Source organism: Plantactinospora sp. KLBMP9567 (assembly GCF_033446045.1).
In the GTDB taxonomy this organism is placed as follows: Bacteria; Actinomycetota; Actinomycetes; order Mycobacteriales; family Micromonosporaceae; genus Plantactinospora.
Genome location: NZ_JAWQRR010000007.1, coordinates 1 through 56,306, shown reverse-complemented (window position 1 = coordinate 56,306; position 56,306 = coordinate 1). Strand labels below are relative to the sequence as shown.

52 protein-coding genes, 1 tRNA gene and 3 pseudogenes (1 of these 56 running past the window's edge) are annotated in these 56,306 nt (G+C 72.3%); 17 read left to right on the top strand and 39 right to left on the bottom strand.

Annotation, left to right across the window (positions count from 1 at the left end; genetic code table 11):
- Together msrA and R6Y94_RS05550 are read left to right on the top strand one after the other, a co-directional pair.
- Positions 1-376: the 3' portion of a peptide-methionine (S)-S-oxide reductase MsrA gene (msrA, locus tag R6Y94_RS05555; RefSeq protein ID WP_318394676.1), read on the top strand. The gene continues 287 nt to the left of window position 1, outside the view; 376 of the gene's 663 nt are visible here — the last part of the coding sequence; its start codon lies beyond the left edge, outside the window; its stop codon occupies positions 374-376.
- A 396-nt stretch (positions 377-772) separates the two neighbouring features.
- The gene (locus tag R6Y94_RS05550; RefSeq protein WP_318394675.1) at positions 773-1,756 is read left to right on the top strand and encodes a ribonuclease Z; all 984 of its coding nucleotides are present in this window, start codon (positions 773-775) and stop codon (positions 1,754-1,756) included.
- Here R6Y94_RS05550 and R6Y94_RS05545 read toward each other — a convergent pair.
- Positions 1,716-2,045, bottom strand: coding sequence for an MmcQ/YjbR family DNA-binding protein (locus R6Y94_RS05545; protein ID WP_318394674.1), 330 nt, complete (start codon positions 2,043-2,045; stop codon positions 1,716-1,718). The genes R6Y94_RS05550 and R6Y94_RS05545 overlap by 41 nt on opposite strands.
- A gap of 26 nt (positions 2,046-2,071) precedes the next feature.
- Between R6Y94_RS05545 and R6Y94_RS05540 the strand changes: the two genes are divergently transcribed.
- Together R6Y94_RS05540 and R6Y94_RS05535 are read left to right on the top strand one after the other, a co-directional pair.
- On the top strand, positions 2,072-2,599 hold the full coding sequence (locus R6Y94_RS05540; protein ID WP_318394673.1) for a GNAT family N-acetyltransferase: 528 nt from the start codon (positions 2,072-2,074) through the stop codon (positions 2,597-2,599).
- Positions 2,600-2,686: 87 nt separating this feature from the next.
- On the top strand, positions 2,687-3,643 hold the full coding sequence (locus R6Y94_RS05535; protein WP_318394672.1) for a S1C family serine protease: 957 nt from the start codon (positions 2,687-2,689) through the stop codon (positions 3,641-3,643).
- Between the two features lie 110 nt (positions 3,644-3,753).
- On the opposite strand, the gene R6Y94_RS05530 is transcribed toward R6Y94_RS05535, so the two are convergent.
- Together R6Y94_RS05530 and R6Y94_RS05525 are read right to left on the bottom strand one after the other, a co-directional pair.
- On the bottom strand, positions 3,754-5,130 hold the full coding sequence (locus R6Y94_RS05530; RefSeq protein ID WP_318394671.1) for a cystathionine beta-synthase: 1,377 nt from the start codon (positions 5,128-5,130) through the stop codon (positions 3,754-3,756).
- Between the two features lie 242 nt (positions 5,131-5,372).
- Positions 5,373-5,732: a YkvA family protein gene (locus R6Y94_RS05525; protein WP_318394670.1), complete on the bottom strand. Its 360-nt coding sequence runs from the start codon at positions 5,730-5,732 to the stop codon at positions 5,373-5,375.
- 224 nt (positions 5,733-5,956) lie between these two features.
- Here R6Y94_RS05525 and R6Y94_RS05520 point away from each other — a divergent pair, with 224 nt between their 5' ends.
- On the top strand, positions 5,957-7,132 hold the full coding sequence (locus R6Y94_RS05520) for an SGNH/GDSL hydrolase family protein (protein WP_318394669.1): 1,176 nt from the start codon (positions 5,957-5,959) through the stop codon (positions 7,130-7,132).
- 680 nt (positions 7,133-7,812) lie between these two features.
- Positions 7,813-8,646 carry an SGNH/GDSL hydrolase family protein gene (locus R6Y94_RS05515; protein ID WP_318394668.1) on the top strand — a complete coding sequence of 278 codons (834 nt, stop codon included), beginning with the start codon at positions 7,813-7,815 and terminating at the stop codon, positions 8,644-8,646.
- A gap of 55 nt (positions 8,647-8,701) precedes the next feature.
- On the opposite strand, the gene R6Y94_RS05510 is transcribed toward R6Y94_RS05515, so the two are convergent.
- Complete coding sequence (locus R6Y94_RS05510; protein WP_318394667.1) at positions 8,702-9,373, bottom strand: NAD(P)-dependent oxidoreductase; 672 nt, start codon at positions 9,371-9,373, stop codon at positions 8,702-8,704.
- Positions 9,374-9,562: 189 nt separating this feature from the next.
- On the opposite strand from R6Y94_RS05510, the gene R6Y94_RS05505 reads away from it, so the two are divergent.
- Positions 9,563-10,285 (top strand): TetR/AcrR family transcriptional regulator, encoded by a 723-nt coding sequence (locus tag R6Y94_RS05505; protein ID WP_318394666.1) that lies wholly within the window; start codon positions 9,563-9,565, stop codon positions 10,283-10,285.
- A 9-nt stretch (positions 10,286-10,294) separates the two neighbouring features.
- A complete protein-coding gene (locus R6Y94_RS05500; protein WP_318394665.1) occupies positions 10,295-11,557 on the top strand; it encodes an acetyl-CoA C-acetyltransferase in 1,263 nt (420 codons plus the stop codon).
- 105 nt (positions 11,558-11,662) lie between these two features.
- Here the strand turns inward: R6Y94_RS05500 and R6Y94_RS05495 are convergent, their stop codons facing one another.
- From R6Y94_RS05495 to R6Y94_RS05480, 4 genes are all read right to left on the bottom strand, one after another.
- Positions 11,663-12,004: a hypothetical protein gene (locus R6Y94_RS05495; protein ID WP_318394664.1), complete on the bottom strand. Its 342-nt coding sequence runs from the start codon at positions 12,002-12,004 to the stop codon at positions 11,663-11,665.
- A 21-nt stretch (positions 12,005-12,025) separates the two neighbouring features.
- Positions 12,026-12,781, bottom strand: coding sequence for a Bax inhibitor-1/YccA family protein (locus tag R6Y94_RS05490; protein ID WP_318394663.1), 756 nt, complete (start codon positions 12,779-12,781; stop codon positions 12,026-12,028).
- A gap of 135 nt (positions 12,782-12,916) precedes the next feature.
- Positions 12,917-13,738 carry a Bax inhibitor-1/YccA family protein gene (locus tag R6Y94_RS05485; RefSeq protein ID WP_318394662.1) on the bottom strand — a complete coding sequence of 274 codons (822 nt, stop codon included), beginning with the start codon at positions 13,736-13,738 and terminating at the stop codon, positions 12,917-12,919.
- Positions 13,739-13,894: 156 nt separating this feature from the next.
- A tRNA-Leu gene (locus tag R6Y94_RS05480) sits at positions 13,895-13,975 on the bottom strand.
- Positions 13,976-14,071: 96 nt separating this feature from the next.
- On the opposite strand from R6Y94_RS05480, the gene R6Y94_RS05475 reads away from it, so the two are divergent.
- Complete coding sequence (locus R6Y94_RS05475; RefSeq protein ID WP_318394661.1) at positions 14,072-15,913, top strand: hypothetical protein; 1,842 nt, start codon at positions 14,072-14,074, stop codon at positions 15,911-15,913.
- 58 nt (positions 15,914-15,971) lie between these two features.
- Here the strand turns inward: R6Y94_RS05475 and R6Y94_RS05470 are convergent, their stop codons facing one another.
- From R6Y94_RS05470 to R6Y94_RS05420, 11 genes are all read right to left on the bottom strand, one after another.
- A complete protein-coding gene (locus R6Y94_RS05470) occupies positions 15,972-16,712 on the bottom strand; it encodes a class I SAM-dependent methyltransferase (protein ID WP_318394660.1) in 741 nt (246 codons plus the stop codon).
- A 201-nt stretch (positions 16,713-16,913) separates the two neighbouring features.
- Positions 16,914-18,284, bottom strand: a complete 1,371-nt coding sequence (locus R6Y94_RS05465) for an NAD(P)/FAD-dependent oxidoreductase (protein WP_318394659.1) — start codon at positions 18,282-18,284, stop codon at positions 16,914-16,916.
- 138 nt (positions 18,285-18,422) lie between these two features.
- A complete protein-coding gene (locus R6Y94_RS05460; RefSeq protein WP_318394658.1) occupies positions 18,423-18,971 on the bottom strand; it encodes a hypothetical protein in 549 nt (182 codons plus the stop codon).
- A 31-nt stretch (positions 18,972-19,002) separates the two neighbouring features.
- Entirely contained in the window at positions 19,003-20,400 is a 1,398-nt protein-coding gene (locus tag R6Y94_RS05455; protein WP_318394689.1) for a DUF58 domain-containing protein, read from the bottom strand.
- A gap of 59 nt (positions 20,401-20,459) precedes the next feature.
- On the bottom strand, positions 20,460-21,473 hold the full coding sequence (locus R6Y94_RS05450) for a MoxR family ATPase (protein ID WP_318394657.1): 1,014 nt from the start codon (positions 21,471-21,473) through the stop codon (positions 20,460-20,462).
- Positions 21,470-22,063 (bottom strand): hypothetical protein, encoded by a 594-nt coding sequence (locus R6Y94_RS05445; RefSeq protein WP_318394656.1) that lies wholly within the window; start codon positions 22,061-22,063, stop codon positions 21,470-21,472. Before R6Y94_RS05445 ends, R6Y94_RS05450 begins: the two co-directional genes overlap by 4 nt.
- Positions 22,060-22,863, bottom strand: coding sequence for a DUF4129 domain-containing protein (locus R6Y94_RS05440; RefSeq protein ID WP_318394655.1), 804 nt, complete (start codon positions 22,861-22,863; stop codon positions 22,060-22,062). The genes R6Y94_RS05445 and R6Y94_RS05440 overlap by 4 nt, the downstream gene beginning before the upstream one ends.
- Before the next feature lie 21 nt (positions 22,864-22,884).
- Positions 22,885-23,610, bottom strand: coding sequence for a uracil-DNA glycosylase (locus R6Y94_RS05435; protein WP_318394654.1), 726 nt, complete (start codon positions 23,608-23,610; stop codon positions 22,885-22,887).
- 49 nt (positions 23,611-23,659) lie between these two features.
- Positions 23,660-24,349, bottom strand: coding sequence for a dienelactone hydrolase family protein (locus tag R6Y94_RS05430; protein ID WP_318394653.1), 690 nt, complete (start codon positions 24,347-24,349; stop codon positions 23,660-23,662).
- A gap of 208 nt (positions 24,350-24,557) precedes the next feature.
- Positions 24,558-25,568 carry an HAAS signaling domain-containing protein gene (locus R6Y94_RS05425; protein ID WP_318394652.1) on the bottom strand — a complete coding sequence of 337 codons (1,011 nt, stop codon included), beginning with the start codon at positions 25,566-25,568 and terminating at the stop codon, positions 24,558-24,560.
- Positions 25,565-25,897, bottom strand: coding sequence for a PadR family transcriptional regulator (locus tag R6Y94_RS05420; protein ID WP_318394651.1), 333 nt, complete (start codon positions 25,895-25,897; stop codon positions 25,565-25,567). The genes R6Y94_RS05425 and R6Y94_RS05420 overlap by 4 nt, the downstream gene beginning before the upstream one ends.
- A gap of 88 nt (positions 25,898-25,985) precedes the next feature.
- Between R6Y94_RS05420 and R6Y94_RS05415 the strand changes: the two genes are divergently transcribed.
- Positions 25,986-26,417 (top strand): hypothetical protein, encoded by a 432-nt coding sequence (locus R6Y94_RS05415; RefSeq protein ID WP_318394650.1) that lies wholly within the window; start codon positions 25,986-25,988, stop codon positions 26,415-26,417.
- Positions 26,418-26,509: 92 nt separating this feature from the next.
- Here the strand turns inward: R6Y94_RS05415 and R6Y94_RS05410 are convergent, their stop codons facing one another.
- Entirely contained in the window at positions 26,510-28,042 is a 1,533-nt protein-coding gene (locus R6Y94_RS05410) for a DHA2 family efflux MFS transporter permease subunit (RefSeq protein ID WP_318394649.1), read from the bottom strand.
- Positions 28,043-28,248: 206 nt separating this feature from the next.
- Between R6Y94_RS05410 and R6Y94_RS05405 the strand changes: the two genes are divergently transcribed.
- Both R6Y94_RS05405 and R6Y94_RS05400 read left to right on the top strand, forming a co-directional pair.
- Positions 28,249-28,692 carry a MarR family transcriptional regulator gene (locus tag R6Y94_RS05405; RefSeq protein WP_318394648.1) on the top strand — a complete coding sequence of 148 codons (444 nt, stop codon included), beginning with the start codon at positions 28,249-28,251 and terminating at the stop codon, positions 28,690-28,692.
- A gap of 401 nt (positions 28,693-29,093) precedes the next feature.
- A complete protein-coding gene (locus R6Y94_RS05400; protein ID WP_318394647.1) occupies positions 29,094-30,053 on the top strand; it encodes an SDR family oxidoreductase in 960 nt (319 codons plus the stop codon).
- A 295-nt stretch (positions 30,054-30,348) separates the two neighbouring features.
- Here the strand turns inward: R6Y94_RS05400 and R6Y94_RS05395 are convergent, their stop codons facing one another.
- From R6Y94_RS05395 to eno, 5 genes are all read right to left on the bottom strand, one after another.
- Positions 30,349-31,299 (bottom strand): Ppx/GppA phosphatase family protein, encoded by a 951-nt coding sequence (locus tag R6Y94_RS05395; protein ID WP_318394688.1) that lies wholly within the window; start codon positions 31,297-31,299, stop codon positions 30,349-30,351.
- Positions 31,300-31,365: 66 nt separating this feature from the next.
- The gene (locus R6Y94_RS05390; RefSeq protein ID WP_318394646.1) at positions 31,366-31,899 is read right to left on the bottom strand and encodes an amino-acid N-acetyltransferase; all 534 of its coding nucleotides are present in this window, start codon (positions 31,897-31,899) and stop codon (positions 31,366-31,368) included.
- A complete protein-coding gene (locus R6Y94_RS05385) occupies positions 31,896-32,471 on the bottom strand; it encodes a DUF501 domain-containing protein (protein ID WP_318394687.1) in 576 nt (191 codons plus the stop codon). Before R6Y94_RS05385 ends, R6Y94_RS05390 begins: the two co-directional genes overlap by 4 nt.
- A 32-nt stretch (positions 32,472-32,503) precedes the next feature.
- Entirely contained in the window at positions 32,504-33,184 is a 681-nt protein-coding gene (locus R6Y94_RS05380; RefSeq protein ID WP_318394645.1) for a septum formation initiator family protein, read from the bottom strand.
- Positions 33,185-33,217: 33 nt separating this feature from the next.
- Positions 33,218-34,501, bottom strand: coding sequence for a phosphopyruvate hydratase (gene eno / locus R6Y94_RS05375; RefSeq protein ID WP_318394644.1), 1,284 nt, complete (start codon positions 34,499-34,501; stop codon positions 33,218-33,220).
- Between the two features lie 235 nt (positions 34,502-34,736).
- Between eno and R6Y94_RS05370 the strand changes: the two genes are divergently transcribed.
- Positions 34,737-35,453, top strand: a complete 717-nt coding sequence (locus tag R6Y94_RS05370) for a hypothetical protein (protein ID WP_318394643.1) — start codon at positions 34,737-34,739, stop codon at positions 35,451-35,453.
- A 99-nt stretch (positions 35,454-35,552) separates the two neighbouring features.
- Here the strand turns inward: R6Y94_RS05370 and R6Y94_RS05365 are convergent, their stop codons facing one another.
- Positions 35,553-36,728, bottom strand: coding sequence for a lactonase family protein (locus R6Y94_RS05365; RefSeq protein ID WP_318394642.1), 1,176 nt, complete (start codon positions 36,726-36,728; stop codon positions 35,553-35,555).
- Between the two features lie 109 nt (positions 36,729-36,837).
- Positions 36,838-38,475, bottom strand: coding sequence for a DUF885 domain-containing protein (locus tag R6Y94_RS05360; protein ID WP_318394641.1), 1,638 nt, complete (start codon positions 38,473-38,475; stop codon positions 36,838-36,840).
- Positions 38,476-38,626: 151 nt separating this feature from the next.
- On the opposite strand from R6Y94_RS05360, the gene R6Y94_RS05355 reads away from it, so the two are divergent.
- Together R6Y94_RS05355 and R6Y94_RS05350 are read left to right on the top strand one after the other, a co-directional pair.
- The gene (locus tag R6Y94_RS05355; protein WP_318394640.1) at positions 38,627-39,562 is read left to right on the top strand and encodes a DMT family transporter; all 936 of its coding nucleotides are present in this window, start codon (positions 38,627-38,629) and stop codon (positions 39,560-39,562) included.
- A 225-nt stretch (positions 39,563-39,787) separates the two neighbouring features.
- Complete coding sequence (locus tag R6Y94_RS05350; RefSeq protein WP_318394639.1) at positions 39,788-40,963, top strand: glycoside hydrolase family 3 N-terminal domain-containing protein; 1,176 nt, start codon at positions 39,788-39,790, stop codon at positions 40,961-40,963.
- A gap of 33 nt (positions 40,964-40,996) precedes the next feature.
- Here R6Y94_RS05350 and R6Y94_RS05345 read toward each other — a convergent pair whose 3' ends face one another.
- From R6Y94_RS05345 to mfd, 4 genes are all read right to left on the bottom strand, one after another.
- A complete protein-coding gene (locus R6Y94_RS05345) occupies positions 40,997-42,361 on the bottom strand; it encodes a glycoside hydrolase family 6 protein (RefSeq protein WP_318394638.1) in 1,365 nt (454 codons plus the stop codon).
- Positions 42,362-42,683: 322 nt separating this feature from the next.
- Positions 42,684-43,688 (bottom strand): nucleoside triphosphate pyrophosphohydrolase, encoded by a 1,005-nt coding sequence (locus R6Y94_RS05340; RefSeq protein ID WP_318394637.1) that lies wholly within the window; start codon positions 43,686-43,688, stop codon positions 42,684-42,686.
- A 74-nt stretch (positions 43,689-43,762) separates the two neighbouring features.
- The gene (locus R6Y94_RS05335; protein WP_318394636.1) at positions 43,763-44,482 is read right to left on the bottom strand and encodes a hypothetical protein; all 720 of its coding nucleotides are present in this window, start codon (positions 44,480-44,482) and stop codon (positions 43,763-43,765) included.
- 13 nt (positions 44,483-44,495) lie between these two features.
- Entirely contained in the window at positions 44,496-48,185 is a 3,690-nt protein-coding gene (gene mfd, locus R6Y94_RS05330) for a transcription-repair coupling factor (RefSeq protein WP_318394635.1), read from the bottom strand.
- Positions 48,186-48,446: 261 nt separating this feature from the next.
- Between mfd and R6Y94_RS05325 the strand changes: the two genes are divergently transcribed.
- Positions 48,447-49,244: a TetR/AcrR family transcriptional regulator gene (locus R6Y94_RS05325; RefSeq protein WP_318394634.1), complete on the top strand. Its 798-nt coding sequence runs from the start codon at positions 48,447-48,449 to the stop codon at positions 49,242-49,244.
- 409 nt (positions 49,245-49,653) lie between these two features.
- Here the strand turns inward: R6Y94_RS05325 and R6Y94_RS05320 are convergent, their stop codons facing one another.
- From R6Y94_RS05320 to R6Y94_RS05310, 3 genes are all read right to left on the bottom strand, one after another.
- Positions 49,654-50,709 carry an LD-carboxypeptidase gene (locus R6Y94_RS05320; RefSeq protein ID WP_318394633.1) on the bottom strand — a complete coding sequence of 352 codons (1,056 nt, stop codon included), beginning with the start codon at positions 50,707-50,709 and terminating at the stop codon, positions 49,654-49,656.
- Positions 50,710-50,949: 240 nt separating this feature from the next.
- Entirely contained in the window at positions 50,950-52,299 is a 1,350-nt protein-coding gene (locus R6Y94_RS05315) for a DUF2079 domain-containing protein (RefSeq protein WP_318394632.1), read from the bottom strand.
- Between the two features lie 261 nt (positions 52,300-52,560).
- The gene (locus R6Y94_RS05310; RefSeq protein WP_318394631.1) at positions 52,561-53,028 is read right to left on the bottom strand and encodes a plasmid mobilization protein; all 468 of its coding nucleotides are present in this window, start codon (positions 53,026-53,028) and stop codon (positions 52,561-52,563) included.
- An 89-nt stretch (positions 53,029-53,117) separates the two neighbouring features.
- Here R6Y94_RS05310 and R6Y94_RS05305 point away from each other — a divergent pair, with 89 nt between their 5' ends.
- Positions 53,118-53,375, top strand: a complete 258-nt coding sequence (locus R6Y94_RS05305) for a hypothetical protein (RefSeq protein WP_318394630.1) — start codon at positions 53,118-53,120, stop codon at positions 53,373-53,375.
- Between the two features lie 57 nt (positions 53,376-53,432).
- On the opposite strand, the pseudogene R6Y94_RS45025 reads toward R6Y94_RS05305, so the two are convergent.
- From R6Y94_RS45025 to R6Y94_RS05280, 5 genes and pseudogenes are all read right to left on the bottom strand, one after another.
- Positions 53,433-53,600 (bottom strand): annotated as a pseudogene (locus R6Y94_RS45025) (hypothetical protein); the annotation flags it as partial.
- Positions 53,601-53,899: 299 nt separating this feature from the next.
- Entirely contained in the window at positions 53,900-54,298 is a 399-nt protein-coding gene (locus R6Y94_RS05295; RefSeq protein WP_318394628.1) for a hypothetical protein, read from the bottom strand.
- A 322-nt stretch (positions 54,299-54,620) separates the two neighbouring features.
- Positions 54,621-54,935: pseudogene (locus tag R6Y94_RS45020) on the bottom strand (TniQ family protein); the annotation flags it as partial.
- Positions 54,932-56,005, bottom strand: a complete 1,074-nt coding sequence (locus R6Y94_RS05285) for an ATP-binding protein (RefSeq protein ID WP_318394626.1) — start codon at positions 56,003-56,005, stop codon at positions 54,932-54,934. The gene R6Y94_RS05285 and the pseudogene R6Y94_RS45020, both read right to left, overlap by 4 nt.
- Positions 56,002-56,306 (bottom strand): annotated as a pseudogene (locus R6Y94_RS05280) (integrase); the annotation flags it as partial. The pseudogene R6Y94_RS05280 and the gene R6Y94_RS05285, both read right to left, overlap by 4 nt.

The following is a 56,306-nucleotide window of genomic DNA, read 5'->3' as shown; positions in this document are numbered from 1 at the left end:
CGAGGTGGTCCAGGTGGTCTACGACCCCTCGAAGATCGGCTACGAGGACCTGCTCAAGGTCTTCTGGGAGAACCACGACCCGACCCAGGGGATGCGGCAGGGCAACGACGTCGGCACGCAGTACCGCTCCGCGATCTACACCACCACCGACGAGCAGGCGGCGATCGCCCAGTCCTCCCGGGACGCGTTCGCGCCGATCGTGGCGCGGGCCGGGCACGGCGAGATCACCACGGAGATCGCCAAGCTGGGGAACTACTACTACGCCGAGGACTACCACCAGCAGTACCTGGCGCCGACCAAGAACCCGAACGGCTACTGCAACCACGGGCCGAACGGGATGACCTGCCCGGTCGGCGTGGCCCGCACCGGGGCGTAGCAACCGGGCGGGGACCGGCCCGTACCGCGAGAGTGTGGCCAAAAACCGTTGCCGGGGTCGACCGGGGATGGATAGCGTGGCCGTACACGGGAAGGGAGGTGGTCCAAGCTTTGTATAGCAATGGGACTCGTGAGGTGGCTGTCCGCTAGCCGCTGTCCTTGACAGTTTCGGTGTCCGCCGCAAGCGGGCAGTTGCAAGTCGTCGAGACCGTGTGGCAGCGGTGCGGCGAATCCACGACAGCCACCCGACCCCCGGGGCGCGCCGGCCAAAGTCCAGCCGGCCTTCGCGTGACGAGTCTCACGCGGAACCCCGGGGGTCGACCATTTCTCCCGTCGACCGCCACTCGTTCCCCGTCGACCGCCGCACGCCGTCGACCGGTACCCCGGAAGGCCCGCCGTGTCCGTACGTGAGCTGGCGGTGCTGGGCACGGCCAGCCAGGTGCCGACCCGGCACCGCAACCACAACGGGTACGTGCTGCGCTGGGACCGCGAGGCGATCCTCTTCGATCCCGGCGAGGGCACCCAGCGGCAGATGATGTTCGCCGGCATCCCGGCCGGCGACCTGACCCGGATCTGCGTCACGCACTTCCACGGCGACCACTGCCTCGGCCTGCCCGGCGTGGTCCAGCGGCTCTCCCTGGACCGGGTGCCGCATCCGGTCGACGCACACTATCCGGGCGGCGACGCGCACTTCTTCGCCCGACTGCGGCACGCCAGCTCCTTCTACGAGACCGCCGAGCTGCGCGAACTGCCGGTGCTGCGGGACGGCCAGACCTTCGAGACCACCGCCGGCACGTTGCTCGCCCGCCGGCTCCGGCACCCGGTCGAGACGTACGGCTACCGGCTGGTCGAGCCGGACGAGCGCCGGATGCTGCCGGACCGGCTGGCGGCGTACGGGATCCGGGGGCCGGCGATCGGCGAGCTGATCCGGGCCGGTCACGTCCACGTGGCCGGGCGGCGGGTGACGCTCGCCGAGGTGAGCGCACCGCGTCCCGGCCAGCGGTTCGGGTTCGTGATGGACACCGGGCTCTGTGACGGGGTCTTCGAGCTGGCCGACCGGGCCGACCTGTTGGTGATCGAGTCGACGTTCCTGACCGAGGACGCGGCGCTCGCCGCCGAGGTCGGGCACCTGACCGCGGCCCAGGCCGCGCGGGTGGCGGCCGAGTCCGGGGTACGCCGGCTCGTGCTGACCCACTTCTCCCAGCGCTACGGTCCGACGTCCCGGGCCGGGGTGCCGCCGGCCGCCGAGCGCTTCGCGGCCGAGGCGCGGGAGCACTTCGACGGTGACCTGGTGGTCGCCGAGGATCTGGTCCGGGTGGCGGTGCCGCCCCGGGCGCCGGTCAGCGCGGTAGCGTCGCCGCCAGCCGCTTCGGCGCCCTGATCCGCCAGGACTCGGTGAGCAGTTCGCTCAGCTCGACCGGGTCGGCGGCGTCGAGCGTGACCACCACCATCGGATAGTTGGTGTAGTGCGCCGGCACGGTGTAGGTCTGCGGCGCCGCCGCGAGCAGCGCCTCCCGCTCGTGCGTGAAGATCGCGATCCGCTCGCCGTCCTCCAGCAGCCGGACGAAGAGCTTGCCCCGGATCTTGCAGGCCGGTGTCCCGTATGAGATGCCCTGTTCCACCTCGGGTAGCACCGACACCAGATCACACACTCTGTCCCAGGTGACCATGTCGGCCACGTTACTACGATCAACTCATGACCCTCACGTTGCGCCCGGCGGTCGCCGCCGACCTGATGGCCGTCGGAGATCTCCAGAACCGGTCGCGCGCGGTGGCCTACCGGGACATCGTCCCGGCGGACGCGCTGGCCGCCGAGACCGGCGAGATGATGGGTCGGTACTGGACGGAGCGCTGGGCCTACGAGCGGGACACCCACCTGATGACGGTGGCGGAACGGGACGGCCGGCTGGTCGGCTTCAGCTATCTCGGGCCGCACGATCCGGCCGAACCGGACTCGGCCGGCCCGGACGTCGGCGAGCTGTACGCGATCCACCTGGACCCGGCCGAGCAGGGCCGCGGGTCGGGCCGGACCCTGATGGTCGACGCACTGGCAAAGCTGCGCGCCCGGGGCTGGCGCCGGGCGGTGCTCTGGGTACTCGTCGACAACGCGCACGCCCGGGACTTCTACGCCCGGGGCGGCTGGGTGCCGGACGGCGCCGAGCGGGAGGGCGGCATCGGCCCCGTGCTGACCCCGCAGATCCGCTACGCCCGCGACCTGCCCTGAGCCGGGTCGGTCAGGCCGGCGGAGAATTTCGCTCTGGGCGCAGCGGTGCCGGGGATCGACCGGGGTCGTGCCGGCGTTGACCGGCACATGAGCACCGAAAGACTCGAACCGGAGCGCGCCGAACGGGCCGCTCTGGACGCGTACTCGCAGGTGGTGACCGGGGTGGCGGCCCGGGTGCTGCCGAGCGTGGCCGCGCTGGCCGTACGCGGGCCGCGCGGCGCGGGAGCCGGTTCGGCGGTGACCTTCACCGACGACGGGTTCCTGCTCACCAGCGCGCACGTGGTGGACGGGGCGACCGGCGGGCTGGCCACCTTCGGCGACGGCGCCGAGGCCCGGTTCGACGTGGTCGGCACCGATTCCCTCTCCGACCTGGCCCTACTCCGGGTCCGGGCCACCAGCGCGCCGCCCGCCGAACTCGGCGACGCCGACCCGCTGCGGATCGGGCAGCTCGTGGTGGCGGTCGGCAACCCGATGGGGTTGGCCGGCTCGGTCACCGCCGGGGTGGTCTCCGGGCTGGGCCGGTCGCTGCCGGCCCGGGACGGCCGGGTCGTCCGGCTGATCGAGGACGTCATCCAGACCGACGCCGCGCTCAACCCCGGCAACTCCGGTGGGGCGCTGGCCGACGCGGCCGGCCGGGTGGTCGGGATCAACACCGCCGTCGCCGGGTACGGCCTCGGCCTGGCGGTGCCGATCAACTCCACCACCCGGCAGATCATCGGCGACCTGGTGAACACCGGACGGGTCCGCCGGGCCTGGCTGGGTGTGGCCGGGGTGCCCGTACCGCTGCCGCCGCCCGTGGCCGAACGCACCGGTCAGCAGCGCGGGCTGCGGGTGGTGGAGGTGGTCCCGGAGAGCCCGGCCGGGGTCGCCGGGATCTACCTCGGTGACGTCATCATCTCGGCCGGTGGCCGGCCGGTGGCGAACGGGCAGAGCCTGCAACGGCTGATGCTCGGCCCGGCCATCGGCAGCCGGCTGCCGATGACCCTGCTGCGCCGGGGCGCCTTCGTCGACGTGATCGCAGTGCCGGCCGAGCTGACCCGGTGACGGCCGACGTGAGCACGGTGCCGGGCGACGTGAGCACCGTGACGGCCGACGTGAGCATGGTGCCGGGCGACGTGAGCACGGTGCCGGGCGACGCGCCGGCCCGGTGAGAGTCAGCGCGGAGCGGCGCCCAGGTGGGCCAGCAGGTCCTGCCGGGTGAGTACGCCCCTCGGCTTGCCGTCCACCAGCACCAGCGCGGCGTCGGACTTCTCCAGCAGCCCCACCGCCTCGCTGACCGGCTGCCCGCCGCCGATCATCGGCAGCGGCGGCCCCATGTGCCGCTCGATGGTGTCGTGCAGCTTCGCCTGGCCGGTGAAGAGCGCGTCCAGCAGGTCCCGTTCGGCGATCGAGCCGGCGACCTCGCCGGTCACCACCGGCGGCTCCGCCTTGAGCACCGGGAGCTGGGAGACCGCGTATTCCCGCATGTAGTCGACGGCGTCCCGGACCGTCTCGGTCGGGTGCACGTGCACCAGCTCCGGGATGCCGTTCGGCTTGCTGTTCAGCGCGTCGGCCACGGTCGGCTCGGTGGCGCTGGTGTCCATGAAGCCGTACCGGGCCATCCACTCGTCGTCGAAGATCTTGGACAGGTAGCCCCGGCCGCCGTCCGGCAGCAGCACCACCACCACGTCGTCCGGGCCGGCCTGCCGGGCCACCTCCAGGGCGGCGGCCACCGCCATCCCGCAGGAGCCGCCGACCAGCAGCCCCTCCTCGCGGGCGAGTCGCCGGGTCAGCTCGAAGGAGGTCTTGTCGGAGACCTTCACGATCTCGTCGCAGATGCCCCGGTCGTACGTCTCCGGCCAGAAGTCCTCGCCGACCCCCTCGACCAGGTACGGCCGGCCGGTGCCGCCGGAGTAGACCGAGCCCTCCGGGTCGGCGCCGATGATCCGTACCGCCCCGCCGGAGACCTCCTTGAGGTAGCGGCCGGTGCCGGAGACGGTGCCGCCGGTGCCGACCCCGGCCACAAAGTGCGTGATCCGGCCGCCGGTCTGCTCCCACAGCTCCGGGCCGGTGGTCTCGTAGTGCGAGCGCGGATTCGCCGGGTTGGCGTACTGGTTGGGCTTCCAGGCGCCCGGGATCTCCCGGGTCAGCCGGTCCGAGACGTTGTAGTAGGAGCGGGGGTCCTCCGGGGCTACCGCCGTCGGGCAGACCACCACCTCGGCCCCGTACGCCCGCAGCACGTTCTGCTTGTCCTCGCTGACCTTGTCAGGGCAGACGAAGACGCACTTGTAGCCCCGCATCTGGGCCACCAGGGCCAACCCGACGCCGGTGTTTCCGCTGGTCGGCTCGACGATGGTGCCGCCCGGCCCCAGCAGCCCGGCCTGCTCCGCCTCCTCGACCATCCGCAGCGCGATGCGGTCCTTGACCGAGCCGCCCGGGTTGAAGTACTCGACCTTGGCGAGCACGGTCGCCGAGATGCCGGCGGTCACCTGCCGGAGTCGGACCAGCGGGGTGTCACCGATCAGCTCGATGACGTTGTCGTAGTAGCGCACGACGTTGTGCCCTTCTCGGTGCTCGCCGGCCGGACAGCACTGGCCGGGCACAGGGTCGGTGCTGGTGGCGTGCGGTCGGGGCGAAGGATGGTGGGTTCTCCCGCCAGCGTACGTGCCGCCGGCCCGACCCGTGGCCGGGGTTCCCCGGCCCGGACCGGCGGGAGGGTCGGCGGCCCGCCGAAGCCGGTCCGGCCGGTGGCCGGGAGCGTCAGCGGGCCGACGGGCTGCGCCTCCGGGAGGGGTCAGTGCACCACCCGGCCGGGGATCACGGAGTCCCGGCGGGCCTCCCAGGCGAGGAAGCGTTCGGTCTCGGCGAGTACCGCACCGGCCAGCCAGGTCACCATGACCGCGTCGTCGGCCAGGCCGAAGATCAGCAGGGTCAGCTCGGGCAGCACGTCGACCGGGGACAGCACGTACGCGGTCGCGGCGGTCATCAGGGCGAGCCGCAGCCCGCCGTCGTACTCGCCCCGGGCGGTCGCCGCGATCATGCGGGGCAGGGCGGCGATCCGCTTGCCCAGCGAGGGCCCGCCCCGGGAGCCGGCGGTCAGTGCCCGGAACAACGCCCTGAAGGCGGCAGTTCGTCGAAGTGTCTTGGTGGCCATGTCCGCGCCCTCCTCTGGATTCATGATGCATCCGAACGCAACCGGCCGCTCGTCGAGAAATTCGGTCGGAACCGGAGAAACGCCGGAAAGTCGGCGGTGAAGCGGCGCTGGCCGGGTACCCGACCGCCACCCTCGGTGCTGGCGGGACGCTGACAGCGCGGGGTGGGCGACCGGGGTTAATCTCGAAGGTCGCGAGGGGTACGGCGTGACAGGTGGGGGGCTTGATGAGTCCGGCCGGATCGATGCGGCGACAGCGGTCGCGGCAGCGGAACCTGGCGTCGCGGTGGCAGCCGCAGCGCTCGGCGTGGCAGCACCAGGCGGCGTGGCGCGCAGAGTCGGCCCAGCGGGAGCGGTCGGCCTGGCCGGTCGCCCGGCGAGTGGCCAAGGCGACGGCCCTGGGAGTGGGGCTGACCGCGCTCACCACCGCCGCCGGTTACGGGCTGCTGCTCGGGCAGGCCCGGCAGGCCCGCCGGGTGATCCCGCTGGCCGAGGCACCGCCGCCGCGCGGCGACGGCGTCTACGGCGCCAAGTTCCCGGGCGAGCCGATCACGATGGTGATCCTGGGTGACTCGTCCGCCGCCGGTTACGGGGTGCACCGGCCCCGGGAGACGCCCGGGGCGCTGCTCGCCACCGGCACCTCCCGCCGGCTGCGCCGGCCGGTCCGGCTGTACCGGTTCGCCGTGGTCGGCTGCCTCTCGGCGGGGCTGCGTCCGCAGGTCGACGCGGCACTGGAACGCGAGCCGGACCTGGCGGTGATCCTGATCGGCGGCAACGACGTGACGAACCGTACCCCGCACGCGGTGGCGGTCCGCTACCTCGTCGAGGCGGTACGCGAGCTGCGGGCCGCCGGCGCCCAGGTGGTGGTCGGCACCTGCCCCGACCTCGGTGCGATCCAGCCGATCAAGCCGCCGCTGCGCTGGCTGGCCCGGCGGTGGAGCCGGCAACTGGCCGCCGCGCAGACCGTGGCGGTGGTCGAGGCCGGTGGGTTGACCGTCTCCCTGGGCGACCTGCTCGGTCCCCGGTTCGCCGCCGAACCCACCCGGATGTTCGCCTGGGACCACTTCCACCCGTCCGCCGAGGGGTACGCGATCGCGGCGGCCGCGCTGCTGCCGACCGTACTGGCCGCGCTCGGTGCCGGCCCCGAACGGCGCCCGTCGCTCGCTGGCGACCAGGGCGTACGGTCGCTGCCGGCGGCGGCCCACGAGGCGGCCCGGCACGCCGGTACGGAGGTCCGGGGTGTCCGGGTCGGTGGCCACGAGCACGGCCCCGGCGGGCGGTGGGCGCAGCTCCGCCGCCGTGGGACCTGGTTCGGCCACCCCCGGACGGGAGAGACTGGAGGCCCACCGGAGACACCGGCACCGCTGGACGAGGCGACGACCCCAGTAGAGGAACGGGCTTAACGCTTCCCATGGCTGGTAGCCGGGGGACTTCTGGCTCGGACCGCACGAGATTACCGTCCGGGAAGGAGGTGATCGCATGTCTCACGTCGTCGGCACCAGCACGGTCACGCTCTGCCGTGGCGCGGATCGTCCTCGCGGCGCCGCTCCGGTCCCGGCAGGCGGTGTAGCCGCAGGTGTCGCACCAGACGCGGGCGTCGCGGGTGTTCTGCCGGGCCGTGGTGTATTCCAGGCTGGGCAGGGCGTCCTTACGTCGCTTCGGCCTCGGCCGACCCCGCCCCTTCACCCTGAAGGAGTGGTGAAGGGCCAGAGCGTAGGTACGCAGCGTCTGCTGCGGGACGACCTGAGGCCCGTCCCGCAGCCACGACGAACGCGCTCGCGCCTCGGTCAACAACTTCGACAGCTTGCAAAAAAGTCGGCCCACGTCCTGTCCTGTACTGGTGGACAGCCTCGTTCCACAGCCAGCGACACCGACCCCCACTCGCCGAGCGGCGCGGCCCGCGCGGTCGCAACGGGACGCAACCGGTAGGTGTACCGCACCGTCTCACCCACACCCGCAACCATCCCAGCCGCATCCGACAGTTTCGCCGACACGGAGGAGTCGACGCCATGCCGACAACCAGCACGCCTGACCGCCCGTTCCTTCCCGTGGCCAAAGCCAGGGGTTTCTCGGGCGGCTCTTGATGACGGGACTCGACACGACGAGCGGCACGGCGACGTACGGGGTGGCGACCCGGATCGCCCGGGGGGCCGCGGTCACGCTGCTCGCCGGTACGGTCGGCGGGATCGCGCTACTGGCCGGCGAGGCGTTCGTGGCCCGCAACCGCCAGTACGCCCGCCCGGAGCTGGGCCTGGCCCTGCGCTCCACGATCGGCCGGGCCGGCGCGCCGCCGCTGCGGCTGGTCCTGCTCGGCGACTCGGCCGCGCTGGGGGTCGGGGTGGACCGGGCCGACGACACGGTCGGCGGGCAGCTCGCGCGGCTGCTCTCCGAGGGGGCCGGGCCGATCGGCGGCGGTGAGCGCCAGGTCTGGCTCTCCAGCGTCGGCGTCTCCGGTTCCCGCTCCACCGACCTGGCGACGCAGGTGGCCCGGGCACTGCTCGGCGAGCGCCCGGACGTCGCGGTGATCCTGGTCGGCGCGAACGACGTGATGGGGCTGCGCCGGCCGGGCGAGGCGGCGGCGTACCTCGGCGCTGCCGTGCGCCGGTTGCGCGGTGCCCAGGTCCGGGTGGTGGTCGGCACCTGTCCCGACCTCGGCGCGGTCCGGGCCATCGCACCGCCGTTGCGGCAGGTCGCCGGCTGGCTGGGCCGGCAGAACGCCCGGGCGCAGGCAGTCGCCGTGATCGAGGCCGGCGGCACGGTGGTGGACCTCGCCGCCGAGACCGGCGCGGTGTTCCGGGCCGACGCCGGCACGCTCTGCCACGACGGCTACCACCCGTCGGCCGACGGCTACCGGGTCTGGGCGCACGCCCTGCTCCCGGCGGTCGCCCGGGCCGCCGCCGGGACCCGGCAGAGCTAGTCCCGCCCGCCGCCGGCACCACCGCGGCGGGGGTTCCGCACGCCCCGGCCGGAGGTCAGGTGGCGACTGCGACCGCCTGCCGGATCGTCTCCGGCTGTTCGAGCGCCCGCAGCATGCAGTGCGCGACGTCGGCACGCGGCACGACCATCCCGCCCCGGACACTCCGCCCGTACGCCGTCCGGTATACACCGGTCAGCGGCTTGTCGGTCAGCCGGGGCGGCCGTACGACGGTCCAGTCCAGGTCGCTGTCCCGGAGCAGTTCCTCCATCACCGCCAGGTCGAGGTAGTGCTTCCGGAGCACGGTCTTGATGATCGGGCCCAGCAGGTATCGCAGCAGCGGCCCCTCACCCGGGTCGGGTGGCGGTTTCGGGCGGCCCGGAGCGGCGATGGTGGAGAGCGGGGCAGCGCTGACCACCACGAGCCGGGGTACGCCCCGGGCCCGCATCGCAGTGACGATCTCGCGGGTGCCCCGGGAGGCGACCCCGCTGTCGGCCATCGACCGGGGACCGAGACCGGACAGCACCCCGTCGGCCTTGTCGACGGCGTCGGCCAGCACCGCCGGATCGGGGTTGGAGAGGTCGACCGTGACCACCCGGATGCCGTCGGACTCGCCGGCCAGGCTCGCCGGGCTGCGTACCACCGCTGTCACGTCGTGGCCGGCGGCCACGGCCTGCCGGAGCAGGTGCCGGCCGATCCCGCCACTGGCCGCGAAGACTGTGAGTTTCATGTCGCTCTCAGCTCCCAAGGGGTAAGTGAGTGCTCACTTACCCTTAGAGTAGTGAGCACTCGCCAGCTGTCAAGCGAGCCGACCGACCACCGGTTCAGAGCGAGCCGACCGACCGAACTGACGAACCGACCGACCACTTGTCGAGCGAGCCGACCGACCACCTGCGACGCAGTCGACGGAACGAGGGCGATGACCACGAGAAGTCGAGGCGAGGCGACCAGGGAGCGCATCCTGGCCGCCGCCTCCACCGTGATCCGGGAACAGGGCCTGGCGCACACCACGACGAAGGAGATTGCCCGGGTCGCCGGCTGTTCCGAGGCCACCCTCTACAAGCACTTCACCGGCAAGGAGGACCTGTTCCTCGCCGTGATGCGGATCAGGCTCGCCCCGTTCATCGGGTTGATGATCCGGTTGCCGGACCAGGCGGGCAGCGGCACCGTACCGGGGCGGTTGACCGACCTCGGCCACGAGATGCTCGGGGTCTATTCCGAGTCGGGTCAGCTCGCGATGGCGCTGTTCGCCGAACCGGTGCTGCTCGACCGGCAGCGCGAACTGTTCCGCCAGACGGGCGCCGGCCCGCAGCATGCCAACGCCCAACTCGCCGAGTATCTCCGGCGGGAGCGGAAACTGGGCCGGATCGCCGCGACGGCCGACCCGGTGGCGCTGGCCAATCTCTTCCTCGGGGCCTGCTTCTACCGGGCCTTCCTGGTCGCCTTCCTCGGTCCGGCCGGGCACCAACTCCTCGACCACGATCCCGAACGGTTCGTCGGGGAACTGGTCTCCGCCATCCCGTACGGCCCCGGACCGGCCAGCGCGGACGCGAGCCCGGCACCGGCCTCCGGACCGGGCCGTGCACCGAGCGGATCGACAGCGGGCGTGCCCGCTGGTGACCACGGGGCCGAAGCGGGTTAACGTTGGTTCATGCCGACCGCGTCCCCCCGCGAAGCCGTTATCGTCGCGACCGCCCGCTCCCCGATCGGCCGGGCCCACAAGGGCTCCCTGCGCGAGCTGCGCGGGGACGACCTGGCCGCGACCATCGTGCAGGCCGCACTCGACAAGATCCCGCAGCTCGACCCGGCCCAGATCGACGACCTCTATCTCGGCTGCGGGCTGCCCGGCGGCGAGCAGGGCTTCAACATGGCCCGGGTGGTGGCCACGCTGCTCGGCCTGGACACGGTGCCCGGGGCCACCCTCACCCGGTACTGCGCCTCCTCGTTGCAGACCACCCGGATGGCGTTCCACGCGATCCGGGCCGGTGAGGGTGACGTCTTCGTCTCGGCCGGCGTGGAGTGCGTCTCCCGGTACGTCCGGGGCAACTCCGACACGCTCCCGCCGGAGGCGCAGGAACTCGTCGGCGGCGGCTGGCAGAACCCGCGGTTCGACGCGGCCCGGGCCCGCTCGGCGGCCCGCACCGAGGCCGGCGCGCCGGTCTGGACCGACCCCCGGCTCGACGGTGGGCTGCCGGACGTCTATCTGACCATGGGGCAGACCGCCGAGAACCTCGCCCAGGCGTACGACGTGACCCGGGCCGACATGGACGAGTTCGGCGTACGCAGCCAGAACCTCGCGGAAAAGGCCATCGCCGACGGCTTCTGGGCCCGGGAGATCACCCCGGTCACCCTCCCCTCCGGCGAGTGGGTGGACTCCGACGACGGGCCACGCCCGGGGGTGACCCTGGAGGGGGTGGCCGGGCTGAAGCCGGTCTTCCGCCCCGACGGCCGGATCACCGCCGGCAACTGCTGCCCGCTCAACGACGGCGCGGCGGCGGTGGTCGTGATGAGTGCGGAACGGGCCCGCGAGCTGGAGATCACTCCGCTGGCCCGGATCGTCTCCACCGGAGTGACCGCGCTCTCCCCGGAGATCATGGGACTCGGCCCGGTCGAGGCATCCCGACAGGCGTTGCGACGCGCCGGGATGACCATCGACGACGTCGACCTGGTCGAGATCAACGAGGCGTTCGCCGCCCAGGTGATCCCGTCGTACCGGCAGCTCGACATCCCGCTGGAGAAGCTCAACGTGATGGGCGGGGCGATCGCGGTCGGGCACCCGTTCGGGATGACCGGCGCCCGGATCACCGGCACCCTGCTCAACGCCCTGGACTGGCACGACCGGACCGTCGGTCTGGAGACCATGTGCGTGGGCGGTGGCCAGGGCATGGCGATGGTGCTGGAGCGGATGAGCTGAGCTGAGCCGACCGGCCGGGCCCGGTCGAGGTCGAGCGGCCCGCCGAGGCGCCTCGGCGCCGGTGGGCCACGGTCCGCACCGGCGCCGCCGCGCGGCGGCGAACGGTCAGAGCGCCTGGCGGACGGTCGCCACCTCGTCGGCCGCGCCGGCCAGCACCTGCGCCGGCGGGCCCGCGGCGACCAGGTCCGCCACCACCACCCGGAGCTGGTCGGGCAGGGCCAGGTCGTTCTCCAACCGGGGTACCGGCCGCCGTGGCTCTCCGGCCGCGTCCGCGCCCAGGTCGGCCAGGAGCTGGACGAGCCGGTGCACCAGGTCGGCCCGGGCCGGCCCGCCGGACAGGCCCGGTGCCGCCCAGCGCGGCGGGGTCCAGTGCCCCACCTGGCGGACGAGCAGGTCGAGCTGGCGGACCAGCGACTCGGCCGGGCGGGCGGGTTCGGGCGCGTTCATCGCGGCGAGTCTACGGCCGGCTCAGCGGCGTACGTAGCTGAGCAAACGGAGGATCTGCCAGTAGAGGAAGACCAGGCCGGCCAGTAGTCCGAACGCGCAGAACCAGGCGTACCGGGCCGGCAGTCCGTCCCGGACCCCCCGCTGCACCAGGTCGAAGTCGAGGATGAAGGTCAGCGCGCCAACGGTGATGCAGACCAGCGCGAAGACGTACGGCAGCCAGCCGACCTTGCTGCCGGTGCTGTAGACCACCAGGGCCTGCTGACCGGCGATCAGGTAGACGGCGAGGTTGACCAGGCTCAGCACCACCACCCCGATCAGCGCCCCGACCACCAGTCGGGTGAACCGGGGGCTGGCCCGGAGCACCCGCAGCCCGTAGAGCAGCGCCATCCCGACGAAGACCCCGAAGGTGCCGACGACGGCCTGCACCACGATCCCCGGGTAGACCGCCTCGAAGCCTCGGCTGGCGACGCCGAGCAGCACTCCCTGGAGCACCGCGTATCCGCCGATCAGGATCGGGTTGGTGAGCCGCCGGAAGGAGATCACCAGGGCCAGCACCAACCCGGCCAGCGCCGAGCCGAGCGCGGCCGGGGCGGCCCAGCCGTCGGTCACGTACGTCCAGGCGACCGCCCCGGTGGCACCGGTCAGCAGCAGCAGGCCGACGGTCCGCACCACCACGTCGTCGATCGTCATCGGCCGGGCGGCCCCGGTGCGGAGGACCTGGCGTTCCACCCGGGCGGTGTCGTCCAGCCGGGTCAGCACCGGGTTCGCGCTCCGCACGCCCGATGCTAACAAAGCAGACATTTACGCCGCCGCCAACCTGAGCTCGAAACGGCGGACGCCCGCCCCCGGAAGTCGGGGAACGGGCGCCGCGGGTGGGCCGGCGCGCGGGTCGCGCCGGTCACGGGACGAGGATCAGTCGTCGCCCTGGAAGTAACTCAACAACCGCAGGATCTCGATGTAGAGCCAGACCAGGCTGACCAGGATGCCGAAGGCGGCAGTCCAGGAGTAGCGGCGCGGCAGGCCCATCCGCACGCCCTCCTCGACCTCGTGGAAGCTGAGGATGAAGCTGAGCGAGGCGATCACGATGCAGATCAGGCTGAACCCGATGGCGACCGGGCCACCGCTGCGCAGCCCGGTGTCGACGCCGAAGAGCGCCAGCACGAAGTTGATCAGAATGACCGCGAAAATGCCGACGGTCGCCGCGATCACGCCGCGGATGAATTTCGGCGTCGCCCGGATGGCCTTGGCCTTGTAGAGCCCGGCCATCAGGAAGAAGACCCCGAAGGTGGCGATGACCGCCTGGAGGACGATGCCCTCATATCCGGCGATGACCTCGAAGAACTTGCTGACCATGCCGACGAAGACGCCTTCGACGACGGCGTAGGTGACGACCAGTGCCGGGTTGGCGATCCGCATGAACGAGATCACCAGGCCGAGCACCAGCCCGACGACGGCGGCGCCGATCCAGGCCGCGCCGACGAGCGCGTCGGGAACCAGCACCCAGGCCAGCGCGGCGGAGAGCCCGGTGATGCCGAGCAGGGTGACCGTCTTGACGACGACGTCGTCGATGGACATCGGCGTTACGGTGGGCGGCGCGGCCGGATAGCCCGCCTCCGTCGGGTACGGCTGCCCGTAGCCGGGCTGTCCGTATGCGCCGGCCGGGGCGTAACCCGCAGCCCGCTCCCGCTCGGCCGCCTGGCCGAGTCGGGCCAGCACCGGATTGGACGTCTTCACTTTGTCAAGCCTCCTGGAAAGGTCGGTGCACAGTGCCCGTGCCCTATCCAGGGTAATGCTCCCTGGCGACGTTGTGGAGATCCACGTCACTCGACCACCCGTCGAAGGGGTTCGGCCGGTCGGCAGCGGGGCTCGGCCGGTCGCCAGCACGGATCGTGCCCGGGGCGGGGGTCGAACCCGCACGCCTTGCGGCAGCCGCTTTTAAGGCGGCCGTGTCTGCCTTTCCACCACCCGGGCAGGCGCCGAACTTCATCGGTCCTGGTGCCTGCCACGGTAGCGGGTGGAGCCCCGCCGGGCGCACCCCGTTCCCGGATCGGCACTAGAGTCAGGGCCGTGACTAGCACAGCCCGTGCGGCGCAGGACGCCGACTCCGGCCGGGCCACTCCCGCGGACGGGGCCGACCGGCCGCCGGCCCGGGCCGCGCGGTTGCGGGATGCCCTCCGTCGCAGCTGCCCGGATCTGGCCGTCAGTCTGTGCTTCGTGCTCGCGGCGGGCTGGCTCAGCTACGGGCTCTGGTTGGACCCGACCACCCGAACCCTCGCGCTCAATCCCGAGGACCAGATCCTCATCGAGTGGTTCATGGCGAACGACACCCGCATCCTGCTGGGCGATTTCACCCTGGTCAGCGACCGGCTCAACGCGCCGGACGGCTTCAACATGATGGCCAACGCCACGATGATCGTGCCGGGTCTGCTGCTGATGCCGGTCACCCTGCTGTTCGGTGCGGCCACCACGTTCGCCGTACTCATCGCCGGCAACCTGGCGGCCACCTCGATCGGCTGGTACTTCCTCTACACCCGGACACTTCGGGCTCGCCGCGTCCCGGCAGTGGTCGGCGCCGCGTTCTGCGGATTCGCCCCGGGGATGGTCTCCCAGTCCAACAGTCATCCGCACATCACGGCGCAGTGGCTGGTGCCGGCACTGGTCTGGTGCGTGGTGCGAATGGCCCAACTGGCCGACCCGGCCCTGCCGGAGGGTGGGACGCGGGCCAACCGCCGGCTACTCGGCCTGGCGGTGCTGCTCGCCGCGCTGGTCTGCACCCAGGTCTTCGTCGGCGAGGAGGTGCTGTTCCTGACCGCCGGGGCACTCGCGCTGACGGCCGTCGGGTACGTCGTCGCGAGACCCCGTTACGCACTGCGGGTGCTACCCCGGTTCGGCGGGGCTCTCCTCGTCAGCGCGGTGCTGTCGATCGCCGTGCTGGCCTACCCGCTCTGGGTGCAGTTCTACGGTCCGCAGAGCGTCCCGAACGGCATCTTCAGCCCCGACTACTTCTCGGCCGACCTGGCCAGCTACCCCGCGATCTCTCCGCTCTCCCTGTTCGGCTCCTCCGACGCGACCCGGTTGAGCACCGGGGCGGCCGAGTACAACACCTTCCTCGGGCTACCCCTTCTGTTGCTCACCGTGGCGCTCGCCTGGTGGCTGCGTCGGCGTCCGCTGGTCATCCCTATGACGATCACCGGTCTGCTCTGTGCCTGGCTCTCCCTCGGCCCCCGGGTGGTGGTGAACGGCAGCCGTACGGAAACCTGGGCGCCGTACTCGCTGCTGCGGGACAAGCCGGTCATCGAGGGCGCGCTGCCGATGCGGTTCGCCCTGGTGCTGATACCGGTGATCGCCACCCTGCTGGTGCTGGCGCTGGACCGGGCCAGCACCGCCCCGCTCGGGGCAGCAACCCGGATCGCCGTACCGGCGGCGGTAGCCGCCGCACTGATCCCGATCGTGCCCGCCCCGCTGCCCACCGCCGATCGCGAGCCGGTGCCGACCTTCATCAGCGCCGGGCACTGGCGCGACTGCGTACCGGCCGACGGCGTGCTGGTGCCGGTGCCGCTGCCCACGCCGCAGGAGCCGGAGAAGATGCGCTGGGCCGCCGCCGCGAACGCGGAGTTCCGGCTGCCGGAGGGGTTCTTCATCGCGCCGTACGCGGCCGGCGGGAAGGCGTCGATGGGCACGTTCAAGCAGCCCACCTCGGCACTGCTCAGCCAGGTCGCCACATCCGGCCAGGTACCCGCGGTCACCGACGCCGAGCGCGGGCAGGCATCCAGGGATGTGGCGTTCTGGGGCGCGTCCTGCATGGTGCTGGCGCAGACAGAGCCGAACGCACCAGCGCTGCGCCAGACCTTGGAAGCGCTCTACGGCCCGGCCACCTCGGCCGTCGACGTGTGGCTCTGGCGGTTCTGACCGGGCCTGCCGGCTCGTCCGCCCGGCGGTCACCAGCCGGAGGAGCACAAGCCGGTGGTCACTCCCGCGGAGTCTCGGCGACGGCGAAGACGGACTGCCCGAAGGGCACCCGGACCCGCTCCTCCACCCGGCGTAGCACCGGCACGCACAACCGGTCGTAGATTTTCAGCGGCATGCCCTCCCGCGGCTCCCCGTCCAGCGCCTTGACCAGCAGCATCCAGCCGAGCAGCCCGATCGAGTTGACGTACTGCACCCTGACCGGCCGCAGCCCGGCCCGACGCAGCGTCGCGGTCATCGTGGGAACGCGGTACCGCCGGAAATGACCGATCCGCCGGTCGAAGTTGCTCATCGCCTGTTCGAAGGCCGGCACGATCAGGACGATGCGTCCGCCCGGCCGGACCAGCCGGGCGAAGTCACGCAGGGCCGCCACGTCGTCCTCGATGTGCTCCAGCACGTTGAGGGCGACCACGGCGGAGTGGTCTGCGCTCTCCCGGATCGGTACGGCGAGTTCCCGGACCCGCACCGTGGGATGGTTGTCGAACCGCTCCCTCAACCGCGCCAGCCGCCCCGGGTCCGCCTCGGAGGCGGTCATCTTACGGCCGTCGGCCGCCCAGATCGCGGCAGCCTCACCGAGGCCGGAACCGATCTCGAGGGGATCGTCGCCGAGCCACGGCTCCGACAGCGCGAGAAGCCACCGGTTGTGGTTGACCGCCGACCGAAGGTCTTCCAGTACCGCCGACTGCAGGACCGTCGACTCCGCCAGCGTCGCGGGTGCCCGCAGGTCGCCCCGGACACTCACCGCGCTGGACCGGCAGTCAGCCCGGTCACGACCACCGGGGCGGTTGTTCCCTCCTGGGCGCTGACGAATCGCTTGGGGGGCACTGTCGACTCCTCGTCCTCACGCATCAAGGAGGGACAGGATATCCGCGCGCCCGCGCATCCGACCACCCGAGGCGGCCGGCCGCCGGTGACCGTCCCAGCGGACGGGAAGTGCGGGCACTCAGACCCGGGGATCGACGCCGGTCAAATTCTCGTTTCTCGGCCGGGCATCCCGGGCGACCGGCGTGCTCGCCTCCACGAACTCTTCCCGGGGGTCGTGCAACTGGCCGAGCGCGACCACCTCGCGGCGGAGGACGAAGGCGAGGGTCCAGTCCACGATCACGCGTACCTTGCGGTTCAGCGACGGGATCCGGCTCATGTGGTACGTCCGGTGCATGAACCAGGCCGGCAGCCCCTTGAGCTTGATCCCGTAGACCTGGGCAACGCCCTTGTGCAGGCCGAGGCTGGCCACGCTGCCGGCGTGCTTGTGCTTGTACTCCACCGGCTGCCGCCCCCGGATCACCGCCCGGATGTTGTCCGCCATCCGGGCCGCCTGCCGCACCGCGTGCTGGGCGCTGGGCGAGCAGTACGCCCCGGGCGGGCCGGTCAGGTCCGGCACCGCCGCGCAGTCACCGGCGCTCCACGCCCCGTCGACGACCCGGTCGCCGTCGACCACCTGGAGGGTCGGCAGGCAGGTGACCCGGCCCCGCTCGTCCCGGGGCAGGTCGGTCTGGGCCAGCATCGGCGACGGCTTCACCCCGGCCGTCCAGACGATGGTGTCGGCCCGGAAGCTGTCCCCGTCGGAGAGCCGCACCAAACCGTCCACACAGGACTCCAGCCGGGTCTCCAGCCGGATGTCCATCTTCCGCTTCAGCAACTGGGCGACCGTGTACGCGCCCATGTCCCGGTCGACCTCGGGCAGCACCCGCAGGGTCGCCTCGACCAGTACCCAGCGCATGTCGTCGGGCTTCAACTCCGGGTAGTACTTCAGGGCGTCCCGGGCCATGTCCTCCATCTCGGCCAGCGCCTCGATGCCGGCGTAGCCGCCGCCGACGAAGACGAAGGTCAGCGCGCAGCGCCGGACGTCCGGGTCGGTGGTGGCGGCGGCCACGTCCAACCGGTCCAGCACGTGGTTGCGCAGGAAGATCGCCTCACCGATGGTCTTGAACCCGATGCCCTGCTCGGCCAGCCCGGGGATGGGCAGGGTACGGGAAACGGAGCCGGGCGCCACCACGATGTGGTCGTACTGGATCTCCCGGGCCGGGCCGATGATCGGCTGCACGGTCGCGGTCTTCCGGTCGTGCTCGACCCGGGTGACCGTGCCGGAGACGATGGTGCAGCGGCGCAGCTCGCGCCGGAGCGGCACCACGGAATGCCGGGGCGAGATGTTGCCGGCCGCCGCCTCGGGCAGGAAGGGTTGGTACGTCATGTGGGGCTGCGGGTCGACGACGATGACCTCGGCCTCCCACGACCGGAGCTTCTTCGACAGGCGCAGGGCCGCGTACAGACCGACATGACCGGCGCCCACCACAAGGATCCGCTGCGGATTCACGCCTCCATCTTTCCCCCACCCGGCTCCGGATGCTGGCCAGATGCCCCTTCTGTGATTGACGACGCCAAGTGAGCCCCGTTACCCCGGTTTGCGCCGATCTTGCCTGCGGGGCCGGCAGACCGCCGGAAAACCCGACCGCTACCCGCGGCGGAACAGCCAGCCGAGCAGCGCTGCGGCGCAGACGGCCAGGGCGAGCCCGCCGAGCAGCGCGGCGACGAAACTCCGATCGCCCAACTGCCCGTCCATCGCCAACAGCGGCACCGAGAGCACCGCCGAGGCGAGCCCGACCCCCAGGGCCCGGGTGACCCACCGGGCCAGCACCTCGGGGGCGACCACCGCGTCGTACGACAGCAGGGCGGCGAGCGCCGCCAGGGTGTGGGTCAGGTACAGGAAGGTGGCCAGGGCGAGCAGCCGCCACAGCTCCACCCGCTGGTCGTACCAGCCGGTCGCCACCACCCAGACGCCGGCCGCGGCCAGTAGCACCAGGGTGGGCCAGTTCCGCCGGGGCGCGACCGCGGGGGCCAGCGCCGCCACCACCAGCAGGCCGAGCAGGCGTGGGTCGGACGGCCTGGCCGGGGACGCCAGCAGCAGCGCGAGCAGCGCGCAGCCGAAGACACCGACCCGGACCAGCAGCGGCACCAGGGTGATCCGGCCGATCGCGGCGTAGAGCTGTCTGATCCGGCTCACCACGGCGGCGCTCCGTTCGGCACGACGGCGCTCACCGCAGCGCCGGCCGGGGTGCGGAGGCGAGCCGGGCGACGTCCCGGAGCACCAGGTCGAGGCTGCCGGCCCCGGCCCAGGTGACCACCGGCACACCGTGCTCGCGGAGCTGCCCGATCGTGGTGTCCCGGTCCAGCCGCCAGAGCCGGTGCGCCACCTCGGTCCACTGCCCCCGCTTCGGCGGCACCGCCGACGGTGGCAGGGTGTCCACCGCCACCACGAACCGGCCGGACCGGGCCAGCCGGGCCAGCATCGCCGCCGACCGGGCGTCCACCAGCGGGGTGAGCACCACCACCAGGGCGTTGGAGGAGAGCAGTTGCGGGCCGAAGACCTGGTCGTACGGCTCGTGCGGGGACTGTTCGACCCGGACGTCGAGCAGCCACTCCAGCAGGGTCAGGTATTGCCGGCGGCCGGTGGCCGGACGGAGCCGGCGGGCCGACGGGCCGTATTCCAGCAGCGAGACCCGGTCGCCCCGGTGCAGGTAGTGCTCGGCGATCGCGGCGGCGGCCCGGACGCAGGTGTCCAGCACCGACGCGCTGCCCCGGATCCCGCCGGAGCGGCCCGCCTCCGCCAGCACGTCGAGCAGCAGGACCACCTCGGCGTCCCGGTCGGAGAGCATCGCCGCCACGTGCAGTTGCCGGGCCCGCAGCGAGACCCGCCAGTCGATCCGGCGCAGCCGGTCACCCGGCCCGAAGATGCGTACCCCGGCCAGCTCGCCGCCCTCGCCCGGACGCCGGGACCGGTGCCCGCCGACCAGGCCGGCGGCCCTGGGCATCGCCTCGTCCGCGTCGAACGGCTCGGTGACCGGATAGACCGGTACCGGCCGGGCGTCGCTGAGCACCGTCTGGCTGGCCAGCAGTCCGTCGCAGGCGATCGCCCGCACCGCCGCCGGACCGAGCGAGTGCCGGCCCCAGCGCAGCGTCCCGCCGTGCAGCTCCAGGTCGGCGATGGTGCCGGCCGGCACGCCGAAGCCGTAGGGGCGGTCGGTGGCGTCCCGGCGGCCGGCCGGGGCCGGACCGTCGGAGCCGTCCGACCCGGCACCGCCGGGCGCGAACCGGACCTCGCCGATCCGCAGCCAGGACGAGACCACGGTACGGACCAGCACCAGGTCGTAGCCGACATCGTCGCGGTTACCGACGCTGATCCCGGCGACCAGCGCGCCCCCCTCGACCAGGTTGGTGTCGTCGGCCCCGATCCCGATCTCCGGCGGCCGCGCCGGTCGGCGGCGCAGCGCGTACGCGGTGCCGAGCGCGAACGGGGCGGCCAGCACCACCAGGTCGATCCGGCCGAGCAGCGCACCGGCCACCAGGAAGAGCCCGGTGAGCAGCACCGCCCGGCCGAGCGCCCGGGTGGAGACCCAGTCCGGCACCGAGGCGTCCCCGGACGACGCCGTCAGGGCAGGGGCGGCCGCCCGCTGCCCGGGTACGGCGGGTCGCAGGGTCGGTCCGGTGGAGCTCACGTCGCGCGCGTCCCGGCCGGCCCGGCGGCGTAGCTGGGCAGCGCACCGCTGGCCGGCGCGGGCGTGGTCTCCAGCACCTCGTTGACCACGAACGACGGGTCGACCCGGCGCAGCCACATCTCGGGCCGCAGGGTGATCCGGTGCGCCAGCACCGGCACCGCCACCGCCTTGACGTCCTCCGGGATCACGTAGTCGCGGCCGGCGAACGCGGCGATCGCCCGGGCCAGCAGCAGCAGCCCGAGCGAGCCGCGCGGCGAGGCGCCGACCAGTACCGAGGCGTGTTCCCGGGTGGCGGCGGTCAGCGCCACGATGTAGCGGCCGACCGAGTCCTCCACCACCACGTTCTCCAGGGCGGCCTGCATCGCCCGGAGCACCGCGGCGTCCACCACCGGCTTCAGCTCCGCCTCCTCCTGGCGGCGGGCCATCCGGCGGCGGAGCACGTCCCACTCCTCCTCGGCGCCCGGATAGCCGAACGAGACCCGGAGCAGGAACCGGTCGAGCTGCGCCTCCGGCAGCGGATAGGTGCCCTCGTACTCGATCGGGTTGGCGGTGGCGATCACGTGGAACGGCGGGTCCAGCCGGTAGGTGACGCCCTCGACCGAGACCTGCTTCTCCTGCATCGCCTCCAGCAGCGCCGCCTGGGTCTTCGGCGGCGTACGGTTGATCTCGTCGGCGAGCAGCAGGTTGGTGAAGACCGGTCCGGCCCGGAAGCTGAAGTCGGCGGTGCGCTGGTCGTAGAGGAACGAACCGGTGACGTCGGCGGGGAGCAGGTCGGGGGTGAACTGCAACCGCCGGAAGTCCAGCCCGAGCGCCTGGGCGAAGGAGCGGGCGGTCAGCGTCTTGCCGAGCCCCGGCAGGTCCTCCAGCAGCACATGCCCGCCGGCCAGGATGCCGGCGAGCACCAGCTCCAGGGCGTCCCGCTTGCCCACCACCACCGTGCCGACCTGGTCCAGCACGGCCTGCGCCAGCCGACCCACGTCGAAGGTGCTGACCTGGTCCGCGTCTGTCATAGCTTCTCCAATTGGGCGACGATCGCCGCGAGGTCGCGCGGCGCCGGAGTGCGCTTGGGAGGCGTGTCGAGAAAGTTCCACAGTGGTTCGCCGAGCAGCTCCCGGGCCCGCTCCGGGTCGGTGGCCCGGGTGACGCCGTGCCGCTGCCGGAGCAGCTCGTCGACGAGTTCGCACAGCACCGGCAGCACCGCCCGGGAGAACCGCTCCGGCTCCCCCTGCGACCAGGTGAGTTTGGTCTCCCAGCGGTTGACCGCGCTGCCCAGGGCGTCCCCGACGGTCCAGTTGTAGCTGCCGTCGGACTCACCGTGGCCGGCGGGGCGGCGGAGCCGGACCGGCACCGGTGGTGGCGGGGCGAGGGTCCGGGTGAGCCGGCGCAGCAGCAGCAGGGCGAGGAAGCCGGCGAAGACGGCGGCGGCGGAGACGCCGACCCCGACCATGCGCAGCCCGAGTACGACCGCCACGGTGAGCCCGGCCGCGGCCAGTACGATCCGCAGCCAGCCGCGTACGCCGCCGCGCCGGCGGGTGGCCGTCGGCTGCTGCTCCTCCTCGTCCTGGAGCAGATCGAAGATGCTGGTGCTGGACCCGCTCACCGCTGCCCGCCCCCGGCCGCCGACCGCTCGCCGTCCCCGCCCAGCCGGTCGACCCGCGAGGTGAGTTCGGTGCGCAGCCGGCGCAGCGCGGCCACGGCCTGGGCCCGCATCCGCTCGTCGACGGTGTGCGTGGCGTACCGGGCCTCCCGGTAGACGTCGGCGAACGCGGCCAGCACGTCGGCGCTGACCGGCCGGCCGGCGCCGAGCAGCCGGGTCACCAGGTCGGTCGGGGTGTCCCCGGGCCGGCGTTCGACACCGGCTGCGGCGGCGGCCTGCTCCAGGCGTACCCAGCAGGCGATCACCGCCTTGCGCGGGTCGGCGTCGGTGTCGGAGAGGTCGACCAGGCCGGCGTCGAGCGCGGCGACGACCTCCTCCGCCGTCTGCTCGGCGGAGCGGAGCTTCCGGGCACCGGGGCGGGCCAGCCCCCGGCGGCGGCGCAGCAGGTCCCGGGACAGCGCCCAGAGCAGCGCGACCAGCACCGCCACCACCACGGCGCCGCAGAGCACCGCGCCGAGGTACGGCACCCAGTGCGGGATGAAGTCGCCTGGCTGGCCCGGTGCGGCGGTGGCAGCCGACGCTCCACCGACGGGCTGGGCCTGCTGCTCGAACGTCGGCACGATGTCGGCCGGCGGCTCGACCCGGGTGAACCCGATCGACGAGTGCGCGGCGGCGAGCGCGGCCAGCGCCAGCAGCCCGGCGACCGCCGCCAGCGGCCAGAGCGTCCGGAGCAGGCCGGCGGTGAGGCTGGACCGGGGCGGGTGCGGTGCCGGGCGGGCACGGCCGGAGTGCCCGTCGGTCATCGCACCGCCTCCCTGAGCCGTCTAGCCGTCCTCGTCCAGCCCGGCCAGGTGCCGGGCCCGGGCGAACACCTCGTCCAGCATTGTCGGTGTGAGCCGCCCGGTAAAGGTGTTCTGCTGGCTGACGTGGTAACAGCCGAGCACCTGCGGGACGGCCTCGTCTCCGGACCAGTGTGCCCCATGCCCGAACCCGGGTCGCGGGGTGGGCGGTCGCACACCGTACACCTGGCGGAGCAGCGGCCACCACGCCGCCCAGGCGAACGCGCCCAGCGTGACCACGACGCGCAGGGTTGGTCTGATCAGGTCGATCTCCCGGTGCAGCCAGGGCGCGCAGGTGTCCCGCTCCGCCGGGCTGGGCTTGTTGTCCGGCGGGGCGCAGCGGACGGCGGCGGCGATCCGGGTGTGTCGCAGCGCGAGGCAGTCGTCGGCGGCGACGCTGGTCGGCTGGTTGGCCAGGCCGGCCCGGTGTAGCGCGGCGAAGAGCACGTCGCCGGAGCGGTCACCGGTGAAGATCCGCCCGGTCCGGTTGCCGCCGTGCGCGGCCGGGGCCAGCCCGAGGATGGCGATCCGGGCGTCGGGAACGCCGAAGCCGGGGACCGGGCGGCCCCAGTATTCCTGGTCGCGGAAGGCTGCCCGGCGGACGGCGGCGACCTCCTCCCGCCAGGCGACCAGCCGGGGGCAGGCGAAGCAGTCGGCGACGGCGCCGTCCAACTCGGCCAGGTCGCCCGCCCGCGTTGCGCGGGCGAGCACGTCCCCGGGGGTACGCGACCGCCGGTCGGATCCGGCGGGTCGGTGCGGTTCAGCCAAGTCGGGCCCGGAAGAGTTCCAGGGTACGGGCCCAGGCGCTGGCCGCCGCCCGCTGGTCGAAGACCTCCGGCCGGTCGTCGTTGAAGAAGGCGTGCCGGGTGCCGGGGTAGTCGTGGGTGGTGCAGTCGCCACCGGCCGCCTCGATCGCCTGCCGGGCCGCCTTGACCCCGTCGGCCGCCGAGGTGCCGTCCTCCTCCGAGCAGTGGATCACGGCGGTCTTGCCGGCGTAGTCGGACCACTCGGGACGCATCCGCTCCCAGGGCAGTACCGGATAGAAGCCCACGGTCGCGACGATCCGGTCGGAGAGGGTCGCCGACCAGAGCGCGAGGCTGCCCCCGGCGCAGAAGCCGACGCAGCCGACCTTGTCGCCGCCGACCTCGGGCCGCTCCGCGAGGTAGTCGGCGGCACCGGCGATGTCCCGGGCGGCCTGGTCCATGGCCAGGCCCATCAGCAGCTTGCCGGCCTGGTCGGGCTCGGTGGTGGAGGCACCGTGGTAGAGGTCGGGGGCGAGCGCCACGAAGCCGGCCTCGGCGAACCGGTCGGCGACCGATGTGATGTGCGGCACCAGTCCCCACCACTCCTGGATGACGATGACGGCCGGACCGGTCGCGCCGCCGGCCGGCAGCGCCAGGTAGCCCTCGCTGGTCCCCCCGTTACTCGGGTAACTCACCATCTCGCCCATCGGTGGCCCTCCTGTCGGTCAGTCATCGTTGGCTGGTCGCACAGTTCTACCCACCCAAAGTCCGGTGGTCCGGGTCTTGCGTGCCGGGTGTTCGGGTAGCCTGCCACGCCCGACGGGGGGACGGAAGCCAACAGCGACGTGGCGTACACCTCCTGTTGCACAGGTGTACGCCACGTCGTCGACCGCGCCCGGGGGAGCGGTTCGCGGTCTAGTTCGTCGGGGTAGGAGTCGGGGTCTGCGCACCGCTCGGGCTGGCGGTCGCACCCGGAGTGGCCGGCGGGGCGGTACCGCCCGGGGTGGCGGTCGGTTCGGCCGGAGCGGTCGGCTCCGGGGCCGGCGGTGACGTCGGTCCGAACCGGAACGGCGCCCCCTCCGGGCAGTACGGGTACGTCATCCGGGTCAGGTCGCCGTACTCCGGCATGGTCTGGTAACGATGCTGCGCCTCGGCGCACCACGGGTTGCCGAGCCGGATCGGCTGGCCGCTCTGGTCGAAGAGTCGTACGCCCTCCAGCAGCCGTCCCTGACTGTCGTAGACGTAGACGTCCTGCACCCCCGAGTACTGGTCGGTGTAGACCTGCTCGTACTGCAAGGTGCTGCCGCCACCGGCCCGGCTGTCGAGTTCGACGAAGCCGGCCAGGCCGAAGAGGACCAGCAGGGCCGCACCGAGGTTGAGAACCAGCCTCGGGCGCCGGCCCATCCGGTCGGTGCGCCGGCCGAGCCAGATCGACCCGGTGATGGTGACGGCGAGCAGCAGCAGCGCGGCCAGGCCGCTGCCGCCGAGCCGGGGCAGCAGCCCGAACGATGTTCCGGTCAGCAGCACGGTGATCAGCATCGCGGCGAGGTAGCCGCGCAGGATCCACCAGGCGGGGCGGAGCAGCCGGAGGAATTCGCTGAGCCGGGTGTAGCCGAGGACGGGCCCGAGCCGGTTGTCGGCGGCGCGGATCCGCTCCCGGCCCTTGCGGACCGCAGCGCCGATCCGCTGGTCGAGGTTGACGGCACCGGCCGGCGGGGTGACTCCGGCGGCGGTACGCAGTTCCATCGCGTACGCCTGCGGCGGGCCGAGCCGCTCGTAGAGCGACCCCTCCGCCTCGGCGGCCACCTCGGCCAGGTGCTCGGGCAGGTCTTCGAGCAGTTCGTCGCGGACCGGCGGCGGCAGGTCGGCCAGCGCCTCGCGGACCTGCCCGACGTACCGGGCGATCTCCTGCTCCGTCACGGTCATGCCGCCATCCCCTTGTCGTCGAGCAGCCTGTCCATGGTGGTGGCGAAGGAACGCCAGACCTTGCCGGATCGGAGGAGCTGGTCCCGCCCTGCCGGGTTGAGCGCGTAGTACTTCCGATGGGGGCCCGACTCGCTGGGCACCACGTAGGTGGTGAGCAGGCCGGCCTGGAAGAGCCGGCGCAGCGTGCCGTAGACGGAGGCGTCGCCGATCTCTTCGAGGCCGGCGGCGCGGAGCCGGCGCATGATGTCGTAGCCGTAGCCGTCCTCGTCCTTCAGCACGGCCAGGACCGCGAGATCCAGCACGCCTTTGAGCAACTGGGTCGTGTCCACGCCGGCGATACTACTATTCAATGCGTAGTACCGTCAACGCGGCAGTAGCGTTGGGCGCGGCGTGGCGCACGGGCGCTACGGTGTCGCCGTGCCCGCCGAGACCGACGTACTGCGCCGCCTCACCGCCGCCACCGGGGTGTACCGGGGCCGGGGCGACGGCCCGGAGGGCGGACCGTTCGTGGCGCGGATGGTGGTGAGCGCCGCCCTCGACGGACGTGCCGCCATTCTCGACTACGAGGCGACCACCGACAGCGACGGCCTGCGGCACGTCGAGCACAGCGTGCTGGTCCTCGGTGCCGGCGGACGACTCGAACTGCACGTCGCCAGCCTCGAACTGCCCGGCATGGTCTGCTTCACCCAGCGCTCTCCCGGGCACTTCACCGCCTACGAGGGGCCGCTGGTGGCCCGGATCGTGCTGAGCACGCCGCGCCCCGGGGCGATCAGCTACGCCTGGTGGTGGTCGCGGGACGAGCGCGAGCCGCGCGAGCAGTCCCGGGCCGACCTGTTCCGCACCGGCTGAGACGCCAACCGTCGCCGCCCTCCCGCCAAGTGACGGAAGGGCGGCGACGGACCCGGGGTCGCGCTCCGGTGCCCCGAACTGCGGGGACCGGCTCAGTGCATGGCCACCGGGACCGGCATCTCGGCCTGCTCCGGCGTGGCGGGCTCGATCCGCTTGCGCGGCAGCAGCAGCGCCGGGACGACACAGAGGACGATCAGCACCAGCGCGATGACGTAGGTCTGGCCGAAGGCGTCGGCCAACGACGCCTGCCCCTGCACGAGTACCTCCGGCGGCACCTGCTCGCGCGGCACCTGTCCCCGGGTGACCGCGCTGTACGCGGTCGCCGCCTCGCTCTTCAGCACCTGGTTGGTGAGGATCACGGACATCACGGCGGTGCCGATCGAACCGGCGGTCTGCTGGACGATGTTCATCATCGTGGAGCCCCGGGCGACCTGTTGGTGGGTGAGGCTGGCCATCGCCGCTGACATCATCGGCATCATGGTCATGCCCATCCCCATGCCCATCACGAACAGGCCCCCGAGGAGCAGCCCGTACGAGCTGTCGGCGGTGATCTGGGTGAACGGGGAGAGCCCCAGGGCGATCAGCACGATCCCGCCGAGCACCAGCTTGCCGGGGCCGATCCGGTCGGTCAGCCGGCCGGCGATCGGCATGGTGAGCATCGCGCCGATGCCCTGCGGGGCCAGCAGCAGGCCGGCGTTCAGGGTGCCCTCGCCGCGTACCTGGAGAAAGTAGCTGGGCAGCAGCAGCATCGCGCCCATGAACGCCACGGTGAACAGCGTCATCGTGACGACCGAGATGGTGAGGTTGCGGTTCAGGAACAGCTTGAGGTCGATCAGCGGGTGGGCCTTGCGCAGGGCATGGAACACGAACGCGAGGATCAGCACCAGGCCGACGATCGCCGGGAACAGCACCTTGGCCGCGGCCACGGTGCCGGCCTCCGGGATCGAGGAGACGCCGAAGAGGAAGAGCGCGAGCCCCGGCGAGAGCAGCAGCATGCCGACGAAGTCGAACGACTCGGAGGGGTGCGGCTCGTCCTTGGGCAGCACCCGCAGCGCCAGGACGAAGGCGACGATGCCGACCGGCACGTTGATCAGGAAGATCCAGTGCCAGGAGGCCGCCTCGATCAGCCAGCCGCCGAGGATCGGGCCGCCGATCGGGCCGAGCAGCATGGGTACGCCGAGCACCGCCATCACCCGGCCGACCCGGTGCGGACCGGCGGCGCGGGTCATGATCGTCATGCCGAGCGGCATCAGCATGCCGCCGCCGAGCCCCTGGAGCGCCCGGAAGAAGATCAGTGGGCCGATGTCCCAGGCCACGCTGCACAGCGCCGAACCACCGAGGAACAGCACCAGGGACAGCAGATAGAGGCGCTTGGTGCCGAACCGGTCGGCGGCCCACCCGGTGATCGGGATCACCGTGGCCAGCGCCAGGGTGTAGGCCGTCATCGTCCAGGCGACGGTGGCGTAGCTGGCGTCAAACTCGCTCTGGAAGGTCGGCAGCGCGACGCTGACGACGGTGACGTCGAGGATGGACATGATGGCGCCGAGCACCACCACACCGGCGACTCTGAGGACGCCGGGATCGAGCTTGTCGCTCTCGGCGTCAGGTTGGACGGCCACGGACATGCGGCTCGCTCCTTCTCCCCGTGGATGTAAAGTTAGGCCGACACTAACAGTTCGCTCGCAGCGAAGTATTCTGGGGATGGCGCTATCCCTGATAGCCTCCGCTGACCGCGCGGAGGCGTGGCCGCCGCGTCGCGGCCGACCGTTGCCGCCGTCCCCGTGTGCTGGAGGAACCGATGAGTGGCCGTGACGATCTCATCGCCCAAATCATGGAGACGCAACGAGAGATGCAGCACCATTTCGCCAACGACCCGGCGAATCCGCTGTTCACGCTCCACCTGACGTTGCCGCAGCTCAGAACGCTTCTGCTACTTTCCGCCCACGGCAGCACCGCCGGCCAGGAACTCAGCTCGGCGATGGGTGTGAGCCTGGCCACCATGACCGGGATGGTGGACCGGCTGGTCGCCCAGGGCCTGGTCACCCGCCGCGAGGACCCGCACGACCGCCGGGTACGCCGGATCGAGCTGAGCGAGCCCGGGCGCGACCTGGTCGACCGGTTCGCGACGGCCGGCACGGAGAAGATGCGTCGGATCCTCGACCGGCTCACCGACGACGAGTTGCGTATGGTCGCGCAGTGCAGCGCGCTACTGGTCAACGCCGTCGCCCAGGACCCCGAGCCGCCACCGGGATGTGTCGCCGGCTTCGCGGGCTGACCCCGGCCGCCCGGTGGCCTACCGTCGCTCCGGTCCCGCCAGGCGCCCGGACACAGAGCAGGGACGTGGAACCCGTGGTCGCCGACGTGACCGCGGTGGCGGCGAACCCGTGCTTCGCCAGCGTCACCGGCAGCCGCTTGACCAGCTCCGCCGCCCGGGTCGCCTCCGGCGGCTCGTAGCACGGATAGAGCCCGCCAGCCGGGCAGCGTTGATCGCCCAGTAACCGCCGCCGGAAACACTTCCTCCCCGCGAGACTATCGAGCTGCCCCGCTTGTGCACCCACAGGTCCGGCCACCCGGCGCCCCGTCTGTGCACCCAGTTCGACAGTCTGCACGGCAGAGTAGTCCCGGCTCCACGGGCGGGTCTCCCGTGGACGCCGGATCAGCCTCGATACTGATCCAATGCCGCACCGCACGCCCGACATCGACGTACCGGATCTGACCGGCAAGCTCGCGGTGGTCACCGGGGCCAACAGCGGGATCGGGTTCGGCGTCAGCCACCGGCTCGCCCGGGCCGGCGCCGAGGTGATCCTCGCGGTACGCGACGAGACCAAGGGCAACCGGGCCATCGCCGAGATCCGCGACGAGGTGCCCGGTGCGAAGCTCAGCCTCCAGCACCTGGACCTGACGTCGCTGGCCAGCGTCGCCGCGTTCGGCACGGCCCTGACCGAGCGGGGCCGGCCGGTCGACATCCTGGTCAACAACGCCGGGATCATGGCGCCGCGCCGCCGGGCGCTCACCGAGGACGGTCACGAACTCCAGTTCGCCACCAACTATCTCGGGCACTTCGCGCTGACCGGTCACCTGCTTCCGCTGCTGCGCGCCGCCGGTGCCGCCCGGGTGGTGTCGATCAGCAGCATGCTGAGCCGGGTCGGGCGGTTCGACTTCGACAACCTCCAGGGTGAACGCCACTACCAGCCGGTGCGCGCGTACGGGCTCTCCAAGCTCGCGATGCTGGCCTTTGCCCGGGAACTCCAGCGGCGCAGCACGCTCGGCGGTTGGGGGATCCGCAGCAACGCCGCCCATCCGGGCGCGACGATCACCAACCTCCAGGTGACCGGGCCGACCCATGGCGGGCGCTCGCTGCGGCTCAACCGGATCCGGAACCGGCTGCTCTACCTCGTACCGTGGGTGTGGCAGGAGATCCCGGGCGGCGCGCTGCCCGCCGTCTACGCCGCGACCAGCCCGGCGGCCGAGGAGGCCGGCTACTACGGCCCGGACGGCTTCGGCGAGCTCAACGGCGGACCGACGCCGGCCAAGATCCCCGCCCGGGCCCTGGACGAGGCGGCCGCATCCCGGCTCTGGCAGGTGTCGGAGCGGCTCAGCGGCGTGACCTACCCGGATCCCCGACCAGCCGGTTGAGTCGGACGGGAGAACCGTCGGCGGTTGAGCAGGAGAAGAGGACGGAACCATCGGTACGGTTGCGCCCCGTGCGCGAGGACGACCTCCCGAAGACGCGGCGCTGCCGGTACCGGAGTTGCTGACCGCGCGGCACCGCTGCGGTGGCCGGCAGCACCCGTCCTCCGGGGTGGACGTCTCCGCGGCGTTCGGCGGTTCAACGCCTCTGATATCCAGGTCCGGCGGAGTTGCGGATAGACATCGACATCGACGTGGACCGTGCGGCAGTGCGCTGGACGACCGACGGCACGTACGCCGTCTACGCCGGCAGCAGGCTGTAGGCGATGCCGTCGAGGATGTCCCGCTCGCTGGCGATCACCGAGCTCATCCCGGCCCGCTCCATGACGATTCTGAGCACCAGCGCACCGGCCCCGATCACGTCGGCCCGGCCGGGGTGCATCACCGGGATGGTCAGCCGCTCGGCGGACGAGCGGGCCAGCAGGTCGCTGGTCACCTTCAGCACGTCGGCGTACGGAATGCGGGCGTGGTGGATCCGGTCGGGGCGGTACTCCGGCAGGCCCAACGCGATCCCGGCGACCGTGGTCACCGAGCCGGCCAGCCCGATCAGGGTGGCCGCCTCCCGCCCCGGCACCACCGACAGCGCCCGGTCCACCACCGCCGTGATGTCGGCCTCGGCCGCCGCCAACTGTTCCGGCGTCGGCGGGTCGCCGTGCAGGTGCCGTTCGGTCATCCGGACGCAGCCGATGTCCACCGACACCGCCGCGTCCACCGCCGCCGCGCCGCCACCGGCCGGTCGGCCACCGACCACGAACTCGGTGGAGCCGCCACCGATGTCGACCACCAGGTACGGCGCCCGGACGTCGTCGCCCAGGCCGCGTACGGCACCGGTGAAGGAGAGCCGGGCCTCCTCGTCGCCGGTCACCACCTCCGGCTCGACGCCGAGCGTGTCCACCACCATGGCGCGGAACTCGCCCGCGTTGGAGGCGTCCCGGGAGGCGGAGGTGGCGCACATGCGTACCCGGGACACGCCGAGTGACTCGATCGAGGTGGCGTAGCCGACCAGTGCCTGCCGGGTCCGTTCCAGCGCCTCCGGTGCCAGCCGCCCGGTCCGGTCGAGGTCCTGACCCAGCCGGACGATCTCCATCCGCCGGACCACCTCGGCCAGTTCGGCCTCCGCCCCGGCGGACGGGTCCGGCAGGTCGGCCACGAGCAGCCGGATCGAGTTCGTGCCGCAGTCGATCGCGGCCACCCGGTTCGTCACGATCTTCACCCTACGTCGTCGGAGTAGCGGCTACACCCGTCCGAGCCGGAGTCGTCAGAGTCTGAGCAGCATCCGGACGTTGCCGAGGGTGTTCGGCTTGACCCGTTCCAGGCCGAGGAACTCGGCGACGCCCTCGTCGTACGAGCGGAGCAGTTGCTCGAAGACCGCCTGCGGCACCGGCGCCCCGTCGATCTCGACGAAACCGAAGGCGGCGAAGAACCGGGTCTCGAAGGTGAGCACGAAGACCCGGGCGACGCCCAGCTCGCGGGCGGTGGTCAGCAGCTCCGCCACGATCCGCTGGCCGATCTTGCGGCCCCGGTGCGCCGGGTGCACCGCCACCGTCCGGATCTCGGCCAGGTCCTCCCACATCACGTGCAGGGCACCGCAGCCGACCACCGTACCGTCGGCCGGGTCGACCGCGACCCAGAACTCCTGGACGTCCTCGTAGAGCGTGACCGTGGCCTTGCTGAGCAGCCGCCGTTCCGGACTGTAGGTGTCGATCAGGTCCCGGATCCCGCGTACGTCGGCGGTCCGGGCCCGCCGGATGACCAGCTCGGCCGGGACCGTCGCCGGCTCGCCGCCGGTCATCCGGTCGGCTCCGCCGACCGGGCCGAGGGCACCGGCTCGACGCACGGACCGTCGGCCCACCACTGTTCGAGCAGTTCCAGCACCTCGTCGCCGAACGGGTTGACGCCGGGGCCGGCGGCCAGCGCGTGCCCGAGATGCACGTGCAGACACTTCACCCGGCCCGGCATGCCGCCGGCCGAGATCCCGGCGATCTCCGGCACGGTGCCGATCGCCTCCCGCCGGGACAGGTAGTCCCGGTGCGCCGCCAGATAGCGCTCGGCCAGCTCCGGGTCGGTGCCCAGCCGCTCCTGCATCTCGCGCATCAGCCCGGCGGACTCCAGCCGGCTGCACCCGGCCACCGCTCGCGGGCAGGTCAGGTAGAAGAGGGTGGGGAAGGGTGTGCCGTCGGCGAGCCGGGGGGTGGTCTCCACCACGTCGGGCTGGCCGCACGGGCAGCGGTGCGCCACCGCGCGGGTGCCGCGCGGGGTCCGGCCGAGCTGGGCGGCGACCGCCGCCAGGTCCGGGTCGGTGGCCGGCTCCCGCACCGGTGCCGGCACGCCGGCCGCCGCCGGCTCCGCGCCGGGACGACCCACTCCACCGGGTACGCCGACCGGGTCGGGACGGCTCACCGGCCGGCCTGGTCCGGCTGCTCGTTGGCAGCCTGCACACTGGACCAGAGGGTGTCGTACCAGGGCTCCGGGGCCCGTTCGGCGGCCGACGGATCGACTCCGGCGTCCCGGGCGGCGCCCTTGTGGTCGGTGAGCACCACCAGCGGCACCTCGCCGGGCAGCACCATGTAGAACCGCTCCCTCGCCTGGATCTTCACGTATTCCGGGTCGTCCCAGAGCGCCGCCTCCTCGGTCAGGTCACCGATGACTTCCCGCTGCGCCTGCTGGGCCGCCTCGATCCGGGCGATGTCGGACTGCTGGTTGAGATAGACCCGCACCGGATAGGTGTAGGCCAGCGCGAGCGCCACCAGCACCCCGGCGAGTACGGTCGCCCGGCCGGTGTAGCGCCGGGGGTGCTGGGCGTACGTCCGCTTCACCGCCCGGGCGGCGACGGTCCGGCGGGCGGCCGCGGGCCGGCTGCCCGAGCGGGAGCCGTCCGCGCCCCGGCCGGTGCCGGCAGCCCGGGTCGAACCGGCGGCCCGGGTGGCTCCGGAGGAGCGGGCCTTGCCCTGTCGCGGCTCGGCCCGGGACCCGGGGTCCCGACCCGCGGCACGACCGGTCCGGGACGTCCCGGACCGGCCACCGCGATCCGGCCGTCGAGCCGGACCCTGCCCGCTCGGCGTACGGCGTTGCGTCATCGCCGTCGCACCCCTCCCCCGAAGGTTGACCCGTCAGTTCGAACGGTAACGCGGAAACGCGCTCGTGCCGGCGTACCGCGCCGCGTCGGCCAGCTCCTCCTCGATCCGCAGTAGCTGGTTGTATTTCGCCACCCGGTCGGAGCGGGCCGGCGCACCGGTCTTGATCTGGCCGCAGCCGGTGGCCACCGCCAGGTCGGCGATGGTGGTGTCCTCGGTCTCGCCGGAGCGGTGGCTCATCATGCACTTGAAGCCGGCCCGGTGCGCCATGTCGACCGCCTCGAAGGTCTCGGTCAGCGAACCGATCTGGTTCACCTTGACCAGTACGGCGTTCGCGGTCCGCTCCGCGATGCCCCGGGCGATCCGCTGCGGGTTGGTGACGAAGAGGTCGTCGCCGACGATCTGCACCCGCTCGCCGAGCGAGGCGGTCAGCCCGGCCCAGCCGGACCAGTCGTCCTCGGAGAGCGGGTCCTCGATGGAGACGATCGGGTAGTCGTCGGCCAGCTTCTGGTAGTAGGCGGTCATCTCGTCCGCCGTCTTGGTGCCGCCCTCGAAGGTGTAGACGCCGTCGGAGAAGAACTCGGTGGCGGCCACGTCGAGCGCGAAGACGATGTCGGTACCGAGCCGGTAGCCGGCCTTCTCGACCGCCTCGGCGATCAGGTCGAGCGCGGTGGAGTTGGTCGGCAGGTCGGGGGCGAAGCCGCCCTCGTCGCCGAGGCCGGTGGCCAGGCCCTTCTTCTTCAGCACCGACTTGAGCGCGTGGTAGACCTCGGCGCCCGAGCGCAGCGCCTCGCGGAACGAGGGCGCGCCGATCGGGGCGATCATGAACTCCTGCACGTCGACGTTGGAGTCGGCGTGCGCGCCACCGTTGAGGATGTTCATCATCGGCACCGGCAGCAGGTGCGCGTGCGGGCCGCCCAGGTAGCGGAAGAGGCTCAGCTCGGCGCTGTTCGCCGCCGCCTTCGCCACCGCCAGCGAGACCCCGAGGATGGCGTTGGCGCCCAGCTCCGACTTGTCGTCGGTGCCGTCGATGTCGAGCATCTTCTGGTCGATCAGCCGCTGCTCGCTGGCTTCGTAGCCGACGAGCTGGTCGACGATCCGGTCCTCGATGTTGGCGACCGCCTTCTCCACGCCCTTGCCGTTGTAGCGGTCGGAGTCGCCGTCGCGCAGCTCGATCGCCTCGAAGGCTCCGGTGGACGCGCCGGACGGCACCGCGGCGCGGGCGACCGTGCCGTCGTCCAGCCCGATCTCGACCTCGACGGTCGGGTTGCCGCGCGAGTCGAGAATCTCCCGGGCGACGATTCCCTCGATGGTGGCCACTGTCCTGCTCCTCAGAGATTGAAGTCTGTCCATCGATAGCCGATGGTGGTCCGTCCCCGTCGCGGCGGTGCGGCGCAGGCTCCCGCAGGCAGCCTATCGGTCGGGCCCGGGGCTCCGGGCGCTGCCTCCGGGCCCGGCCGCCGGGCCGTACGGCCGTCCGACATTTGTGGATTTCTTTCACAGTACGTGGGAACCGGTTTGCGCGCGCTTGACCCGATCGTGAAGGCTGTGGGCCATGCCGGCTGTGTCGATCTCACTCCGGGTACTCGCGGGGGCGATCATTTCCGTACTGACGGTCTCCGGGTGCCAGACCCTGGACGACGCCGGTCGGGTGATCGGGCGGGCAGACCTGGTCAACGACCTGGCCGCCCGGCTGGACCGGTCCAACGAGCTGACCTACTCGGCCGACTACCAGCTCCCCGGCGGCCGGAACGCCTCGATCTCGCAGTCGCAGGACCCGCTGCGCGCGGCGTACACCTATCCGGGCGGCAAGCTGACGGTCACCGCGGACGCGACCACGGCCTGCGACACCAGCACGAAGAAGCCCACCTGCACGTTGACCCCGCCCCCGCCGGCCAACGCCAAGCCGTCGGTCACCATCTTCGCGGACATGAACAAGCGCGGCCTGGTCACCCCGCCGGTGGTGGTCGGCCTGCTCACCGCCGCCGCGCTCGACCCGGACGCGACGATCCGGCAGTACGACACCACCGTCGCCGGCCGGCACGCCACCTGCGTGGAGGTCGACCAGCTCAGCGACGCGCCGGCGGCCGGCTTCGACGCCTGCATCACCAGCGAGGGCGCACTCGGCAGCTTCACCGGTACGGTCGACGGCACCGAACTCGAGGTGGCGCTGAGCCGCTACCGCGACGCGGTGGAGAGCAGCGCCTTCGAACTGCCCGCCGGTGCCGGACTGATCGACCGGCGCACCGGGGCCGGCCAGCCGCCCGCGTGACGCCGGACGCCGGCACCGGGCGGATCCGGGGCCGGCGTCAGCGGTCGACCGTGCCGATCTTCGACGTGCCAGCGTCGACGGTCGGTGTCGACATGCCGGTCAGGTCGCCGCGATGCCCTCCATGCCGATGCCGTCGGCGAACTGCGGCAACCCGGTCACGGTGGTGACCAGCCGGAGCGAGCCGTCCTCACCGACCTCGTAACCGTGCACGCTGCCGGCCGCCGCAAGCTGCACGTACAGGAAACCGTCGCTGGCGGTCAGGTCGATCGAGCCGCCGCCGGGCGCCGCCGCCGCGCCCGCGAGCAGTTCGAGCTGGCCGTCCGGGTCGAGCCGGTACGAGCTGATCGTCGAGCTGCCGGCGTTGGCCGCGAAGAAGAAGTCGCCGACACGCTGGATCCAGCAGGTCGCGGCCTGGCCGCTCGGCACCGACGGACTGGTCGGGACGAGCTTGCCGTCCTGGTCGAGCTCGAACCGGATCACCGCGTTGGTGCCGGACTGGGTGACCACCACCCCGTCCTCGCGGTCGAAGGTGAAGCCGAACGGCGTCCCGTCGACCGTGTTGCTGACGGGATCACCGAGCGCGCCGTCGTGGTCGATCGGGAAGACCTCGACCGTGTTGTGGCTCTTCGTGCTGACCAGCACGAACCGGCCGCTGGGATCGACGCTCACCTGGGCCGGGGCGTCACCGAAGGCCGGTGGGTTGGCGTTGCCGAGGCCGAGTGACCGGCGGGCCTCCTCGATCAGCTCCAGGCCGTCGTCGTCCAGCTCGTAGCCCTGCACCACGCCATCGCCGCCGGCGTTGAGCACGTAGACCAGGTCGTCGTGCACCCCGACGCCTACCGGGAGCAGGCCGCCCGACCCGACGACGTCGAGCTTGACGAGTTCGTCGCCCTTGACCCGGAACACCGTCACCGTGTTGCTGCCGGCGTTGACCGCGAAGAGCAGCCCGTCGTGATAGACCAGCGACCCCTGCGAGGCCAGCGCGTCCACCGGCGGGCCGACCGTGGCCCCGCCCAGCCCGCCGGTCTCGTACTCGCCGGCCGCGGTCAGTACCCCGTCGGCGGCCCGCCGGTAGACCTGGACGGTGTTGCCGAGCGGCTTGTTGGTCTGTACGAAGACCAGGTTCTCCGTACGGCCGCCGCCGTCGCCGTCGCGCCCTTCGTGGCGCTCGGCGTAGCCGCCGCCGTCGCCGATCGCGGTCACCGGTCCGGTGACCAGGAGTCCACCCACCAGACCTGCGGCGGCGGACAGGGCGATAATCCCTTTTCTGAACATGGCTCGCCTTCCCTGCAGCTCCAGGCGGAACATGAAGGTTGTTCCCTTTGGCAGGCTACAAGGGCGTTTACCGAGCTCAGCGGCGTTTCGAGGGAACAGGGACGTTCGGTCAGCCGAGGTCGTACTCGTCCAGGCCGAGCAGCGCGGGCAGGTGGCGCGGCGACGGGGAGCCGTACGCCAGCATCGCGTCGTGCCACTGCCGGACCGGTACCCCGTCCGGGCGGCGCGCGGCGATCCCGGCGACCTGGTGGTAGCCGACGAAATAGGTGGAGAGCTGGGTCGAGGTGAGCAGGGCCCGGCGCCACTTTCCGGCCGCCTCGCCCTCCTCCTGGAAGCCCCGCCCGGTCATCAACGCCAGCCCGTCGGACTCGGACAGCTCCTCGCAGTGCGTCAACTGGTCGAGGATCGCGTTGATGGTCATCCGGAGCTGCATCTTGAGCTGCTGCAACCGCACCGCCAGGCCACCGAAGCCGCGCGCGACCATCGCCTCCTCGGCGTAGACCGCCCAGCCCTCGATGAACGGGCCCGAGTGGCCGAGCGCCCGGGCCCGGCTGCTGCCCCGGTAGCGCCGGGCGTGCGCCAGCTGGAGGAAGTGCCCCGGCACCGCCTCGTGCACGGTCAGGTTGCGGATCATGTGGTCGTTGTACTCCCGGAAGAACGACTCCACCCGGGTCGCGGACCAGTCCGCCGGAGTCGGCGCGATGCAGTAGTAGGTCGGCACGGCGGCGGACTCCAGCGGCCCCGGGGCGTCGCAGTAGGCGACCGCGACCCCCCGGTCGTGCTCGGGCATCTCCTTGATCACGCAGGTGTCGTCGACCAGCGACACCAGGTCGACGTCGGCGACGAAGTCGAGTACCTCGTCCAGGGTGGTCCGGGCCAGCGGCACCACCGAGGAGTTGTCCGGGTGCTCGTCGGCGAGCAGCGCCAGCGCCTGGCGTACCGTCTCGTCCGACGCCGGGCCACCGACCAGCTCGACCGCCGCCGCCCGGATGTCCTCGGTGACCCGCTCCAGGTTCGCCCAGGCGGAGTCGAGCACCTGCCGGGCGCCGAGTTCGGTGTCCAGGGTGTGCCAGAGCCGCCCCTCCCAGAGCCGCCGCCCCAGCCGGGGGTCCCGCCCCGGCCCGGCGTCGTCGCGCAGCCCGGCCCGGAGCCATTCGGCGAACCCGGTCAGCTCGCGGACCGCCATCCGGGCGACCGGCTCGACCGTGTCGCGCAGGCCGGGCGCCTCGGCCAGCAGGGCCGGTACCTGGCCCCGGACCAGCGCCGCCGTGCCCTCGAACTGGCCGACGGCGGTCTCGGCGTGGATCCGCGGCACGTCGCGGAGCACGGCCCGCGCCGTCGCCAGCGCGTCCGGTACGGCCGCGAGCCGCCCGGCCAGGCTGGTCAGCCGTACGTCGACCGGCGCGAACGGCCGGGCGACCAGCGCGTGCAGCAGCGGCCCCGGGTTGTGCACCAGCGGGTTCCACTCGTGCGACCGCACCTCGGTCAGCTCGAAAATTCCCCGGTCGACCAGGGCGGTGAGTACGGCGTGGTCGACCCGCTCCGGTACGTCCAACTCCTCGGCGTCCACCTCGGAGAGGGCGTGCGCGGCGTCCCGCAGCATCGCCACCCGCCCGGCCACCACGTCGGCGGACCGGTCCGGCAACTGGTCGTCGAGACCGTGCTCGCCGACCGACGAGGCCAGGTCGGGGTCGCTCGCCAGGAGCGCGTCGACGATCCGTTCGGCGAGCGGAACGAATGGTGGCATGGGGCAAACCTAGACGATCAGTCCGCTCTCCGTCGGCCGGCGCATCCGCCCGACCTGCCGGCCGACCCGGCGGTACGCGGCCCAATGGTCCTGTCATGATGCCTTGGTTTGGCCCTGTCCCATGGACCAATCGCGCCCTAGCGTCGGTCCGGTGAAGCTCTCGAACTCGGTCGCGGTGCTGCTCTGCGTCAGCGGGATGGTGCTGGTCGGCAGCTCCGTCTCGATCAGTCAACTCGTCCTCGACTATCCGCACCTGACCGGCCAGGCGGCCCGGTACGCGCTGGCCGCCGCCGTACTGTTCGCCCTGGTCCGGCGCTTTCCGGGACTGCTGGCCGGCGGCACGCCTCCGCCCGGCCGGCCGAATCGGCGGGAACTGGTGGTGCTGACCACGCTGGCGCTGACCGGGATGGCCGGGTTCAACGCCTGCATCCTGGTCGCGCTGCCGCACGCCGACCCGGCCGTGGTGGGCACCTTCATCGGCGCCGCGCCGCTCGGGCTCGCCCTGCTCGGCCCGCTCACCGGTGGCCGCCGCCCGGCGCTCCGGCTGGTCGCGGCGGCCGGGATCGTCGTCGCCGGTACCGCGCTGGTGCAGGGCAGCGGTCGGGCGGACGCGACCGGCATCGTCGCCTCGCTCGGGGCGTTCGGCGGCGAGATCGCGTTCTCGCTGCTGGCCGCGGCCGTACTGCCCCGGCTCGGGCCGGTACGCGTCGCGGCGTACGCCTGCGCGCTGGCGGTACCGCTGCTGCTGCTGGCGGCGATCCCGGCGGGTGAGCTGGCCCGGTGGCGGCTGCCCACCCCGACCGAGGCCGCCGCGTTCGGCTACCTGGCGGCGATGATGACCGTGATCGCCTTCCTCGCCTGGTTCACCGGGCTGCGCACCCTCGGGGTGGAACGGGCCGGGGTACTGGTCGGGGTGATGCCGATCGCCACCCTGTTCACCGCGGCGGTCCAGGCCGGTCGACCGCCGCACCTCGGGCAGACCGCCGGGGTGCTGGTGGCGGCGGTCGGCATCGCCGTCGGGCTGAGCGCGGGCCGCCGTCGCCGCGCCCGGCCCCCGGCGGAGACCGTCGCCGTCCGGGCCGGCTAGCCCAGGCCACTGCCGGAGAGCGGCGTGCCGTTCCTGCCGATGCTGTGCGGTTCCTGCCGATGCCGAGCCGTTCCTGCCGATGCCGAGCGGGCGGGACCGGCCCCCTGGCACCGCCACCCGAACCGGGACCACCGAGGCTCTCCGCCGCGCATCGACCGCCCGGAGCTCGCGCCGCTGCGCGCATTGTGCCGCGCGGCCCTGGTCACCGACCGTAGCGTGGATCAGGTGAACGATCCCCGTCTCAGCCGCCGGCTGCTGCTCGCCGGCCTCGGCTCGGCCGCGCTGGCGGCGGGTGTCTCCGGATGCGACTCGGGCCCGACGCCGGCCCGGCTCGCGCCCACCCCGTCCCGGCCGCCCGGACCGGGCCGGCGCGACGAGGCGGCGCTACGGCGCAAGATCGCGAGCCTGCTGGTGGTCGGCTTCCGGGGCCAGCAGGCGACCGAGGCCGAGTGGATCGTCACGGCGATCCGGGAGGGGCTCGGCGGCGTCATCCTCTTCGACCGTGACCTGAAGACCGACGCCGTCCGCAACATCAGCTCACCCGGTCAGGTGACCGCACTGGTGAAGGCCCTGAAACAGGCGTCACCCGGCCGGCTGCTCGTCTCGATCGACCAGGAGGGCGGCCGGGTCGCCCGGCTCAACCCCGACAACGGTTTCCCGGCCACCCGGTCGGAGGCCGAGATCGGCCGGGCGGACTCGATCCCGACCACCCGGGCCTGGGCGGAAGGACTCGTGCACAGCCTCACCTCGATCGGCGTCAACCTCAACTACGCGCCAGTGGTCGACCTGGACGTGCGCCCGGACAGTCCCGCCGTCGGCAAGCTCGAACGGAGCTTCTCCGCCAACCCGGACGTGGTGGTCCGGAACGCGGCCGAGGAGGTCCGGGTGCACCGGGCCGCCGGGGTACGCACGTCGCTCAAGCACTTTCCCGGGCTGGGCAGCGCGACCGGGAACACCGACTTCGCCGTCGTCGACGTCACCGACTCGTGGCGGGAAGTTGAACTCGAACCGTTCCAGAAGCTGATCGCCAAGGGCGCCGCCGACTCGGTACTGGTCGGGCACGTACTCAACCGGAAGCTCGACCCGGACCGGCCGGCATCGCTGTCCCGGGCGGTCGTCACCGACCTGCTGCGCGGCCGGCTCGGCTGGCGCGGGCCGGTGGTCAGCGACGACATGCAGGCCGTGGCGATCACCAGCCGGTTCGGGCTGGACGAGGCGGTCGCGCTGGCCCTGGATGCCGGCGTCGACCTGCTGGTCTTCGGCAACCAGCAGGAGTACGACCCGAACGTCGTCGGCCAGACCCTCGACACCGTCGTCCGGCTGGTCCGCTCCGGGCGCCTCACCGAGCAGCGGATCGACCAGTCGGTGGCCCGGGTCGACACGCTGCGCCCGAAACGCTGACCCCGGTCGCCGCGCTATCTCGCTAGCCGGCGGTCAGAGCGGCGGCCAGGCATTGGCCAGCAACTGCCGGAAGTGTGCTGGGAACCACTGCCGGAACGGCGGAGCGTCCGGCAGCGCCCCGGTGCTGCGGACGGAGCCGCCCGGCCACGGGTTGTAGGTGGGATCGCACATCGGCTCGTACGGCTGGCCCCACGCCCGGTCGACATCGGCACCGTCGGACTCACCGGGCGGTTTGACCCACACGTACGCGTCGATGCCCGGCTCCGGGGCGACGGCCGGCCGCTCGCCGAGGCCGGAGCCCGCCTGGTTGCACCAGTTCGTGATGTACGCCCGCCGGTCGATCCGGCTTCGGTCGACGTACTCGTTCAGGTCGCCGGTCGTCGCCGCCGGTCCGGTGGGTCGGTCCGGGCCGCCCCAGCCGTTGCGCGAGGTGTCGACCAGCAGACTCGCCTGCGCGGCGAAGCCCTCCTCGACCAGCAGATCCCGCATGTGTCGCGCGTACGGCACCTCGTCGACGAACGGGTTCCAGTCGACCCACCTCGACTGGTGCACCGGCTGGCCGTTGACGACGGTGTCGGCGCGGAAGTACTCCTCGTGCAGCACGGAGTAGTTCGCGGTGTTGGCGACGAAGCCGTGCACGTTCGCCAGCGTGCTGCCCGCGGTGGTCGCGGCCTGGCGCAGCAGTGCCGCCACCGGGCCGGAGTTGTCCGGCCAGCCGAGTTCGCCGTGGTGGCTGATGTCCAGGTACGGGTAGACGTGGGGTAGGGCGCCGAGCCGGGCCAGGGCGTACCCGATCCCGTCCGGATAGGTGCCCCGGGCCCGCACCTCGTCGCAGGCCCAGGTGGCGGTGTGCCGAGGGCTCGTGTTCACGACCAGGTTGGGCAGCGAGTTCGGCTCGACGAAGGCGACGATCCGCAGGCCGGCGTAGCGGGGGGCGGCGAGGATCTCGACGATCGGATCGATGAACTCCGTCCGGTACCGGTCGAGTTCGTCGATCGAGAGTTCGCCCTGCGGGGTCGGCCGGCCGCAGTCGCGGGACGGCAGGTTGTAGAGGGTCACCTGTACGAGGTCGGCCCGTTGCGCCACGGCGGCGTCCAGATGGTCGCGCAGGCCCATCGCCCCGTCCGTTCCCTCGATCGCGGCGATCCGGTCCAGCCAGATGGCGGTCGGCTGGTCGGCGACCGCGCCGCCACCGGGCTCGGCGGCGGCCCGGGCGGACCACTCGGGATTCACATACACCCGGGCTCCGGCATACGGATTGGCCACCCGGTGCGGCGGATCGGCCGCGCCGGCCGGACCGGCGCTGCCGAGCGCCCCCGCGAGGAGGACCGGTACGGCAAGGGCGGCGAGGGCCGTGCGGCCCCGGGCGGGTACGCGTCCAGAACGGGGCATGGTCATGACACTGGCTCCTCAGAACCGGGTCGGCGCCGGGTACGGCCCGCTACGGGCGGCCCGGACCGGTTCCGACCGGGCGGCGCCGTGACCGACAGGATCGCCAACCATTCATATACTTCAATCCATCATGCCATCCCCTGCACCGTCCGCGCACGCTCCAGGAAAGGTGCCGACACAGAGTGGAACGAGACGGGCCCGAGGTGGCCCGGCCGGCAGCGCACCGGAGCCGATCAGATCACTGCCTGGCGGGCTGGTTCTCCGGCGGGCGTCTCGGCGGCGCGGCGCTCGGTCCGCACCCGGAACGTCGATCAGCACCGCCCCGGCGTCAGGACGGCGGGACGGAATTTCGTTCGGCCGCGCGGACCGTGGCCGCATAGTCCAGGGTCGCCTGGCGCAGCGCGGCCTCGGCGTCCAGCCCCGCCGCCCGGGCCCGGGCCACCGTCCCCAGCAGGCTCGCGCCCAGCCGGACCGTCTCGTCCGCCTCGGCGGCAGGCTCCGGCGGCGGCAGGTCGAGCCCGGCCCGGTCGACCCGGTGCAGCACCTTCGCCGCCAGCGCCAGCGCCGGCTGGGAGAGCGCGACCCCGTCCAGCACCGAAGCCCGGGGCTTCTCGGCCCGCTTGATTCGCTCCCAGTTCTCGATGATCTCGTCGATGCCGCCGACCTCGGTGTCGGCGAAGACGTGCGGGTTGCGCCGGACCATCTTCGCCACCAGGCCACCGGCCACGTCGTCGATCGACCAGCGCTCGTCCTCGGGCAGGTTCTCCGCCAGCCGGGCGTGCAGCACCACCTGCAACAGCACGTCCCCCAACTCCTCGCGGAGCGCGACGAGATCGTTCGCCGCGATGGCGTCGTACGCCTCGTAGCACTCCTCTAGCAGATACTGCGCCAGGGAGGCGTGGGTCTGCGCCCGCTTCCACGGGTCGCCGCCGGGCGAGGCGAGCCGGTCCATCACCGCGACCGCGTCGAGCAGCCGGGCACCGGGCGGGTCCCAGGAGCCGTACATCAGCTCCAGCTCGGCCAGCCCGGGTTGGCGGGCCAGTCGCAGCCCCAGCTCCCGGGCCAGGTCCTCGTCGCCGGCCGGGCCGGCCAGCCAGACCGCCGTACCGTGCGCGGCGACCGTGGCCAGCAGGTCCGGCACCGGAGTCCCGGTGACCGTCACCTCGGCACCGGCCGCGCGTACCGCCGTGGCCAGCTCGCTCTCCGCGCCGGCCAACACCGGGAAGCCGCGTACGACGTCCCAGGCGGGCGCGGTCAGCAGCCCGGCCGGCAGCCGGGGCGAGGTGACCAGCAGCACGATCCGACCAGCCGGGCCGGGCGGTGCGCCGGTCATCGGCCGGTGGGGCTGGTCGACGGCGGGGTCATCTGCGGCAGGGCCGGTGGCGCGGGCGGTGGGTCGGGCGCCGCTCAGCGGGCGTCGACCACGGTGTCGGCGCCGGACTGGCCGATCGGCACGACCAGCGCCGGGCTGCTGTCCGAGAAGGTCAGCACCGGGTATTCCAACGGCCGGTAGCGCGGGTTGACCGTGACGTCGGAGCTTTCCAGCGCCTCGGTCAGGGTGTTCCGCATCGCCAGAGCGCGCCGCAGCACGTCACCGTCGAGCTGCTGCCCGGCCTCGCCGTCCTTGGCGTCCGGCGGGATCACCCCGGCGGCCCGGCCCCGGGCCACCACGTCCATCAGCTCCTCCTGGGTCGGCGCGACCGGCTGGCTCACCGGAATGCCGGCCCGGCAGGCGTCCAGCTCGGAGAAGAGCCGCGCGTAGCGGGAGTCCGCCGGCAGGCCGGTCGCCCGGGCGACCTCCTCGATCGGGGCCTGCTCCGACGGCTTGAAGCCCTTGTCGGCGGCGAGCTTGAGGCAGACCTCCCGCATCACCAGGGTGCCGACCACCTGGGCCCGGGTCGGCGCCTTCAGCTCGGGGGCGTCCGGCGCGGGCGCGGCGCTCGGCGCGTGCCCACCCGGCGGCACCTTGCTCCGGACGTCGTCGAGTACCGAGGTCACCTCGTCCTCGGTGATCTTCTTGTCCCCGAGGTAGACGGCGACGCTGGAGTCGGACCGACAGGCGGACAGGACGGTGGTGCCGAGAACGGCAATGACCGCGATCGAAGCCAGACGACGGGCACGCTGCATGCTCGACACTCTCTCACGCAGCGCTTCCCGAGGCCGGCACGGGGTCACCCAGCACGTCCTTGAGCAGTTGGGCGCACCAGTCCAGCAGCACCTGGTCACGCAGCGGCTCGCCGCCGATCCGCCGGGTCGTCGGGCGCGGCACGCTCACCTGGTCGGTCGCCGGCTTGTAGACCGCGTCCGGGTGGTAGCGCTTGAGCCGGAGCTGCTTCGAGTCCGGCAGCGGCAGTGGAGAGAACCGCAGGTGCCGGCCCTGGGCCGAGACGTCGGTGAGCCCGTACGCCCGGGCCAGCAGCCGGAACCGGGCCACCGCCACCAGGTTGGCGACCTGCTCGGGCGGCTCGCCGTACCGGTCGGTCATCTCGGCCACCACCTCGGTCAGCCGGCCGGCGTCCCGGGCCTCGGCGAGCTTGCGGTACATCTCCAGGCGCAGTCGTTCCACCCCGATGTAGTCGTGCGGCAGGTGCGCGTCGACCGGCAGGTCGATCTTGATGTCGACCTCCTCCTCCGGCGCCTCCCCCTTGAACACCTGCACCGCCTCACCGACCATCCGGACATAGAGGTCGAAACCAACCCCCTCGATGTGCCCGGACTGCTCGCCGCCGAGCAGGTTCCCGGCGCCCCGGATCTCCAGGTCCTTCATTGCCACGTACATCCCGGCGCCCAGCTCGGTGTGCTGGGCGATGGTGGCCAGCCGCTCGTGCGCGTGCTCGGTCAGCGGCTTCTCCGGCGGGTACAGGAAATAGGCGTACGCCCGCTCCCGGCCCCGGCCCACCCGGCCCCGGATCTGGTGCAACTGGGCCAGCCCGAGCAGGTCGGCCCGCTCCACGATCAGGGTGTTGGCGTTCGGGATGTCGATGCCGGACTCCACGATCGTGGTGCAGACCAGGACGTCGTACTCCTTTTCCCAGAAGCCGACCATGACCTTCTCCAGGGCGTCCTCGCCCATCTGGCCGTGCGCCACCGCTACCCGGGCCTCCGGCACCAGCTCCCGGATCCGCCGGGCCGCCCGGTCGATCGACTCGACCCGGTTGTGCAGGTAGAAGACCTGGCCGTCGCGGAGCAGCTCGCGGTGGATCGCCGCGGCGACCTGCTTGTCGTCGTACGCCCCGACGAAGGTCAGCACCGGATGCCGCTCCTCCGGCGGGGTGGCGATGGTCGACATCTCCCGGATGCCGGTGATCGCCATCTCCAGGGTCCGCGGGATCGGCGTCGCCGACATGGTCAACACGTCCACCGCGGTACGAAGCGTCTTCAGGTGCTCCTTGTGCTCCACCCCGAAGCGCTGCTCCTCGTCCACCACCACCATGCCGAGCTGCTTGAACCGGGTCGCCGACTGGAGCAGCCGGTGCGTGCCGATCACGATGTCCGCACTGCCGTCGGCGGCGGCCTCCAGCGTCCGCTCGGCCTCCTTCGGCGTCTGGAACCGGGAGAGCTGCCGGATCTGGATCGGGAACTGCCCCATCCGCTCCGCGAAGGTGTTGTAGTGCTGCTGGGCCAGCAGCGTGGTCGGCACCAGCACGGCGACCTGCTTGCCGTCCTGCACCGCCTTGAACGCGGCCCGGACGGCGATCTCGGTCTTGCCGTACCCGACGTCGCCGCAGATCAGCCGGTCCATCGGAGTCGACTGCTCCATGTCCCGCTTGACCTCCTCGATCGCCGAGAGCTGGTCCGGCGTCTCGGTCCACGGGAAGGCGTCCTCCAGCTCCCGCTGCCACGGGGTGTCGGGGGCGAACGCGTGCCCCTTGGACGCCTTGCGGGCGGCGTAGAGCTGGACGAGCTGGGCGGCGATCTCCTTGACCGCCTTCCGGGCCCGCGCCTTGGCCTTCTGCCACTCGGCGCCGCCCATCTTGTGCAGCGTCGGCTGCTCGCCGCCGACGTACCGGGAGAGCTGGTCGAGCTGGTCGGTCGGGACGAAGAGCCGGTCGCCGGGCTGGCCGCGCTTGCTGGCCGCGTACTCGATGACCAGGTATTCCCGGTCGGCGCCGTTGACGGTGCGCTGGACCAGCTCGACGTACCGGCCGATGCCGTGCTGTTCGTGCACGACGTAGTCGCCGGCCCGCAGCTCCAGCGGGTCGATGGTGTTGCGCCGCCGGCTCGGCATCTTGCGCATGTCCCGGGTCGACGAACCCCGGCCACCGGTGATGTCGTTGCCGGTCACCACCGCGACCCGGGACGCGGTGTCCAGGAAGCCGTGGTTGAGCGAGCCGCAGGCCACCACCAGCTCACCGGCGGCCGGCGGGGTCGGCACGCTCTCGGTCAGCGCGGCGCCGAGCCCGGCGTCCCGGAGCACCTCGACGGCGCGCTGCGCCGGCCCGTGCCCCTCGAAGACCAGCGCCACCCCCCAGCCGTCGCCGACCCAGCGCTTGAGATCGTCGACCACCCGGGCCGTCTCGCCGTGGTAAAGCGGTACCGGCTGGGCAGCCAGGGCCAGCGACTCGCCGGTGTCCGGCACCACCGTCACCTCGGGCTCCGGCTCCACCGCCCACGGCTCGGCGGCGGCGCCCGGGCCGGGAGCCTCGGCCATAATTCGGCCTCCGCGCCGATTGACGGCGCTACGGACCGGATGAAGGCCGTCGACCAGGCCGAACGGCGACGCCGACCACCAGGGCTGGCGCAGGGCGGCGGCGGTGGCGCGTACCTCCGCCAGGGTCTTGAAGGCGGCGGCGCCGAGGTCGACCGGGGCCTGGCCGCCGACGGCGGCCGCGGCCCAGCTCGCCTCCAGGAACTCCGCCGAGGTACGCACCAAATCGTGCGCCCGGGTCCGGATCCGCTCCGGGTCGCAGAGCAGCACGTGGCTGCCGGCCGGCATGCAGTGCAGCAGGAGTTCGAGCGAGTTCGTGCCGATCAGTGCCGGGGCGAGCGACTCCATCCCCTCGACCGGGATCCCCTCGGCCAGCTTGTCCAGGATCTCGGCCAGCTCCGGGTGCTGTTCGGCCAGCTCGGCGGCCCGCTGCCGGACCGGCTCGGTGAGCAGCAGTTCCCGGCAGGGTGGCGCCCAGAGTGCCGGCACCGTCTCGATGGTCCGCTGGTCGGCGACGGCGAACGTGCGAATCTCCTCCACCTCGTCGCCCCAGAACTCGACCCGGGACGGGTGCTCGTCGGTGGGCGGGAAGACGTCCAGGATGCCGCCCCGGACGGCGTACTCCCCGCGCTTGGTGACCAGGTCCACCCGGGCGTACGCCAGGTCGGTGAGCCGGCGGGCGGTCTCCTCCAGCCCGGCCTCGGCCCCGACGGCGAGCCGGACCGGCTCCAGGTCGCCCAGTCCCTTGAGCTGTGGCTGCAACACCGACCGGACCGGGGCGACGACCACCCGGACCGGACCGGCGTGCTCGTCGAGATCGGGGTGGGCCAGCCGGCGCAGTACGCCGAGCCGCCGGCCGACGGTGTCGGACCGGGGCGAGAGCCGCTCGTGCGGCAGGGTCTCCCAGGCCGGATAGACCACGACCTGCTCCGGCGGCAGCAGGCTGCCCAGCGCGCCGGCCAGGTCGTCGGCCTCCCGGGTGGTGGCGGTGACGGCGAGCACCGGACGTCCGGCGCCGCCCGCCTCCTGCCCGGCTGCCACGGCGGCGACCAGGAACGGCCGCAGCGCGGGCGGGGCGGTGAGGTCGAGCCCGTCGGCGTCCGGGCCGCCGGTGCGGGCCAACGAGCGGGCCCGGGCCAGCGCGGGATCGCGGAGCGCGGCGGTGAGCAGACCGGTGAGCACGCAGATCACAACCTTGCAGATGGGCACGCGGAAAGTGCCCCACGCCCGATCCGGGCGGGGGGTGCGGGGTGAGGCAGGACCCGAGGCGCTGCCGTGCCGGGAGGCCCCTCCTCAACGCCGTCGTCAAGCCTATCCCCTGAGCCCGACAAACCCGGTGCCACGGCCGGTACCCGAGCCGGTCGCCGGCTGGCATGCCGGCCGACCATTCACGTATTGGATACGAGAAGTAACATTCGGGCCGTACCCGAGAGGAGGCGGACGATGCCGGTGGAGCGCAGCGGCGGCGGGGATCCCGACCGCACCCTGGCGTTGCTCTGGACCGCCCAGCCGTCGCCCGGCCCTCCGGGAGCTGCCGGCAAGCCCGCTCGGGGCCGCCCTCCCCGGTTGACGGTGCGGCAGATCCGGCAGGGCGCGATCGCCTTCGCCGACCGGGAGGGCCTGGCCACCATGTCGATGGCCCGGGTCGCCGAGGAACTCGGCGTCGGCACGATGTCGCTCTACACGTACGTCCCCGGCAAGGCCGAGTTGATCGACCTGATGGTTGACGGGGTGATGACCGAACGCGACCTTCCCGGCCCGGACGAGGTACGCCGGCCGGGCTGGCGGGCCCGGATCGAGTTGTACGCCGAGCGGACCCGGGCGATGTACCTGCGCCACCCGTGGCTCCGGGAGGTCTCCACCGTCCGCCCACCGCTCGGACCGGGGCTGCTGGCCCAGCAGGAGTACCTGCTGGCGGCCCTGACCGACCTCGACCTGCCGGCTCGACAGGTGGCCGCCGCCGTCAACGCGATCGTCACCTTCGTCGACGCCGCCGCCCGGCAGCAGGCCGAGACCGACCAACTCGATCGGACGACCGGGCAGTCGACCGACGAGTGGTGGTCGGACCGGGACTCGTTCTGGGCGGAGCACTTCGACGTCGAGCGCTACCCGGCGATGAACCGCACCTGGCAGGCCGGCGGCTTCGTCGACACCCCGGAGGCGATGGCCGACGCCTACCAGTTCGGGCTGCGCCTGCTGCTCGACGGCATCCAGCGCACCGTCGAGGCGGCCGGCCGCTGACCGGGCGGCCGCTGACCGGGCGGCCCGGTCGGTCGAACCGGGCGCGGGCAGCACCGGGATCCGCCCGGGACGAAGCGGCCGACGATCGGGCGGCCAGCCCGGCCGGCATACCGTCCTGCGCGCACTGTCGAGCTGGGTGCACGGACGGGGCAGTCGGCGGCTCCCCCTTCGATCAGGCTCCCCCCTTCGATCCGGCACTCCTCGATCCGGCTCCCCCCTTCGATCCGGCTCTCTTCATCCAGCAGTGGATGCACAAGCGGGGCAGCTCGACAGTCGACGCGCGGAGGTAGTGCCGCCAGGTCGGCGGTCCGGGTGGACCGTCCGCTCGGCCACGGCGGCGCCCGGCAGCGGTCCAGTGGCCAGCAGCCGACGGCCACCGATCGACAGCCCAGCGCTCGGCAGCCGCCGGTCAGTAGCGGACGCTGATCCGCTTCGCCGCCGCGTCGAGGCGGACCTCGCCGCCGTACGGGACGACGAGCTGCGGGTCGGTGTGCCCGATCTCCAGGTCGAAGACGAGTACCGCGTCGGGGGCGTACTCGGCGCAGGCCCGGCGTACGGCGGCCCGCTGGGCGTCGGCGTACGCCCGCTTCTGCTCCGGGGTGTGCCGGCGGGCGAAATCCCACGCCTTCGCCCGGCCGACCAGTACGGCGGGAAAGCCGCCGAGCAGCCCGCGCTCACCCATGTCCCGCAGGATCCGGTACACCTCGACGTCCGGGGGCAGTTCCTCGGAGGTCTCGATCAGCAGCACGCAGCCGGCGTACGCCCGGTTCGGGCCGACCCGGCCGGCCCGGAGCAGCCAGGAGAGCACCTCCAGGTTGCCGCCCCAGATCCGCCCCTCGACCAGCCGCTCGGGCCCGTACCAGTGCCGGCCGGCGGCCGGGAACATCGGCGGGGCCCGGTCCAGCCCGGCCGGGTCACCCCAGTCACCGGGTTCGTCGGTGTACTCGGCGACCTCGGGAAGCTCGTGCCAGCCGCCGCCGAACAGCGCCGTACGCAGCGATTCCACCGTCACCGGATGCGCCGCGCCGCCCCGGCCGAGGTGCACCAGCACCGAACCGCCGTGATAGGCGACCACGCCCAGGTCGAAGAGGTGGGCCAGCAGGTTGGTGTTGTCCGAGTAGCCGAAGAACGGCTTCGGGTTGGCCCGGAGTACCGCGTCGTCCAGGTGCGGGACGACGGTGATCTGGTCCTCGCCGCCGATGGTGGCCAGCACCGCCGTGATCGACGGGTCCGCGAAGGCGGCGGTGAGGTCCCGGGCCCGGTCCCGGGGGTCGGCGCCCAGCGCCCGGGTGGTCGGATACTCGACCGGGACCAGGTCGAACTCGGCGCGCAGCCGGCGCAGCCCCAGCTCGTACACCTCGGGGAAGAGCCCCGGCAGGCCGGCGGAGGGCGAGACCACCGCGACCCGGTCCCCCGGGCGGGGCTTCGGCGGGTAGTGCGGCGTCGGACCGGACGGCTCGGACATGCTGTCCCGTCCAGATGATAGTGACGAGCGGGACTGGCGTTGGCCTGGTCTGCGCCATCTAGTCCCGGACACTCGACCACTAAGTTGTCTAGGTTTAGTTGGCGGATTCGGTGGATCTTTGGTCACTCGGCAACGCATCGCGGATGTCCGCGACGGGGCTCCGTAGCTTTCGGCGAGCTGGCGTGCGGCGGCAGAAGGCCATTCGAGGTGGGGCCGGTGTTGTCGGGGAGGTACTGGGGCCTACCGCGTCAACCGGTAGAGACTCACCTGCTCTCTTCGGTCTGTCAGTTCGTAGCCGAGCGCTGGCAGTTGTCGTATCGCGGCCAGTTGCTGGTCGGCCGGCGCGAGTCCCCGTACGGGTGGATCAACGACTGCCACCCAGTCGGGGCGGAGCCGTTGGCTGGGATATTCGGGAAAGAGGTAGACCGTCGTACGGTTGGTGAGCTGCGGGGCCAGGGAGTTTTCGGCGGCGACTGTCGCTTGGTCCGGAATGGTCGCCAGCGTTCCCCGTTCCGCCGACGACAGTACGGGTCGCCAGGCCGCGGCACGGAAGAGTTCGCCGATGGGAGAGTGCGCGGACAGCAGGACGACGAACGTGACGCACCACGCGCCGATCGCCAGGTGGAACTGCCCGGAGTATCGCGGCAGCGTCGCCCGCAGTGCGGTGTGGACGCGCGGCACGGCTGTAGCGGCGGCGGCGAAGACGACCGGCATCAGCACGGCACTGTAGTGGAGGTCTGTCCCCCAGTAGGCCGGGTTGGTTGCCCAGAACCGCCAGGCGAGCGTGGGAAGCGCGATGATCAGGATCGGGGAGCGTAGGGCCAGAAAGGCCGTCGGGGCGAGCAGCATCAGGACGGTCTCGATCTTCTGGACGGGCATGACGAGCCGGACCAGGGGGTTCCCGACGGTGCCGGAGGCGTGACCCAGGTAGGTGTTCTGGCCGTACACGTTGAGGTGTGGGATCAGGACCAGCATCGTCAGGCAGCAGGCGGCCACTCCCACGAGCGCGAGTAGCGCGCCCATCTTCTTCGGCCCGCGTAGCACGATGTACATGCCGATCGCGGCCACGGTGAGTCCGAGGTCTTCCTTGACGAGGAGCAGGGGAAGGGCGTAGGCGAATGCCGCCCACCACTCCTGCCGGTACAGCCGTTCCACGCAGAAGGCCACGAAGACCACCGCCAGGCAGGTCTCGTGGAAGTCGAAGACCACCGCGCTTTGTATCCCCCAGGACAGCGCGTAGGCCGCGCCAAGGACGCCGCCGAGGCGGGTGCCGCAGGTGCCGATGGCCAGCCGGGTGACTGGTATGACGGAGAGGGCGAACGCCGCAGCCTGGACCGTGAGTAGCGTGATAGGGCTTGGGAAGAGGAGATAGACCGGGCCGAGAGCCGCCAGTATCGGGCTGAAGTGGTCGCCCAGGATGTTGACGCCCGGCCCCTTGAGCTCGCTGACCGGGGTGTTGAGGTGTGCGTAGTTCCGGACCACCTGCTCGAAGATTCCAAGATCGAACCCGGTTGTACGGCCGGTGAGATGGCGTACGACCGACAGCAGTTCGTAGAGGACGAACGCGATTCCCGCCAACAGGTACGGCAAAGCCCGAGGGCCCGCCGGCCGTGGCCTGCCAGGATCAGGCGGTTCCGGTGGTGTGGCGGGGCCGGGCTGTTCCGGCGTACCGGGTCCGTGCTGAGTCGGAGTGCTGCTGGGTGAATCCAGCTCCTTGCGCCGCATCAATACATGTTGACTGGCGACGATCCGGGTCGCCGCGTGCCACGCCAGGTTCGCTCCATCGACCCGGCTGGCGTCCGCCCCCTTTCACTGGTTGGCCGCCGTTCCGCTTCTCTGGACGCATCTGGTCTATCGCCCCTGCTGATCGTGCCCACGCAGCACGAGCCGTGGGGTTGGGGTTTCAGTTCGTCCTGACACGAGCCGGTGGTGGATTCGGGAGACGACGCTGTCGAGGTTGGCCAGGGCATCGCCGGTGTTGGTGATGGTCGTGTCTAGAGCTTTTGTCGAGGCTCGGTTGTCGCGGGTGTGGATGAGTTCGGCACGGAGCTGGTTGAGCGCCACGCGGGTGCGGAACAGCTCGGCTTGCAGGGTGGCCAGGCTTTCGTTCTCGATCTGTTCGGTGGCGGTGGTGTGTAGGTTGCGGGCGGTGTCGAGGGCGGCTTGGGCGCAGAACCCGGTTGGTGTCAGCCCGAGTTGGTGAGCGGTGGTGGCGATCTCGTGGTGTTCGTCGTCGCTGAGGCGGACGGAGAGGCGGTTCTGCCTGCCCGGGGATGTGTGCGGGCGGTGACGGCGCCCGGCGGGTGGTTTGGTGGTCATGGTGTCTGCCAGCGGCGCTGTAGTTGGGGCAGGCTGAGGTCGACGGCGAGGGTGGATCCGCTGTACCAGATCGTGTCTCCGGCGGCGTTGTGGTCGTCGGGCAGCGCGACGGCGTAGCCGGTGAGCCGGTTCGGGTTGGTGGGGTCGGCGCGAGGCCGGACAAGCAGGCCGGACGCGCGGAGACGGTCAAGGAAGCCCTGTTCGCCGGTGCTGGCGTCGGCGGCGGCGTGAACGGCGCGTCGGAGCTGGTGGCGGGGTACTTCCTCACGGTGTTGGCGGGCGGTCTTGTTCAGCTCGGCTGGGGTGGGGAGGCGCTTGTTGGTGTGGTGGCCGTGGACGCGGTGTAGCTCGTAGTGCTGTTCGAGGTGGCGACAGCAGGCTTGGCAGCGGCGGTAGTCGCTGCGGGGCCAGACGGTGCGTCGGTCTTGGCGGACCAGGGTGGCGACGATGTGGATGTGGTTGTCGGCATGGCGGATGCCGATCCAGCGTGCTGCGGACAGGTCGTCGTGCGGAGCGATGCCGGTCGCGGCGGTGATCTCGGTGGCGATGTGTTTCCACTGGTGGTCGGACAGGATCGAGTCGTCGGGGTGGTTGTGGATTGAGCAGTGCCAGACCGGCAGGGTAGGTGGGTTCCAGCCGATGGCGACGGGCTGGGCGAGGAGTTCGGTCAGCCGTCGTGGCGAGCGGCGGCCGTTCGGGTTCGCCGGTGGTTGCAGGTCGGAGAGGTCGCCGCAGGTGGCGTAGGCCCAGGCGGCGATGACGCGAGGGTTGTCGTGCTTGCCACCGCGGTGGTTGTTCTCGCCGGGGCCGAACAGGTAGCGCAGTAGCGGGCCGAGCCCGTGGATGGGGCCGCGTTCATGGACTTTCGGGATCAGGTCGGCCTCCCGGTGGCGGCTGGTGCTGGCCGGTGGGCGTAGGGCAGCGGCGCTACTGGGGTGAAGGTGCGGGGTGCGCGTCGGTCCCGGGCGAAGCGGTGCGCGATGCGTTGCTCGGCCAGCACCTGCTTCTCGGTGACGCGAGGGCTGCCGTCGTGGTGGTGGATCGTGTCGGGGTAGATCGCGGCCGGCTCCATCCGGGAACGCGCCGCCCGGGTGTCTGCCCAGGTCATGATCGTGTCTGTCAGGGCGTCGGCCTCGCCTCGGCAGCCCAGCGCGTCCGCGCAGGCGTCGAGGAAGGGGCGGAATTCCGCCCGCCGTTGTTGCGTGGTTCGTCCGGTGGGTGAGGCGATCACGGCGGCGAGCGCGGTGACTTCCGGGAAGATCGCGGCCATGAACAGCGACCGCCGGTAGCCGTCTGGCAAGAGCAGGTCGAGACGCTGCTCCCATCGTCGCCAGAGGGGGTGGTGTGGTGCGCTGAACCGCAGGTCCAGGCAGATACGGGTTGCCGAGACGGTGGCGTCGAAGGTGATCGTCCAACCGTGCCGGCGGCCGGCGGGTGGTGCGCCGCAGTCGGTGTTGTGCGGCGCCCAACTCCGGCAGCCGCGCGCCGAGCAGGAGGGGCGGCTCGTCGTGGATCCCGTCCGGCGGGCCGACCCGGTAGCCGTGCCGGGTGCACAGGTACTCGTCGTGGGCGAACAGCCGCCGCACCTGGCCGCCCTCATGCCGAGCGGTGCAGCGGGGACAGGCACGTTGGGCCAGGTGACGCAGGCTGCGCCACGCCGGCGGCGGAACCCGCAGCTCGGGCAGCGCCCAGGCCAGTCCAACGGGCTGGTAGCCGGTGATGGCCGCAAGCCGGCGCAGCGCGGCAGCGGCGGCGTCGACGTGCCTGAGGCGCCGTTGGATGCCGACGTGCTGGGCCAGCGTGCTGCTGGACAGTCCGTGCACTAGATCGAGACGACGCAGCCAGGAGGTGAGGGTTTCGTTCCGCGCAGGCGCCAGCGGGATCGGCAACCGCCGCCAGTCGCTCACTTCTTCGCCTTGCCGCGCCGTCCCGGTCTCTGGACGTGGGCGCGTTGCGCGGCGTGGTCGACGGGTATCAGGTCGAGCAGGTCTTTCGTGATCTGTTCGGTGCCGTCCTGGATGGCCAGGACCGCCGCGCCGCGCACCAGGTGCGACAGGCTGCCGATCATGCCGCTGGTGCGGGCGAACAGGTATTCGTCCAGCCCGGTCAAAGTGCCGGGCTGGTGGCGGTGTAACCGCAGGCTGGCCTCCATGGTCGAGACCAGACCGCGCCAGGTCTCACGCTGCTCGGTGGTGCCGTAGTCGAACGGCCGCGCGGGGATGAGGGTGAACCGGCCGGCGATCTGCCGGCCCCGGGTGCCGGCGAACAGGCCGATCTCGTCGACGTCCAGGCCGGCGTAGACGAACGTGGCCGGCAGCCGCTCCGCGAAGTACTTCAGCGTGTCCGACACCTCCGCGCCGGCCCGGGTGGCGAGGCTGATGTTGTGTATCTCGTCGACCAGCACCAGATCGACGTGGGTGCGGGCGGCGGTGGCGCAGACCGCGTTGGTCACGTCGGTGAGGTTCGCCGAACGAGGTGCCGGCAGGCCGAAGAACCGGGAAAACTCCACCGCCACCATTCGTGGTGTCGCCGCCGGAGGGACCGTGATGTAGACGACCGGCAACCGGTGCCGATCCTGCGGGTGCCGCCGGCGGGCGGCGAGGTCATGCGCCCGGCCGAGCTGGCTCAGCGCCGTGGTCTTCCCGGTGCCCGACGCTCCGCTGATGATCACGCCCCGGCGGGCGGAGATCTGGTTGCGGTTGAGCTGGATCAGCAACCGGCTCGTCGCGATGACCTGCCGGATGACCGGCGTGTTCACCAACGGCAAATCGGCGTGGTACTCCATTCGCGCCTCGTCATACCCGACCCGCCGGCCCGCGCTCAGCCCCGCCAACGCCGCCTCGGCCAGCAGGGCCGGTGGGTTCGGTTCGGCGTCCACGAACCGCCGCCATCCCTCCTTGGTGGTCAACGGATTCTCCGTCGACGGCTCAGCGTCGTCGGGGTCCCCGGCGCGCGGGCGGGGCAGGATGGCGGTCAATACGGCCACCTCTCGGCCTCGACGCGGGCGTCGAAGATCCCCATCGGGACCACGGTCGTACTGGTCTGCCCGTCCAACTCGTCGTCCTCGTCAGCCTGTGCCTCGGATTCCTCGACGGGCGGGGGCCGGTGCGCGGCGGCGGCCACCCGGGTCCGCGCCGCGACCCGGGCACTCGCCTTGTCCAGCACCGGGCCGGCCTGCGCCCGGGTGAGCAGCTCGTCGAGGACCCGGGCCACCGCGGTCTCGTTGGTATCGTCCCGGCCGGCCTGCGCCGCCAGCCGGCGGGCATGGCGCCAGGTGA

Excerpts from the sequence above, each read along its gene's own strand:
- R6Y94_RS05390 (WP_318394646.1), bottom strand. The coding sequence starts at position 31,899 with ATGACCGGCGGCGAGCCGGCGACGGTCCCGGCCGAGCTGGTCATCCGG.
- R6Y94_RS05525 (WP_318394670.1), bottom strand. The coding sequence starts at position 5,732 with ATGGCCACCAAGACACTTCGACGAACTGCCGCCTTCAGGGCGTTGTTC.
- R6Y94_RS05365 (WP_318394642.1), bottom strand. The coding sequence starts at position 36,728 with ATGTTCAGAAAAGGGATTATCGCCCTGTCCGCCGCCGCAGGTCTGGTG.
- R6Y94_RS05425 (WP_318394652.1), bottom strand. The coding sequence starts at position 25,568 with ATGACCGTGACGGAGCAGGAGATCGCCCGGTACGTCGGGCAGGTCCGC.
- R6Y94_RS05500 (WP_318394665.1), top strand. The coding sequence starts at position 10,295 with ATGCCGACCGCGTCCCCCCGCGAAGCCGTTATCGTCGCGACCGCCCGC.
- R6Y94_RS05400 (WP_318394647.1), top strand. The coding sequence starts at position 29,094 with ATGCCGCACCGCACGCCCGACATCGACGTACCGGATCTGACCGGCAAG.
- R6Y94_RS05340 (WP_318394637.1), bottom strand. The coding sequence starts at position 43,688 with ATGACCGGCGCACCGCCCGGCCCGGCTGGTCGGATCGTGCTGCTGGTC.
- R6Y94_RS05320 (WP_318394633.1), bottom strand. The coding sequence starts at position 50,709 with ATGTCCGAGCCGTCCGGTCCGACGCCGCACTACCCGCCGAAGCCCCGC.
- R6Y94_RS05325 (WP_318394634.1), top strand. The coding sequence starts at position 48,447 with ATGCCGGTGGAGCGCAGCGGCGGCGGGGATCCCGACCGCACCCTGGCG.
- R6Y94_RS05495 (WP_318394664.1), bottom strand. The coding sequence starts at position 12,004 with ATGAACGCGCCCGAACCCGCCCGCCCGGCCGAGTCGCTGGTCCGCCAG.
- R6Y94_RS05370 (WP_318394643.1), top strand. The coding sequence starts at position 34,737 with ATGCCGGCTGTGTCGATCTCACTCCGGGTACTCGCGGGGGCGATCATT.
- R6Y94_RS05335 (WP_318394636.1), bottom strand. The coding sequence starts at position 44,482 with ATGCAGCGTGCCCGTCGTCTGGCTTCGATCGCGGTCATTGCCGTTCTC.
- R6Y94_RS05515 (WP_318394668.1), top strand. The coding sequence starts at position 7,813 with ATGACGGGACTCGACACGACGAGCGGCACGGCGACGTACGGGGTGGCG.
- R6Y94_RS05310 (WP_318394631.1), bottom strand. The coding sequence starts at position 53,028 with ATGACCACCAAACCACCCGCCGGGCGCCGTCACCGCCCGCACACATCC.
- R6Y94_RS05440 (WP_318394655.1), bottom strand. The coding sequence starts at position 22,863 with ATGACCGACGGGCACTCCGGCCGTGCCCGCCCGGCACCGCACCCGCCC.
- R6Y94_RS05505 (WP_318394666.1), top strand. The coding sequence starts at position 9,563 with ATGACCACGAGAAGTCGAGGCGAGGCGACCAGGGAGCGCATCCTGGCC.
- R6Y94_RS05410 (WP_318394649.1), bottom strand. The coding sequence starts at position 28,042 with ATGTCCGTGGCCGTCCAACCTGACGCCGAGAGCGACAAGCTCGATCCC.
- R6Y94_RS05430 (WP_318394653.1), bottom strand. The coding sequence starts at position 24,349 with ATGGGCGAGATGGTGAGTTACCCGAGTAACGGGGGGACCAGCGAGGGC.
- R6Y94_RS05345 (WP_318394638.1), bottom strand. The coding sequence starts at position 42,361 with ATGACCATGCCCCGTTCTGGACGCGTACCCGCCCGGGGCCGCACGGCC.
- R6Y94_RS05405 (WP_318394648.1), top strand. The coding sequence starts at position 28,249 with ATGGAGACGCAACGAGAGATGCAGCACCATTTCGCCAACGACCCGGCG.
- R6Y94_RS05450 (WP_318394657.1), bottom strand. The coding sequence starts at position 21,473 with ATGACAGACGCGGACCAGGTCAGCACCTTCGACGTGGGTCGGCTGGCG.
- R6Y94_RS05545 (WP_318394674.1), bottom strand. The coding sequence starts at position 2,045 with ATGGTCACCTGGGACAGAGTGTGTGATCTGGTGTCGGTGCTACCCGAG.
- R6Y94_RS05535 (WP_318394672.1), top strand. The coding sequence starts at position 2,687 with ATGAGCACCGAAAGACTCGAACCGGAGCGCGCCGAACGGGCCGCTCTG.
- R6Y94_RS05380 (WP_318394645.1), bottom strand. The coding sequence starts at position 33,184 with ATGACGCAACGCCGTACGCCGAGCGGGCAGGGTCCGGCTCGACGGCCG.
- R6Y94_RS05540 (WP_318394673.1), top strand. The coding sequence starts at position 2,072 with ATGACCCTCACGTTGCGCCCGGCGGTCGCCGCCGACCTGATGGCCGTC.
- R6Y94_RS05520 (WP_318394669.1), top strand. The coding sequence starts at position 5,957 with ATGAGTCCGGCCGGATCGATGCGGCGACAGCGGTCGCGGCAGCGGAAC.
- R6Y94_RS05510 (WP_318394667.1), bottom strand. The coding sequence starts at position 9,373 with ATGAAACTCACAGTCTTCGCGGCCAGTGGCGGGATCGGCCGGCACCTG.
- R6Y94_RS05295 (WP_318394628.1), bottom strand. The coding sequence starts at position 54,298 with ATGGCCGCGATCTTCCCGGAAGTCACCGCGCTCGCCGCCGTGATCGCC.
- R6Y94_RS05360 (WP_318394641.1), bottom strand. The coding sequence starts at position 38,475 with ATGCCACCATTCGTTCCGCTCGCCGAACGGATCGTCGACGCGCTCCTG.